This window comes from Methylobacterium sp. Leaf118 (assembly GCF_920984675.1).
In the GTDB taxonomy this organism is placed as follows: Bacteria; Pseudomonadota; Alphaproteobacteria; order Rhizobiales; family Beijerinckiaceae; genus Methylobacterium.
On record NZ_CAKLBV010000007.1, the window covers coordinates 1 to 54,052 of the forward strand.

The window sequence follows — 54,052 nt, forward strand, 5'->3', positions numbered from 1 at the left end:
GCGCGGTTGCTGTCGTTGGCGCCGAAGCCGTAGCCGGCGTTGAAACCGGCGTAGAAGCCGGTCCAGGTGAAGACGGGAACCGGCGTGAAGACCGGCGGCGGGGCGGCGCGGCGCGGAAGGTCGGCGGCGAGAGCCGAACCGGCGACGAGAATTCCGGCGAGAGCCGTACCGGCCCGAAGAATAGCTTGCATTATCCTGGTCCTTTTTGACTGCGCCGGGCTCCCGGAAGAGCGTCGCGGCGCGGTGCCCCGTATCTATTCCAGCATCCCTCAAGATGCTGTTGCGGTTCGACCACGCCGACCGTCTCGAAAGCGGCCCCTTTGTGGCGGTGGTCGTTTGGTTCCGTCAGTTCGATTTGAAAACGCCGCCGAATGGCCAAGGTTCACGCCCGGCCAAGCTTTTTTCGGCGGGTTTCGTTGACAGATTGTCGCAGCCCGGGGGTTGCGGCGCTCCGTGACGGGATCGGCATACGACAGGGACGGCCGGCAGGCGCGTGCGGCAGCGCACAAAAGCTCGGCCGCAGCGCGGGACAGGGCCGAGCGCCGGGCCGGGTGTGGCCTTACGGCATCAGCGCAAGGGCCGAGATCAGGCGGCCGTAATCGGGCTCGCCGCGATGGGTGGTGCGGCGGAAGCTGTAGAAGCGCTCGGGGTCGGCGTAGGTGCACAGGCCGAGTGACGTGGCCCGTCCGACGCCCGCTTCGGAGAGGCGGGACAGGATGAAGGCCGGCAGGTCGAACTGCGCGTGCCCGGCTCGCCCCTCGGCGAAGAACCGCTCCGCCCCGGGAACCGCAGCCCGGAACCGTGCCACGAATTCGTCGCCGACCTCGTAGGAGGCCTGCCCGATCGTGGGTCCGAGCACCGCGACGATGCCGGCGCGGGTGGCGCCGAGGCCTTCCATGGCCGCGACCGTCGCCTCCACGACGCCGCCGAGCGCCCCCTTCCAGCCGGCATGGGCCGCCCCGATGACCCGGTTCTCGGGATCGGCGAACAGGATCGGCCCGCAATCGGCCGTGGCGATGCCCAGCGCCAGACCGGGCACCCGCGTCACCATCGCGTCCGCCTTCGGGCGCTCGGCGAAGGGCGCCTCCACCGTGACCACGTCCGCCGAATGCACTTGGTAGAGGCTCACCAGCGCCTCCGCCGGGACGCCGAGCCGCGCACTCATCCGGGCCCGGTTCTCGGCGACGCGGCCGGGCTCATCCTGCGAGCCGAGCCCGCCATTGAGGGAGGCGTAGAGTCCGTCCGAGACGCCGCCCTCGCGGGTGAAGAAGGCGTGCCGCAGGCCCGGGAGGGCGCCAAGTTCGGGGGCTTCGATCAGCATCGGATCTCGCGGTTTAGGGCCGGAAGGGGCGCGGCGCGGCGGGGAGGCCGGGCAGGGCGTCGAGGGCGGGATGGCTCGCGCCGAGCACCTTGAACAGAGCGCCCATGCCGCGCGGGTCCGGGTCGGTCAGCCGGGCGACGGCCGCGTCGATCGCCTGCGCCTGCGCCGTGGTGGCCCGGGCCTTCAGCCGCTCGGCGCGGGGGCCGAGTCCCAGCGCCTGCAGGAAGTCGCGCTGGGTCACGGGGCCGTGCAGGGCCGCGCCCTCGGAGGTCGCCGCGCGGGCAAGCGCCGGGAAATCGACGTGGACGGTGAGGTCCGCCTCGCCGGGCCGGGCGAGGGGATCGACGCTCCCGTGCCGGGCGAGCGCCTGGAACGTGTCGCCGAAGCCCGGTCGGTCATGCCCGTAATCGATGGCGAGCAGGGCCCCGCCGGAGCGGACGAGGCGGCGGCCGAGGTCGCGCATCACGGCGAGCGCCGCGGTCGGTAGGGTCAGCACAGCACCCGCCGGGGCTTCCGCGTCGATGCGTGGATCCGGTTCCGGGTCGAGGCCGAAGGCGAGCGCCGCGCCATCCTCGCTCAATCCGACCCGGCGCTCGCACCAGCCGCGCCCCATGCGCACGAATTGCCGGGCGGGCAGGGCGTCGAAGAACTCGTTGGCAATCACGAGGAGGGGCGCCTCGGGCAGGGTGTCGAGACCGTCATGGAAGACCGGCGCGGCCGCGGCGAGACGTTGCGCCTGCAGCGCCCGCAGCACCGGGCTCGTCTCCACGAGGTGGAGGTCGAACGCGGCGCCGGCCGCCGTCAGGGCGCGCAGCGCGTCGGCGAGCAGCGTGCCCCGGCCCGGACCCAGCTCCACGAGGCAGGGGCGCGGGGTTGCCGGCATCGCGGCAAGCACCGCCGCCGCCCAGGCGCCGATCAGCTCGCCGAACATCTGGCTGATCTCGGGGGCGGTGACGAAATCCCCCCGCGCGCCGAACGGATCGCGGGTCGCATAATAGCCGTGGGCCGGATGGCCGAGGCAGAGCGCCATGTAGCGGTCGAGTCCGATCGGCCCGTCGGCGCGGATCGCCCGGGCCAGGACCGCGAAGAGCGGCGTCGGGTCGGCGGGCGGGGCCACCGTCAGATCTGCCCGGCCTCGGCCTGGATCTCGGGGCCCTCGCGCCGGGGCCGGGTGACCCCGCGGGCGGCGAGCACGATGGCCCCGAGGCCGGCGATCGCCATCGGCAGGCAGAGCAGCATGCCCATGGTGATGCCGCCGCCGAGCGCCCCGACCTCCTGCCCGAACAGGAAGCCGAGCTGCCGGTCCGGCTCTCGGAAGAACTCGCAGAAGGTTCGGGCGATGGCGTAGCCGAGGACGAAGATGCCCCCCAGCAGCCCGGGCCGGCGGAAGCCGAAACGGCGCACCGCGAAGGCCATCACGACGAACAGCACCAAGCCTTCGGTCGCCGCCTCGAACAGCTGGCTCGGGTAGCGGGGCACGTCGCCTCCAGTGGGGAAGACCACGGCGTAGGGGAAGTCCGGCGCCGGCCGGCCCCACAGCTCCCCGTTCACGAAATTGGCGATGCGCCCGAAGAACAGGCCGATCGGCACCACCACCGCCGCGATATCGAGCAGGGCGAGGCCGTTGAGCCCCCGCGCCCGGGCGAAGACCAAGAGGGCCAGGACCGCGCCGAGGAAGCCGCCATGGAACGACATGCCGCCGTTGCGGATCGCCAGGATCTCCATCGGCTGATCGAGGTAGAGCGGCAGGTTGTAGAACAGCACGTAGCCGATGCGCCCGCCGAGCACGACGCCGAGCGCCACCCAGACGATGAGGTCGTCGATGTCGGCGAGCGTCGGGCGCTTCACCGCGCCCCACAGGGCCTTCGCCGCCACGAGGCGGCGCGCGTAGAACCAGCCCCCGACGAGCCCGGCGATATAGGAGAGGGCGTACCACTTGATCTCGATCGGTCCGAGCGAGACCGCGACCGGATCGATGGCCGGGAAGGGCAGGGCGAGGAGCGGCGGCATCGGCGGCCCTTGGGCGTCGTTCGTTCGGACGTCGCGCCGCAGTTGGACCCGCGCGCCCCGGAGCGTCAAGGCGGCGCGGTTGCGTGCGGCAGCGGGCCGGGCGAGCATCCGCAGGGACGCATGCGGGGGCAGGGGCGATGCTGGGTAACGCGGAAATGGTCACGCGGCTGGTGCTGGCGGGCGTGATGGGAAGCGTCATCGGCTTCGAGCGGGAGCGGCTGCTCTGGGCGGCGGGCCTGCGCACCCACATGCTGGTTTGTGTCGGGGCCTGCCTGCTCATGCTCGTCTCGGCCTTCGGCTTCTCCGACGCGCTCGGACAGAAGAACGTGACGCTCGACCCGTCGCGCGTCGCTGCCCAGGTCGTCTCCGGCATCGGTTTCCTCGGCGCGGGCACCATCCTGCTGCGGGGGGAGGTCGTGAAGGGGCTGACCACCGCCGCGAGCCTATGGGCGGTGGCGGCGATCGGGCTCGCGATCGGCGGCGGGCTCTACGTGCCGGCTCTGGCCGCGACCGGGCTCGTCGTCGGCATCCTCGTGGGCGTGAAGCCCCTGGAGGAGAAGTGGCATGACCGGATGCCGGCCTGCGAACTCGAGCTCACGGTCAAGGCCGGACGCCTCTCGATCGACGGATTGAGCGAGATCGTCGGCCCGGAGGCCGGGCGGGTCCGGCGCTTCGTCGTGCGGCCGGGGGCCGAGGCCGGACTGGAAGAGGTCACGCTCTCCTTCGTGCGCCTGCCGAAGGCGCGCGTCGCGGCGATCGGCGAGCGCCTCGGGCGCGATCCCGCGGTGGTCCAGGTCCGCTCCCGCCCCGACGCCTGAGCCAACCGGAATGCGGGGCGTACCGGACGCCTGCGCTGCCGAAGCCCCGGCGGCGCGAACGGTGCCGAAGTCCAACGGGACCAGACGGCGTTTCGGCGCGGAGGTCCCTAGACTTTTGTTCCCACGCCCATTCCTGTCACGCGCCGGTTGCCACTCCGTCGGCCGGCGCTCTAGGACATCCGCATCACAGGCAAGGTCGAGGGAAGCATGGCGTCGAAGCGGATCACCACCAGCCCCTATCCCGACCAGAAGCCCGGTACCTCGGGCCTGCGCAAGAAGGTGCCGGTGTTCCGGCAGCCGAACTACGTCGAGAACTTCGTCCAGGCGATTCTCGACAGTATCCCCGAGCGCGAGGGCGGGACCCTGGTGATCGGCGGGGACGGGCGCTTCTTCAACCGTGAGGTGGCCCAGATCGCCATCAAGATGGCGGCGGCGAACGGCATCGGCCGGGTGCTGGTGGGGCGCGACGGCCTCCTCTCGACGCCGGCCGCCTCCTGCGTGATCCGCAAGCATGGGGCCCTCGGCGGCATCGTGCTCTCGGCGAGCCACAATCCCGGCGGGCCCGAGGGGGATTTCGGCATCAAGTTCAACGGCGCCAATGGCGGGCCGGCCCCCGAGAGCGTCACCGACGCGATTTTCGCGCGCACCACCGCGATCGCCGAGTACCGCATCGCCGACGCCCCCGACATCGACCTCGGCACCACCGGGACCACCGAGGTCGACGGCATGAGCGTCGAGGTGATCGACTCGGTCGCCGACTATGCGGAGCTGATGCGCTCGCTCTTCGACTTCGAGGCCCTGCAGCGGATGTTCGCCGCGGGCTTCCGCATGCGCTTCGACGCGCTCTCGGCGGTCACCGGCCCCTACGCGAAGGCGATCCTGGAGGACACGCTCGGCGCGGCGCCCGGCACCGTGGTCAACGGCGAGCCCAAGCCCGATTTCGGCGGGCATCATCCCGATCCGAATCCGGTGCACGCCCACGCGCTGTTCGACCTGATGCACGCGCCCGACGCGCCGGATTTCGGCGCCGCCTCGGACGGTGACGGCGACCGCAACATGATCGTGGCCCCGGGCCTGTTCGTCACGCCGAGCGACAGCCTCGCCATCCTCGCCGCCCACGCCCACCGGGCGCCCGGCTACGCGGGCGGCCTCGCAGGCGTCGCCCGCTCGATGCCGACGAGCCGGGCCGCCGATCGGGTTGCGGCCAAGCTCGGGATCGAGGCCTTCGAGACGCCGACCGGCTGGAAGTTCTTCGGCAACCTGCTGGATGCCGGCCGCATCACCCTCTGCGGCGAGGAGAGCGCCGGCACCGGCTCGAACCATGTCCGCGAGAAGGACGGGCTCTGGGCGGTGTTGCTCTGGCTCAACATCCTGGCGGTGACCGGCCAGCCGGCGCAGGATCTCGTGCGGGCGCACTGGGCCGATTTCGGGCGCGATTACTACACCCGCCACGATTACGAGGAGATCGATGCGGGCGCCGCCAAGCAACTGATGGAGCGCTTGCGGGCCAAGGTCCCGTCCCTGCCGGGCACGACATTGGGGGGCCTCACCGTCGCGGCGGCGGACGACTTCCGCTACGTCGATCCCGTCGACGGCTCGGTGACGGAGGCGCAGGGCGTGCGGATCACCTTCGCGGAGGATGCCCGCATCGTCTACCGCCTGTCCGGCACCGGCACTGCCGGGGCGACGCTGCGGGTCTATCTCGAGCGCTACGAGAGCGATCCCGCCCGGCTGGAGCAGCCGGTCGCGGAGGTGTTGGCACCGATCGTCGCGCTCGCCCGCGACCTCGCCGAGATCGAGGCGCTCACCGGTCGGGCGGAGCCGAGCGTGGTGACGTGATGCGTCGTGCGGGCAGGACGGGTCTTGGCCTCGTCCTCCTGCTCGCCGCGACCCGCGCCGGCCGCCGAGATCGCCAACGGCCCGGCCTGTTCGAGGGCTGGACCCGCAAAGGCGGTGACCGAAGGCCTCGTGTTCGCGCGCGTCTTCGAGCCGACGATGCCTCGGGGACGAAAGGGTGCCGCGATCCTGTTCGTCGCCCGGCCGAAGCCGGCCTCGCCCCGCTTCGAGGACGGGTTCGACGCCTTCGTCCGAAGCCCCAAGCAGGTTCCCCCCGACCGGAAACCCTTCATCGTGCGGGCCGGCGGGACCCTCGACGGCCATCGCATCCGCGTCGATGGGCGCTGCTGCCGCGCCGCCGACGGCCGGCGCATGAACGCGTGGCATGTCGGAATCGCCGCGGGGCGAGCAAGCATTACCTCATGCTCCTCACCCTGCCGCTCGAGCGCGAGAGCGAGACGCCCCTGCGCGAGGCCGTCGAGGCGCTGATGCGCACCTGCCGCCCGAGCCAGGCCGATCGCGGTCTCGTTCTGGCGCCGACCTCCGGCGATGGCGGCCTGGAGGGGCTCTATGCACGCACCGAGACGCGGCTGAGGCCGAACGCTTTCGGCGGAATGGACTCCACCGCCCAGCAAGACACCCTCCTGTTCGACAAGGCCGGGCTGTTCACCACCGCGTTGCCCCGCGACGGCGCCATCGCCGACCATTGCCGCGTCGCGGTCGAGACCTGCGGCACCTACGCGCTGCGGGGCGGCTGGCTCTCGGCCAACCGGGTCGCTTCGGTCTCGCAAGTCGCTCCAGCCCCGCCTTCGCCCGCACCAAGGGCGGCGTGACCCTTGGGCGACAAGACCGATGCCCGGATCCCGCCCTTTGCCATGGGGCACCGCTTCTCCGGTACATGGAGCCACCGCTTCGCATCGAGCGGTCCGAGCAGCGCGCTCGGCGGCGCGCGGACCCTGGGCCTGACCGCGGGCGGCCGCTTCACCCGCGCGGGCAGCACGGGCTTCTCCGCGACCGGCGGTGCGGTCGATGGCGGCACCGCGGTCGCGGGCCAAAGCCGCCGGCCGGTGCAGAGCGGGCGCTGCGCGGTGTCGGGCACCCGGATCACGCTCACCGGCGAGGCGGGCGGTACGGAATCACTCAGCCTGTTCGCGCCGGACCGCGACTCGGAGAGGCTTCTGGTGATCGGCGGGGCGAACTATCTCAAGCAGGGCCAATGAGCGGGCCGATCCGCGGCACGAGCGCTCCGCCGCCGACGAGGCCGGTCCGTGACACGGCGGGAGCTCAGGTCTGGTTCGGCTTGAGCTGGTAGAAGATGTGCCGGCCGATCATGTCCTTGCGCTTGAGGCGGCGGGACCAGCCGGGCTTCACGTAGTCGGCATGGTAGTGCGTCGCGCCGCCGACCTCGCTGAGATAGGTCTTGCCCTCGATGACGGCGCTGGCGACGCGGGTGGCGGTGCTCCACGAGGCGGCGTCGGTGATGCGCAGCGACTTGCCCTCGCAGGCGAAGGAGAACTGGCAGCCCATGAAGCGGTGGCGGTTCTGGTAGACCACGCCGCAGACCGTCGAGGGGTAGAGCCCGCTCTTGGCGCGGTTCAGCACCACCTGGGCGACGGCGGCCTGACCCTCCTCGGGCTCGCTGCGCGCCTCGAAATAGACGGCCTCGGCGAGGCAACGCTGCTCCTTGTCCATCGCCTCCGGTTCGATGAGGTCGGCGTAGCGATGGCGGGCTTCGGGCGAGGCCGTGTCCGGCTCGCTCGGCGAGGGCGCGTGGTCGAGGCGGGGGGAGAATCCCGGCAGGACGAGATTCGCGGCAGCGACCTCGATCGGGGTGGCATCGGCGGGGGCGGGCGTGACCGAGGACAGGGCGACGGCCCGGGGCGTGGCCGGCGTCGCGCCGTCCGAATCGGCGAGCAGGGGAAACCCGTCCTCATCCGTCTCGATCGCGCGGGCGATGCCCGGGCCGGCGACGTAGCCGGCCTCGATCACGTCGGGATTCCAGGCGGTGGCACCGATCGCGCCGGTAATCGACACGTCCCGCCCGATCAGGACCTCCGGCGGAACCGTCGCATCGGTGCCGGCGGATGCGGTGAAGGACAGGAGCAGGCCCGAGGCCAGCATCCAGGGCACGACGGCCGAAACGATCCAGCGGGGACCGAGATCCAGGCCTCGAACGCGACTCGCACGCAACGCCGACATCCTACGCTCACGACCGGCCGCACGCCCTCAGCGTAGCGAATGCCGGGACGATCGAGCCTGATGGGCGCGAGTTTAGTCGTGAACGTGGTTGCCGGACGGTTAAGGCCGGGGCGTCAGCGGCCCGGATGGCCGTGGCGCGCGGCGAGGCCGCTGACCAGGATCGCGCCGTAGCCCGTCCCGTTCTGCGCGGCGATGATCATGCGGCCCGCCTCATGGTCGCTGCGCGCCGAGACCGCGTAGCCGAGGGCGAGCAGGCCCAAGGCGGTCACGAGGCTCGCAAGCACCCAGAGATACGCGTACTGCATCGCCCGCTGTGTAGGGGCAACAGAGCGTCCGTCGAGGAAGGCGGAGGTGGAGTCGGGATTGGGCATCTGGCAAGTCCCGCGAAGACCCGAACCGGTCAATCGGCCGGCGCTTCCGCGCGCGGCCTTCCGCTAGCACCTAACGCGCCCGCACAACACGGGTTCATCCCGTCTTCCGCAAATTTATTGCACAGCTTGCGCGTCCCGGGGGGAGCGGCCCCCCGGGACGCGGGATTTGTCACGCGGGGGTGTCGAGGGCGGCCTGCGCGGCGGCGAGGCGGGCGATCGGCACGCGGAAGGGCGAGCACGACACGTAGTCGAGCCCGACCTCCTGGCAGAAGCCGATCGAGGCCGGGTCGCCGCCATGCTCGCCGCAGATGCCGAGCTTGATGTCGGGCCGCTGCGCCCGGCCGCGCTCGGTCGCGATCTTGACGAGTTCGCCCACGCCCTCTCGGTCGATGGACACGAACGGATCGACAGCGAGGATGCCCTTCTGGGTATAGGGTCCGAGGAAGGTCGCCGCGTCGTCCCGCGAGATGCCGAGCGCCGTCTGCGTCAGGTCGTTGGTGCCGAAGGAGAAGAACTCCGCCGTCTCCGCGATCTGGCCGGCCATGAGCGCGGCGCGCGGCAACTCGATCATCGTGCCGACCTGATACTCGAACTGCGCGCCGGTCTCCTCGGTGACGGCCTTGGCCATCGCGTCGATGCGGGCCTTGACGATGTCGAACTCCATCCGGGTGAAGACGAGCGGTACCATCACCTCGGGCGTCACCGGGGCGCCGGTGTCCTTGGCGGCCTGCACCGCGGCCTCGAAGATCGCGCGGGCCTGCATCTCGGCGATCTCCGGGAAGGCGATGGCGAGACGGCAGCCGCGGAAGCCGAGCATCGGGTTGTGCTCGGAGAGTTCGCGGGTGCGGTGCCGGATCTTGTCCTCGCTGACGCCGGTCGCGGCCACAACCTCCTGCACCTCCTCGTCGGTGTGGGGCAGGAACTCGTGCAGCGGCGGGTCGAGCAGGCGGATCGTGACGGGCAGGCCCGACATGATCGTGAACAGCTCGACGAAGTCCTGGCGCTGGTAGGGCAGGAGCTTGGCGAGCGCCGCGCGGCGCCCTTCGGCGTCGTCGGCCAGGATCATCTCCCGCACCGCAACGATGCGGTCGCCCTCGAAGAACATGTGCTCGGTGCGGCACAGGCCGATCCCCTCCGCGCCGAAGGTGCGGGCGGCGCGGGCGTCGGCGGGCGTGTCGGCGTTGGTGCGCACCTTCATGGTGCGAACCGCGTCGGCCCATTCCATCAGGGCGGCGAAGTCGCCCGACAGCTCCGGCTGGAGCATCTTGACCTCGCCCTGGATCACCTGGCCGGTCGAGCCATCGACGGTGATGACCTCGCCCGCCTTCAGGGTGACGCCGCCGACCGTCATGGTCTGCGCCTTGTAGTCGATGCGGATCGAGCCGACCCCGGAGACGCAGGGCTTGCCCATGCCGCGGGCCACCACCGCCGCGTGGCTGGTCATGCCGCCGCGGGTCGTGAGGATGCCCTCGGCGGCGTGCATGCCGTGGATGTCCTCCGGCGAGGTCTCGATGCGCACGAGGATGCACTTGCGCTCGGCCTTGCGGGCGGCCTCCGCGGCCTCCGAGTTGAACACGATCTCGCCAACCGCCGCGCCCGGCGAGGCGGGCAGGCCGGTGGCGATGACCTTGCGCTCGGCATGGGGATCGATGGTCGGGTGCAGGAGCTGGTCGAGCGCGCCGGGCTCGATCCGCTTGATCGCCTCGTCCTTCGTGATGAGGCCCTCGCCCGCGAGCTCGACGGCGATGCGCAGGGCCGCCTTGGCGGTGCGCTTGCCGTTGCGGGTCTGGAGCATCCAGAGCTTACCCCGCTCGATGGTGAACTCCATGTCCTGCATGTCGCGATAGTGCTTCTCGAGGACCCCGTAGATCCGCGTCAGCTCGGCGAAGCTCTCGGGCATCACCTTTTCCATCGACGGCTTGTCGGACTTGGCCTCGATGCGGGCCTTCTCGGTGATGTCCTGCGGCGTGCGGATGCCCGCCACCACGTCCTCGCCCTGGGCGTTGACGAGGAACTCGCCGTAGAGCGCGCTCTCGCCGGTGGAGGGGTTGCGGGTGAAGGCGACGCCGGTGGCCGAGGTGTCGCCCATGTTGCCGAACACCATGGCCTGGACGTTCACCGCCGTGCCCCAGCTCTCGGGGATCTGGTTCAGCTCGCGGTACTTCTTGGCCCGCGGGATCATCCAGGAATCGAACACGGCGCCGATGGCGCCCCAGAGCTGGTCCTCGGGCTTCTGCGGGAAGTCCGAGCCGTGCTCCTTGCGCACGATGCCCTTGTAGACGCCGATCAGGTGCCGCCAATCCTCGGCCTTCAGGTCGGTGTCGAGGCTCAGCCCCTTCTCGTCCTTGTAATGCTCCAGAGCCTCCTCGAAGGCGTGATGCTCCACGCCGAGCACGACGTTCGAGTACATCGTGATGAAGCGGCGGTAGGAATCGTAGGCGAAGCGCTCGTCGTCGGCGTCCTTGGCCAGCGCCTCGACGGTCTCGTCGTTGAGGCCGAGGTTGAGCACCGTGTCCATCATGCCCGGCATGGAGGCGCGGGCGCCGGAGCGGACCGAGACGAGCAGGGGCTTCTCGGCATCGCCGAAGCGGCGTCCGGTCAGCGCGCCGACCTGCTCCAGGGCGGCCTTCACCTCGTCGGTGAGCTCGCCGGGATAGGTCTCGCCGTTCTGGTAGTAGTAGGTGCAGACTTCGGTGGTGATCGTGAAGCCAGGCGGGACCGGCAGGCCGAGATTCGACATCTCGGCAAGGTTCGCGCCCTTGCCGCCGAGGAGGTTGCGCATCGACGCCTCGCCCTCGGCCCGGCCGTCACCGAAGGAATAGACCCACTTAGTCATCAGGCTCTCCGCTCGACGGATGGCGTACTCGTCTCGAATCCCGCGGGCGTGGCCCATCTCCTCACGCGGCGCAAGAAGAAGCTTCGCACCGCCCACACGGGGACGTGACGATGGAGGTGGTCTGTCAGACCGCTGGGCGGCAACCTCACCGTCGCCGCGCGCCGGGGCGCCGGGACCTCACGGGAGGCACCGCCGGCCCGCCTGCCTCGGGGCGGAGCGGGCGTCGGCTCAGGTCAGCTGGCGGAACACGCCGAGGCCGATCAGCCCGAACACGATCAGGTAGATCGCGACGATGTAGTTCAGAAGCCGCGGCGCGATCAGGATCAGGATGCCGGCGGCGATCGCGATGATCGGCTGAAGATGCGAGATCGTGATGGTCATCGGTGGCCTCCCACGGCCGCGCTCGGCCGCGTCGGCACGTTAAGTTTCCGCGCGCGAACGGTTCCGCGACGCCTCATACCAAATCCGGTTGATCCCTTCGGGATGGCGGATTTGGGCTTCGCTCAAACGCCGCGCGGGCTTGCCTGATCCGGGCTCCGCTTGGATCAAGCGGAGCCCGGATCAGACCCGATAGCGGCCCCCGCGCTTCACCACCACCCGCGTGCCGACCGGAACCCGCTCGAACAGGTCGACGATGTCCTCGTTGAGCATCCGCACGCAGCCGGAGGACATCTGCTCGCCGATGCTCCAGGGCTCGTTGGTGCCGTGGATGCGGAACAGCGTGTCGCGGTTGCCCTGGTAGAGGTAGAGGGCCCGGGCTCCGAGCGGGTTGTCGAGGCCGCCCTTGCGAGAGCGGTCGATGTCGGGATTGAGCGAGACCATGGTGGTCGTCGGCGTCCAGTCGGGCCACACGCCCTTGCGGGCGATGCGGGCATCGCCCTTCCAGGAGAAGCCGGCCTTGCCGACGCCGACGCCGTACTGGATCGCCGTGCCGCCCGCCTGCACCAGGGCGAGCTGGCGCTTGTCGATGTCGACCACGATGGTGCCCGGCGCCTCGGGCCCGGCATAGGCCACCTGCTGGCGGCGGTATTTCGGATCGAGCCGCCCGGTATCGACCAGCGGCACGTCGTAGGGCTTGTCGGGCATCGCGCCGACATACCAGGCCGCCTCGTCGTCGTTGGCGGCCAATCGGCTGGCCGGGCCGGAGGATTGGCAGGCGGCCAGCGGCGCGAGGCAGAGCGCGGCGAACAGCATCCGGCCTGCGAACAGGCGGGCGCCCCTGGCGGCTCCGGAAATCGAGCGTTGAAGGTGCGTCATGCCCCATGAGTACCCGCAGCGGGGCCATTCGGGTGTGACCCGGAGGCCGCAGCGGGCGAGGATCGTTCCCGGGGGGCCGGCTCGCCCGTCCCCGGGCCCCGCCATATCTGAACCCGGCCTGTGCCGAGGAGCGAGCCGCGATGCCCGAGACCGAGCCCAAGATTGAGTCCAACTCCGAGACCAAGATCGAGCCCGAGATCAAGACCAAGCCCGAGACCGACACCCTCACCATCGACGCCGACACCCTCGATCCGGCCGCCCTCGCTCCGGCGATCCATCTCGACCACTGCGTCATCCACGTCTCGGACTGGGAGCGGGCCACCGCCTTTTACCGGGATGTGCTGGGAGCGGAGGTGATCGCGGTCGGCCGCGGCGTGGCGTTCCGCTTCGGCGGGGTCCAGCTCAACGTGCACGGTCCCGGGCAGGTCGGCGACCCGCGCGCCCGGATCCCGGTGATGCCGGGCGGCAGCGATCTCTGCTTCCGCTGGTCCGGCCCGATCGAGGCGGCGATGGCGCATCTCGCCCGGCATGGCGTCGATGTCGAACAGGGCCCCATCGCGCGCAACGGGGCGGCCGGCCCGGGGATGAGCGTCTATTTCCGCGATCCCGACGGCTCGCTGATGGAGTTCATCACCTATCCGCCGCGCTGACGGCGGCAGGCCTGCGGGCTTCCCCGCCGTGGCGCCTCAGGCCCGGCCGCCACGTTCGGCCAGCCGCTGGTTGGTCTGCTCCAGGCGAAGCGCGAGGTCGCGCATCACGGCGATGCCGATCTGCGGAAACTGCGCCAGCAGTTCCAGGAACACGTCCCGGTCGATCCGCAACGCCGTCGTCGTGCCCTCGGCCGTCACCGTCGCGGAGCGCGGCTGGTCGGCCAGGATGCCCATCTCGCCGACGAGGGCGTTGGTGCCGAGGAGGGCGAGGCGGACCGGCCCGTGGGGTCCATCGATCGAGACTGCGGCGCTCCCTTCGAGGATCAGGTAGGCGGCATCCGCGGCCTCGCCGCGGGCGAAGAATTGCTGCCCTTCCTCGAAATGCACCCGCTCGCTGGTAAAGGCGAGGAGCTTCAGGCGGGACGGCTCGACCTCGCGGAACAACGGCACCTGCCGCAGCGACGTCACTTCGTTGTCGAGGGTCATGGCTCCCTCCGCTGCGCCGCATCCCGCGGTGACACGAAAAGCATGGTGTCTCGGGAGCCGCGCCGGGACCCTGATCCCGGACGATTCCCTAAAGCCTTCAGTCGCATCGGCTTTTCCGAGAACGCGCCTCCGCCTCCCGGGCCGATGCAAGAGAGCGGTGTCGGGACCGATCGCGCCCGACACCGCTCTAGACGCTTGTTTTTACGCGCATTCTTGGAACGAGCCGAGGGCCGTCCCGTCGAAACGCGCTCTAGACGCGGGCGCTCGCCCTGTCAAAAAGTGGTCACCGATCCGCGGCGAACGCCTCAGGACCCGCGCTCCGTGGAAAGGCCGATCTCGCCTGGGGCGGGGGGGCCGCGCTTGTCGCTGGCATTGGGCTGAGGCGAGTCGATCGGCTCCTCCCTCGTGGTCGGCCGGGGGCTGTCCTCGGGCGCCGGCATCGGCGGCAGGGGCGTGGCATTCGCGGCCATGGGCTTGGCCTTCGTGGCCACGGGCTTGGCCGAAGCGCTTGGCTTCACCATATGACGGTTGGTCATGTCCGGCTCCTTCCGGGTGTGGCGGGGCCTGTGGAAGCCTGTTCACAAGTCCGCACAAATCCTTGTCCGAGCGCTCGTAACGTCTGGACTGGACAGGGGTTTCGCAACCCGTCGCGATCGATACGGCCAAGGAACCATCGTTTGCGCTGAAGGTTGAGGAAAGTGTGAAAAACTGAGCCTGAGGAGGCGCTAATGGCATCCGGCAACTCGACCTCGAAGCGAGGTTTCGCGTCCATGAACATCGAACGCCAGCGTGAGATCGCGAGCAAGGGCGGCCGTTCCGTCCCCGCGGACAAGCGCTCGTTCTCGCAGGATCGCGAGCTCGCCTCGTCGGCGGGCCGCAAGGGCGGTCAATCGACGGGCCGCACCGGCGAGGCGTGAGGCGGGGCGGGGCGGCATCCCGCGCCGACGGCGCCGGGCCGCTCCGGCCGCGACCTACCAGAAACTTCTCGAACCCTTCGACAGGCGCCTCGGCGTCTGTTCTTGTTTTGGAGCGCGTTTCGGGCGGCTAACCGTCCGAGTCCGCCCGCGCCAGGTCGCGCCACTTGCGCACCAGCGCCTCGAACGACCGCAACTCCTCGGCCTCCAGCCGTCCCAGCGTGCGGGCCACGTAGGCCGCCTGTGCGGCGATGCCGCGGGCGGCCAGCTCGGCCCCCGTTGGGGTGAGGTGAAGCGCGTGGGAGCGGCGATCCTCGGGGATCGCCCGCCGCTCGACGAGGCCCGCCTCGACCAGCCGGTCGATCAGCCCGGACACGTTGCCCTTGGTCACGTAGAGCCGGCCGGCGAGATCCTGCTGGGTCAGGCCCTCCCGCTCGCTCAGGGTCGACAGCACGTCGAATTGCGGGATCGAGAGGCCGGTCTCCCGCAGCTCCGCGGCGACGGCGGCCAGAACCCGCCGATTCAGGCGGATGAAGCGGAACCAGACGCGCAGCGGATCGACCGGCTCGGGCTCGGCGCTCGGATCGAGGCGGGCGGGACGCTGCGACATTGCTATCCCGTATAGCAGAGGTGTGCCCCGCGGGCAGCCGAGTGGCGCGCGGCGCCCCCAGCCTGTAGGGTCTTTCGACCTCCTTGCCGCGATCTTTTCAGGGCGATGCGCCGTCAACTCCTCGAAGAACCGGTGACCCGGGCGGGCCGCTACGCTCGAACCCTCGCGATCTTCTCGCTCCTCGTCACCGGCATGGCGGTGCTGATCGTGCGCAGCCCGTCGGCGGAGGCGATGCCGGCTCTGGCCGTGCTCGGCAGCGGCGTCGCCCTGTCCGTCCTGGCGATCGCCTTCGCCCTGTTCGCCCTGGTGCGGGTCTGGCGCGAGGGCGCGGGCGGACTCGGGGCGGCGGTGGGCGGCCTGTTCGTGGCGAGCCTCGTCCTGGCCTATCCGGCCTATGCCGCCCTGAAGGGCGTGCGCCTGCCCGCGCTCACCGATGTCAGCACCGACACCGAGCGCCCGCCTGCCTTCTCCCGCTCGCGCCTCGCCTTCGCGGCCCGCGAGGGCCGTTATCCGCCCGAGCCCGGCCCGCGGGCGCGGGAGGCGCAGCGGGCGGCCTATCCGCAGATCGCGCCGCTGACCCTCGACGTGGAGGCCGACCAGGCCTTCGAACTGGCCCGGAAGGCCGCGGTGAACCGCAAATGGGAGATCGTCGAGGCGATCCGGCCCGGCGGGCGCGTGGGCAATGGCCGGATCGAGGCGGTGGCCCGCACGCGCCTGCTCAACCTGCCGGCCGACATCACCGTGCGGGTCCATCCGCGGGCGGACGGGGCGCGCATCGACGTGCGCTCGGCCTCCCGCATCGGCACCCGCGACCTCGGCGACAACGCCGACCGGATCCGCTCCTATCTCGACGAAGTAGCCAACCTCGCCATCGCCCTGAAGTGAGGCTCAGGTCGGCCGGTATCGCCCGCTCAGCAGCGGCGGACCGTCGGTGACGACGAGACCGCGCTCGACCAGATCCTCCAGATGGGCGAAGACCGAGAGCGCCGCCGCCCCCAGCAGGGCGGGACTCAGGCCCTGATAGACCGCCCGGACGACGGCGGCGATCTCGGCGTCGCCCGCCGCGAGCCGGGCCCGGATGGCGGCCTCGCGCTGCCGGCGATGGGCGAAGAGCCCGCGCACGAAGCGCCGCGGCTCGCGCACCGGGCCGCCATGGCCCGGCCAGTAGAGCGTCTCCGGCCGCTCCTTCAGCCGCTCGAGCGAGGCCATGTAGGCGCGCATCGAGCCGTCCGGAGGGGCCACGATCGAGGTCGACCACGCCATCACGTGATCGCCGGAGAAGAGCACGTTCTCCTCCGGCAGGGCGAAGGCGAGATGGTTCATCGTATGGCCCGGCGTCGCCAGCGCCGTCAGGGTCCAGCCCGTTCCGTCGAGGCTGTCGCCGTCGCCGAGTTCCCGGTCGGGCCGGTGCTCCCGGTCGGCGCTGGCATCGAGGATCGGCAATTCGTTTTCGGCGAGTTCCCGGGCCGGCCGGTGGGGGGCGCAGCCGAGGATCGGCGCCCCGGTGCGGGCCTGCAGCAGCCGGGCGCCGGGCGAGTGGTCGCGATGCGTGTGGGTGACGACGATCGCTTCCACCTGCTCGCCGGCGAGGTCGCCCAGGAGCCCCTCGACATGGCCCGCATCCGCCGGTCCCGGATCGATGACGGCGACGCGGCCCTGACCGACCACGTAGGTGCAGGTGCCGCTCGCCGTGAACGGTCCGCCATTGGAGCAGACCCGGCGTCGCACGAGCGGGCTGAGGCGCTCGGTCCGGCCGGCCCCGGGCAGGGCGGCGTCGAGTCCGGGGGAGGGGGCGGATGCGGGCGGCGCATTCGCGGAGGGTCGGCTCATGGCGCTCAGACGATCGGGGACGGGAGATGCCCGCCTACGACAGGCGGGCCGGTTCGCCAAATCGCGGGGCCCCCGCGCTCAGCGCTCGAACGGGGAGGGTGCCACGACCCGCACCGGCGCGAAGCTCGCACCGGCCGGTCCCGCCTCGACGAGCCCGAAGCCGGCGCCTTCCATCCGCAGCCGGGCGACCTGCGCCTCGGCGGTGCGGATCCGGGCGACCCGGTGCTCCGCCAGTCGAAGGCTGCGCCGGAACGCCGCCTCGTCCGCCTCACGGCGCAGGGCGCCGACCCGGCCCTCGATGGCCCGGCGTCGGCCCTCGCCGATGGCCGCGTCGCGGTAATCGGTCATCACCAGTCCCTGGCGCGTGACGCGGGTGACCACGTCGGCGCTGTCGGCGGTCGCCACCACGTCGCCAGCGCGGACCGTGCGGTCGTCGGCGATCGACAGGAGCGGACCGGCCGTGCGGTCCGGCTGGCAGGCACAATGCGCGACGCGGGTCCGACGGTAGAGATTGGCCCAGCTCGCCCCTAGATAGGGGCGCCCGTCGAGCCCGACCGCCTCCTCCATCTCGCCCCGTCCGGGCGCCAGCGTGTAGAGGCCCGTGCGGGCCCCGGGGCAGGAGGCGGCGCAGGCTGCCTGATGCACCGGAAGGTCGACCGGATTGCGCAGGCGGCCGACGGGGAAGAGGTAGCCGTCGCACAGGCGCACGCAGACCGTGCGGGTCCCGCTCTCGAGACCCGCTGACGGAGCGACGGAGGCCTGGGCCACAAGCGGGCGCGACACCCGCGCCTGGAGGCGGGGCGTCTGCCGCGCCGGGCGGGGCGGCCCGAGCGTGCGGGCATCCGGCAGGGCCGAGTAGCGCCGCGGCGTCTTGCGGGGCATCGCGACGGGCGCCGCCGGCGGCGGCGCCGGCTTCGCAACGCCGAACAGGGCGTCGAAGAACTCCGCCAGCCCGCCACGCTCGGACGCACGCACCACCGGCGCGCCGAGGACCACGCCGCCGAAACCGAGGACGAGACCCAGCAGGATGAGGACGATCCCTCGGGAGGCCGGCCCCGTCCGGCGCGGCGCGGGGGGGCGCATCCTCGCGCCGGGTACACGCTTTCCGAACGCCATCCCGTCTCTCCGTCCTTGCCGGGGCCGCCGCCTCGCAGCCGAGGCAGCGTCATCGGCCGTCCTAGGTCCGATCGCCGAACCCGTCAGGCCAGCTAGGTCGCGGGGGGGAGGGGGAGCAATTGCGGTAGACCACCGAGAGGCCTGTCTTCGGGGGATGACGGGCGGTCCCGCCCCCGGCCATGCCCATTCAACTAGGCGCAAGGCCTTGTTCGGGCGTCGGAATCCCATACGCGCGATGATCCCGCGCCGTTAAGGATACCGCACGGTCTCCGGGGAGAGCGTCCAACGAAAAACGCCGCCCATTTCGGAGCGGCGTTCGGTCTCTCGGTCGGAAACGGTCTCTCGCGTCAGCGCCGCCGCCCTGTTCGGACTCGGACAGGGATCGGCTGCAGGACCGGCTGAGGTCCGAGCGCGGAGGCGAGCCGCGCGGCTGCGGCGAGAGCGGCTTTCACGAGAGCGGTTCCGAGGGATCCCGGCTTGATCTGTGCAGGCACGCCGAACGCCTCCTTCGCATCCATCTGTGTCGACAGGGGTAAGATGGTGACGAACGGCTCAATGTGCCAGCGGGTTCCTCGGCTCGTTTCGTCGCGGCGTGAGCGGTGGGTCGCCCGGCTCTGGGGGAGGCCGCCGAAACCTGTGAATGGCGGGGGTGTCAAAAGGAACCGGAGGCGAAACCTTGACGTTATTGCCGTCAAGAGGACGCGGCCTGTGCCGCGCCAATTCCTGGAAGGATCTTCGAGATGCTCGGTTGGGCTGTTACATTCCTCGTGGTTGCCCTGGTCGCGGCCCTGCTGGGCTTCGGCGGCATCGCCGGCACCGCCATGGAGGCTGCCAAGCTCGTCTTCTTTGTCGCGATCGTGCTGTTCGCCATCTCGGCCGTGATCGGCCTGATGCGGGGCCGTTCGCCGACCTTGTAACGCGGCACCCTCGTGACACCGCCGCCCCGGTCTCCGGGGCGGCGCCTTGGACGAAGCCTGATTACAGACCATTCGCCCCGGTCGGGCCATCGAGGGGCGGCTCCGTCTCGTCGAGCTGGGCGATCAGATCGCGGAACCGGTCCGGTACGGGTTGCTGCACCACCGAATCGTAGAGCGCGCGCAGGTGAAGACCGATGCGCTGCTGGCTCTGATCGTTGAGGCCGCCTCGTTCGCGCACTCGCGAAAGCCGGTCCCCGGACAGAGGTCCGCCGGCCGGCTCGTCCTCGTTCATGCTCACGTCATCCCCTTGCCGGCATCGACTCGCCGCGATTGTCTTGCGGCTTGACATGAGTCATGGCTGCAGCAGCAACGCCGGCATTCCGGATCGGTTCCGACCGCCCCAGGAACGGACGCCGTGCCACCGCGTTAGCGGCGCATTGAGAACGACGAGCGCAGAGGCGCAGGGGAATTCATGTCTACAGCACAACTGGTCGTGCAGCACCTGCCGTACCTGCGCCGTTACGCGCGCGCGCTGACGGGCAGCCAGGTGGCGGGCGACGCCTACGTTGCGGCCACGCTGGAGACGTTGGTCAACGAGCCCGAGACTCTCGGCCGCAGCACGAACGTCAAGGCCGACCTGTTCCGCGTCTTCACCCGGATCTGGAACTCCTTGTCGGTCAACGGACATAGCGAGCATGTCCAACACGACCTGCCGGCGGAGGTGCGCCTCGGACAGATCACGCCGCTGCCCCGTCAAGCCTTCCTCCTGTCCTGTCTCGAAGGCTTCTCCGAGGAGGATGCCGGCGTCATCCTCGACGTGGATGTCGCCAAGGTGCGCGACCTGGTGGACGAGGCGGGCCGCGAACTCGCTGCCGACATGGCAACCGAGATCCTCATCATCGAGGATGAGCCGCTGATCGCGATGGATCTCGAGGCGCTGGTCGAGGGCCTCGGACACAACGTGATCGGGGTCGCCCGCACCCGCACCGAGGCGGTCAAGATCGCCTCCGAGAGCAAGCGTCCGGGGCTGATCCTCGCCGACATCCAGCTCGCCGACGGCTCTTCCGGTCTGGACGCGGTCAACGACCTCCTGAAGACCTTCGAGGTGCCGGTGATCTTCATCACCGCCTATCCCGAGCGCTTCCTCACGGGCGAGCGCCCGGAGCCGGCCTTCCTCATCGCGAAGCCGTTCCAGCCCGCCAACGTGTCGGCGGTCATCAGTCAGGCCCTGTTCTTCCAGCAGAGCGCCCGCCGCCGCGAGGCCCGCAGCGCCTGATCCGGTCCATTCGTCGCCGCCGCGAAGGGCGCGGGTCCAGGCCGGACCCGCGCCCTTCGCGCGTCTTGGGAGATCAATCGGCACGAAAAAACGGGCCGGACTGGTGTCCGACCCGTGACGAGGTTCCGGCCGATGCACAAGGGGAATGCGGGGAGGACCAGATGGCCGGGTGTCTTCCCAACAGACGAGCCGGAGCGGGGTTCCGCGGGCGATCGTTTTTTGCGCGGAGCGACCTTTTGGCCACGCCGGGCGGGGCCGAATCGGGGCCTCGGCAGCGCCGGACGGGGTGGTGAAATACTGATTTGATCCGAAGCGGGACAGTGAAGGAACCGGCGAACTCGCAGCCGCGTTGTGCCGATATCCTGTCAAGCTCCCTTCGGAGATCGCAAAGATGCTTCGGCCCGGCTTCGTTCTCGGCGTGACTGGTCCTGCTGCGATCCTGGCCCTTCTGGCCCTGCCGATGGTGCGGCATGGCGCCGATGCCCTCGCAGCTCCCGTCGCTGCCCCGGGGGTCGTCCTCGAGGCGCCCGTCGCCGCGCCGCTGCCGGGTTTCCGGCCCTACGACACGGCCATCAGCCCGATCCACCTCGCCGCGGCCCCGCGCCCGGTCGGCGTCGCGCCTGCCGCGCCGACCCGGTCCGTCGAGGAAACCCCGGTGAAGCCGCGCCGCATGACCCGCGAGGGCTGCGAGGCGCCGATCAGCTCCCTCGCCGGTGCCGAGGCGCGCCGCATGGTGCCCGGCCGCTGCATGGCCTGACGCTCACGCCGACGCCGCGACCTTCTCGACATCGGCCGTCAGTCCCGCAGGCGTCATCCGCTCCCGCCCCACGAGGCGGTCGCCGGGGCCGAATGGCCCGAGCGGCACGTCCCGGTCGGGGAGAATGACAGTGGTCGACCCGCCGACATGGACCAGCACGTAGCGGCTCAGGGGCAGGGATGCCGCCGCCCAGCGCCGGAGCTGGTCGTGGTACGGCGCCCGCTTCCAGGCATTGGCCTGGCCCGGATCGACCTGCACATTCATGAACCGCGTCACGGGATCGAGGCTGAGCACCATCTTGGCCCGGTCGGGGCGCCATTCCGGCCCCATCCAACTCTCGGTCATCCAGAGGCAGTGGAAGGCCCGGCAATGGTCGGGCCGCTCGGCATGGATGCCGCAGCCGCCCCCGGGGCGCACATGCCGGCACCAGCGTCCGGCCAGGCTCTCCACCGCCGGAATCGCGTAGACCTTGCAGCAGAGCGTGCACGGTCCGCAGGCCCGGCCGGGTGCGGGCGGTGCGACGATGGCGGCGGGATCGAGCATCGCTGAGGGGACGGGTCCGGGCTGCGCGCGTTCGGCCGCTTCCTGCAGGGGATTAGGGTCGTTAGTGTGGCGGCGCCGGCCCTTCCCGCCGGCGAGACGCCGGTGTGCCGCCCATGCTGTCGAACATCGCCGCCCGCGACGTCGAGACGCTGATCCACCCCTACACCAACCTCTCCACCTTCCGGGAGACCGGGCCGCTCGTGCTGGAGCGGGGCCACGGCGTCTGGGTCTACGACTCGGACGGACGGCCTTACCTCGAGGGAATGGCCGGGCTGTGGTGCACGGCCCTCGGCTACGGCAACGAGGAGCTGGTCGAGGCCGCCACCGAGCAGATGGGCAAGCTGCCCTTCGCCCACTTGTTCTCGGGCCGCAGCCATGACCCGGCGATCGAGCTCGCCGAGACGCTGAAGGAGCTGATGCCGGTTCCGACCTCGAAGATCTTCTTCACCTCCTCCGGGTCGGAGGCCAACGACGCCCAGATCAAGCTGCTCTGGTACATGAACAACGCCCTCGGGCGGCCGGAGAAGAAGAAGATCATCGGCCGGCGCAAGGGCTATCACGGCGTGACCGTCGCGACCGCCTCCCTCACCGGGCTGCCGGCCAACCACACCGACTGGGACCTGCCGATCCCGGGCTTCCTGCACGCCGCCTGCCCGCATCACTACCGCGGCGCGGAAGCCGGCGAGAGCGAGGAGGCCTATTCGGAGCGCCTCGCCGCGGAGCTGGAGGCGCTGATCCTCGCCGAGGGGCCCGAGACGGTCGCGGCCTTCTTCATCGAGCCGGTGATGGGCGCGGGCGGGGCCATCGTGCCCCCCGCCGGCTATTTCGCAGCCATCCAGCCGGTGCTGGAGCGCTACGACGTCCGCCTGATCGCCGACGAGGTGATCTGCGGCTTCGGGCGGCTCGGCACGTGGTTCGGCAGCGAGGCCCTGGGCATCCGGCCCCATACCCTGTCCTTCGCCAAGGCGCTCACCTCCGGCTACCTGCCGCTCGGCGGCATCAGCATCGACGAGCCGCTCTACCGGGCGATGCTGTCCGAGAGCGCGAAGCTCGGCGGCTTCGGCCACGGCACGACCTATTCCGGCCATCCCGTCGCCTGCGCGGTGGCGAACCGAGCGCTCCAGATCTACCGCCGCGACCGGGTGGTCGAGGGCGCCGCCGAGAAGGCGCCGCATTTCCAGGCCCGGCTCGCCGCTCTCGCCGACCACGACCTCGTCGGCGAAGCACGGGGGCTCGGCCTGATCGGCGGCATCGAGATCGTGGCCGACAAGGCGAGCAAGCGGCAATACGACCCGAAGGCCGGCGTGGCCGCGCGCTGCGTCGCCTTCGCGCAGGATGAGGGGCTGATCGTGCGCTCCCTCGCCGGCGACCGTCTCGCCGTCTGCCCCCCGCTCGTCATCGCCCCGGACGAGATCGACACCCTGTTCGAGCGACTGAGCCGCGCGCTCGACCGCACCGCCGCCTGGATCGCCCAGGAGGGACTGGTGCCCGCGGCGGCATGAGGCGTCGCCGGATTCCGCCTTCACCAATCATGGTGCGGCACGAACGAAGACGCCGCTTCATCCCGATGAACGGTATGCAGTGCAGCACGATGTCGTGTGCGATGCCGCACCGGATCGGATCCGACAAAAGGGGACCCGGACGGCCTGCGCATTACGACACGATGGCGGATGTTCAGGCGGAGGCTGTACCTTAAGCTTCCGTTCAGGTGCCTGACGCGATCAATGAGGCGCGGTCGACTTCGCAATCTTGCCATCAATGGGTTGTTGAATCGGCCTCGCCCCGGTCCCCCGACCGGCCGGCCCTCGAGCAGCGGTCCCTCGGGACCGTCCCGCCGCCCACACAGGACAGGACTCATGTACGCCCCCAGCCGCACCTCGTCTCTCGCGACCAAGCCGGGCGCCGTCGCCCGCATCGCCGCGAACGGGGACCGCGAGAGCTTCCGCCCTGTCGCGCTGCCGGCCCTCGCCGCGGCCGTGCATGTCAACGCCGCCGCCCTGAAGGCGACCCGCGCGAAAGCCGCCTCCGGGCCGTCCTTCCGGTTCGTCCACGAGGACGAGCCTGTCGATTGAGGCCGGCCCGCGCGGGCCCGACGCTGCCGCCGGGGCAGAGGTTCTGGTGGCATGGTGATTCGTCCCACGCGTCGTCAGCTGCTCGGAGGCTTGGGCGCATCGGCGCTCAGCCTCGGCTCGACGGGGGCCTACGCCTTCGTCGTGGAGCCGCGCTTCCGACTGGTCGTCACGCCCTACGCGCTGACGCCGCCGGGCTGGACACCGGGCCTGTCCCTGCGGGTCGCGGTGATCGCCGACATCCATGTCTGCGAGCCGTGGATGCCGCTGGACCGCGTCGCCGAGATCGTCGACGCGACCAACGCCCTCGCGCCCGACCTCATCCTGCTGCTCGGCGATTATCCGGGTTCGCCGAGCGTCACCTGGAAACCGGTGCCGCTCACGGAACTCGCCCGCCGTCTCGCGGAATTGCGCGCCCCGCTCGGCACCTACGCCGTCCTCGGTAATCACGATTGGTGGGACGATGCCTGGGCGATGCAAGCCGGGCACGGACCGGTGGAATCGCGGCGCTGCCTCGAGGCGGTCGGCATCCCGGTTCTGGAAAACGATGCCCTGCGCCTGACCAAGAGCGGACGGCCGTTCTGGCTCGCGGGCCTCGCCGACCAGGAGCCGTTCCTGCCGCTGCGCAGCCGCCGCAGCCTCGCCGACATTCCGGCGACCCTGGCTCAGGTCACCGACGACGCTCCGGTCCTGCTGATGGCGCATGAGCCCGACATCTTCCCGCAGGTGCCGGCGCGGGTCGCGCTCACCCTCTCGGGGCACACCCATGGCGGGCAGATCCGCCTGTTCGGCACCTCGCCGGTCTTTCACGGCTCCGCCCGCGAGCCCTACGCCTACGGCCATGTGGTCCAGGGCGGGCGGCACCTGATCGTGTCGGGGGGGCTCGGCGTCAGCAAGGTCGCGGTGCGCTTCGGCGTGCCGCCGGAGATCGTGCTGCTGACCCTCGGGCGAGACGCTCCCTCGGTCTGAATCCCGCCGTCACGGCGGCAGGGTGTCGATGTCGCGCAGGCCGGCCCAGGTCTTCCAGTCGCTCCAGGCCTCGTCGAGGGAAGCGACCGCCTCCTCGCGATCGACCGCGACCCCGCCCCGGCGAAAGGGCAGGCCGCCGATGTCGAGGTTGAGTCCCCAGGACCATTCCTCCCGGGTGGGATCGGCATTGATGCAATCGATCCGCCCGACGATGAGCGCGCCGCTGGTGGCGACATAGGTTTCCCGCGGGTGATCCTTGAGGCGGGTGAAGACGAGGATCGCCACGGGCCGCCCGGGGCGTCAGCCGGGCCGGGCGGGCGGCACATGCAGGAAGCTGCGCTCGCCGGTCGCCGCCTCGGCAACGTGCTGGATCGTGTCGAGAAGCTGGGCGATCGGCCGTGGGCCGTCCGCCGGGCCGAGCGCCTGCGGGGCGACCTGGCGGGCCGCCGTGCGCCCGGCTCTCAGCTGCGCTTCGCTGAGAGGATCGAAACTGCGTCCGACTCGTCGGGTCATGGCTCCTCCTCGGTTCTCCGACCGTGACGGGATCATGGTAAACGAGGCGTTAATTCGGGCGCAGGCCGGGCTGCGTCCTCCGCCCACAGGTGGATGGCCGCATAGGCGCGCCAGGGGCGCCACGCGGCCGACCGGACGAGCAATGCGGCGGGGCTCGGGCGGCCCGCGCCGGTGTCGAGGGCGCGCAGCAGGCCGAGGTCGGAGGCCGGCAAGGCATCGGTGTGCCCCAACGCCCGCAGGGCGACGTAATGCGCGGTCCAGGGGCCGATCCCGGGAAGCGCCGTCAGGTCCGCCACCGTGTCGTCGAGGCTCCGTCCCGGCGCCAGCAGATCCGGCCTGGCGAGGCAGGCCGCGGCCAGCCCCCGGATCGCCCGCCCCCGGGCCCGGGGCATGTTGAGGACGAATGAGACGTCCGCCTCGACCAGCTGCTCCGGCGCAGGGAAGACATGGGTGAGGCCCGGCTCGGCCGCCGCCTCGGCGAGCGGGGTGCCGAAGGCGGCGACCAGCCGGCCGGCAAGGCGGGTCGCCGCCGCCACCGAGACCTGCTGGCCGAGAATCGCCCGCACGGCGAGTTCGAACGCGTCGAAGGCGCCCGGCAGGCGCAGGCCCGGCCGCCGCCGCACGAGCGCGGCGATGAGCGCGTCCCGGCCGAGCCCGGCGGCGACCGCCGCCGGATCGGCATCGAGGTCGAACATCGCCCGCAGGCGCGCGGTCACCGCCGCCCGCACCGCGTCATCGATGGCGCCATCGCCGGTCGCGCGGATGCGGGCGAGGAGCCGGTCCGCGCCGGGGTCCGGCTCGACCGCGAGGGTGCCCTGCCAGCCGTCGAGGCGGATGCTGCGGGCGTAGCGCCCCGGCACGACCACTTCGGCCCCGGGGCTCGCATGGTCGGCGAAGAAGGCTTCGAGATGCGCCCAGTCGAAGGGCGGCCGATAGGGCAGGGCGAGAGGCGGCGGGTCGGGGACCGGGGACGGACGGGTCATCGGCGAGGGGACGCGCGGGCGCCGCCCCCCGTTCCGCCAAACGATGCGCAGGTCGCCCGGCATCGGTGGGGGCCGGGAGCCGACGTCTTGGGCCGAGTTCCTAGCCCGGCATGACCGGTTCGGTGCCCTCGAAGTCGGCGACGTCGCCCGAGAGATCGGTGACCGAGATGGCCACGGTGCGCCCGGTCTTGAGATGGAGGGTGGCGTCCGGCGTCAGCCAGATCGGGCGCAGGGCCGCGTGGGTTCCCGCCAGCGTTCCATGGGCCAGAACGGTGCCGGCGCGCCGCTCGACCACCAGCTTGTAGCGAACCTTCACCGGGGCGATCCCCTCGGCCGACACGGAGCCGCGGCCGGTGGAGACCTGCAACACTTCGTTCGGCTCGAACATGGGCGCTGCCGATACGCGGAAACCGGGACCAACAGGCAGGGAAATTTGCCTGAAGCTCCCGGAGTTACGGCATCGCGCTCCGGCCGCCAAGGGGACGCCCGGCTGCGCCGGTGTTTTATTCCCTGACGATTCCCGGGGACCGTAAGCCTGGGCGCGGGCCGTGACCTACGCGAGGTCGCGGGTGACGACGCGGCCGCGCTCGACCGAGAGCGCCATGCGTCCGGCCTTCAGCGCCAGCGCGCGTTCCCCGAACAGGGTGCGGCGCCAGCCCTGGAGCACCGGCACGTTGGCCTCGTCGTCGTCGGCCAGCGCCTCCAGATCGTCGACCGTCGCGATGATCTTAGGGGCCACGCCCTCCGCTTCCGCCACTGCCTTCAGAAGAACCTTGAGCAGATCGACGAGGGCGCCGCTGTTGCCGCCGCGGGACCGGGCGCGCTCCGGCAAGGCGATCCCGGACAGGTCGCGGGCGAAGCCTCGCTCCACCGCCGCGAGGATCTCGCCGCCCGTGCGGGAGCGTTCGAAACCCGCGGGGATCGTGCGCAGGCGCCCCAGCGCCTCGACGCTGCGGGGCGCCGAGGTCGCGATGTCGATGACCGCCTCGTCCTTCAGGATGCGCCCGCGGGGCACGTTGCGGCTCTGCGCCTCGGCCTCGCGCCAAGCGGCCACCTCCATCAGGACGGCGATCTCCCGGGGCTTGCGCATCCGGCCCGACAACCGTTTCCAGGCCGAGGCGGGATCGGCCTGATAGGTCTCCGGCGAAGTCAGCACCGCCATCTCCTCGTCGAGCCACAGGCCGCGATCGGTGCGAACGAGCTCGGCGGCCAGGACTTGGTAGACCGTGACGAGGTGGGTGACGTCGGACAGCGCATAGGCGAGCTGGGCGTCGGAGAGCGGCCGGCGCGACCAGTCGGTGAAGCGGGACGACTTGTCGATGCGCGCCTTGGCCACGTCGTTGACGAGTTGCTCGTAGGAGACCGAGTCGCCGTAGCCGCAGACCATGGCGGCGACCTGGGTGTCGAAGAAGGGGTGCGGCAGCAATCCGCCCAGGAGCCAGACGATCTCCAGATCCTGGCGCGCGGAGTGGAACACCTTCACGGTGCCCTCATGCATCATGAGGTCGAGGAAGGGTTTCAGGTCGATGCCCGGCGCGAGCGGGTCGACGAGACAACCGAGGCCGTCCGGGCCCGCCATCTGAATCAGGCAGAGCTTCGGATAGTAGGTCGTCTCGCGCATGAACTCCGTATCGACGGTCACGAAGGGCTGCGCGGCGAAGCGGGAGCAGGTCTCGGCCAGAGCCTGGGTTGTTGCGATCAGTTCCATCGTCACGGCTATATCGGGACTCTCGCCGGGCTGCGAGCCGAAGCGCGGCCGATTTCCCCTCAATCTCTCGCGAAGTGCGCCTCACGCCGCGCGGCGCGCCCCGCTGCGTGGCCCAGAACGCTGCGACCGGCGCTGCCACCGCCGCTGTACCTCGGCCCGAGCCAGCAGCCAGTCGAGGATGCCGGTCTCGATCCGGGTGCCCGTGTCCGGATCGGTGAGGCGGCGGATGCGGTCGGCGCGCAAGCCCCGATAGAGCCCGTTCCCCCGGTCGATCCCGCCGAGCAGGGTGCGTCCTGGGCCGAGCTTCAACGCGCGGGCGTCGAGGGTGCGAACCGTCCAGGCGCCGCGCGCATCCTCGTAGATGACCTCGAAGGTGCCGGCGAGCGGCAGAACCTGCCACGACCCGCGTGGCTCCTCCGTCGCCGGGTCGAGCGCCACCGCAGGGTGCCCGAAAGGGGGAGAAAAGCTGTGGAAATCCATCGGCTTGATATGGGGTTTGGCGACCCCTGTCACAAGCGCGCGAGGCTCCCCGATGCCCCGTTGCCCACTCGGGTGGCGTGCGCTTTTTGCCCTTCGAAATCGGGCCCGATCCGGGCTAAGGTCACGCTTGGGATGGGCGTTACGGCCCGGCGAGAGGCGAACATGCGTAGGCGACGGTTCCGGACGGCCCTTCACGCGGTTCCGGCGATGCTGGCTCTCGTTCTCGGCACCGCCTGGTGGGCGGTGCCTGCGCGCGCCCAGACGTTCCAGACGGCGGCGCCCCACGCCATCCTGATCGACGCCGAATCCGGCTCGGTCCTGTTCGAGAAGGCGGCCGACGAGCTGTTCTCCCCCGCCAGCATGGCCAAGCTGATGACGGCGGAGATCGTGTTCGCCGCCCTCAAGGAGGGCCGCCTGAACCTCGACACCGAGTTCACGGTAACCGAGGACGCGTGGCGCCGCGGTGGAGCCGGGGGCGGCGGCTCCTCGATGTTCGCCCAGGTCAACAGCCGCATCAAGCTGTCCGACCTGCTGCGCGGCCTCATCGTCCAGTCGGGCAACGACGCCGCGATCACCATCGCCGAGAACATGGCCGGCACCGAGGAAGCCTTCGCCGGCATGATGAACCGCCGGGCGAAGGAGCTCGGCATGACGCGCTCGACCTTCCGGAACGCAACCGGCTACTCGGCGCCGGATCAGAAGGTCACCGCCCGCGACATGGCCAAGATCGGCCAGCATCTGGTCGAAACTTATCCCGAATACTACAAGATCTACTCCGAGCGCGAGTTCGCCTGGAACAAGATCAAGCAGCAGAACCGCAATCCGCTCTTGACCCTCGACATCGGCGCCGACGGTCTCAAGACCGGCTATCTGGAAGAGTCGGGCTATGCCCTGACCGGCTCGGCGGTGCAGAATGGCCAGCGCCTGATCATGGTGGTGTCGGGTCTCAAGACTGCCCGCGACCGGGCCGCCGAGTCGCGCAAGCTGATGGAATGGGGCTTCCGCGCCTTCGAACCGCGGCAGATCTTCGCTGCGGGCGAGACGGTGGCCGAAGTGTCGGTGTTCGGCGGCGAGAAGGGCTCGGTGCCCGTCGTCGCCAATCGGCCGGTGCGCCTGCTCCTGCCGCGCGGCGCGTCGGACCGGGTCGCGGCCAAGGTCGTCTACCAGGGGCCGCTCACCGCGCCGGTCGAGCAGGGCCGCGAGGTCGCCCGCCTGCGAGTCACCCGCGGCGACCAGGTGGCGCTCGAACAGCCGCTCTACACGGGCGAGGCGGTCGCCGCCGGAACACTGACCCAGCGGGCGCTCGACGCCGCGATGGAGGTCGGCACCGACCTGATCCGCCGCGCCTTCGACAAGGCCAAGGGTGGCTCCGGCGGCTCCGGCGGCGGCGGGGCGCCGAGCGGCAATTCCTGAACGGTCTCAGGGATCGGCGGGCACGTAGGCGCGGATCCCCATCGGCAGATCGGAGCCCGGTCGGCGGAGCCGGCCGGCGGCGGTCTCGATTGGGTCGTCCTCGGCCCGCGCCAGGATGGCGGGACGCACGCTGACCGCGTCCCAGGGGCCGGATAGGTCGAAGCGCGCCGTCACCCGGGGCGCGGAGTCCGTGGCGATCCGCGGCGTCAGCTCGGCCCGGGCCTCGAAGCGGCGGTCCGCCAGGGTGAGGCGGCCGGTCAGGGAGGCGGTGAGCGCCGCGGCCTGGATCCGGCCCTCCACGATCTCGCCGACGCCCTCCGAGAACAAGACGGAAACGGAGGCCTGTTCGTAGGGCGTGCGGGCGTTGCGGCGGCCCGGCGGCCCGGCGGCCGGCGCGCCGCCGCGCTGGAGCAGGTCGGCGAGGTCGAGGCCGGTCAGGGCGCCCTCCTCGCTGCGCAGGGCGATCCGGCCCGAGATGCTGCGGGCCAGCGTTCCGGCATCCCGGCCGGCGCCTTCCAGCAGGAGGCTGCCGCGGGTGGCGCCGAGCATCCAGCGGTCCTGCCCGAGATCGGCCATGACGGCGCCGAGGTCGAGCCCGTCGACGCTGCCCTGCGCCTTCACAGCGGTGACCGTCCGGTCCTGCGGGTCCGCCTCGAGGATCACCCGGCCCTTCACGGTGCCGGCCTGGAGCGCCGCCCGCCCGAGCGAGGCCTCGATCCCGTGCTCGCGCACCATCACCCCACAGGCGAGGTCGGTGAAACGCAGCGGCCCGACGCGGGCGCCCGCCGCCGAGATGCGCAGGTCGAGATCCCCTCCGGTCAGGCGTGCCAGATCGAGGGAACGGGTGCCCCAGGCCTGGGCATCGGCTTCGCCGACACCCGCCAGGGGGAGCAGCTCGGCGACGAGGGGCGAGAGATTCAGGCTCTCGGCGGCGAGCGTTGCCTGCACCGCGGTCCGGCCTGGCCCGAAGCGGGCGGAGCCGGCGCCTTCCAGCACGTTGCCGGCGGTTCCGACCCGGACGTTCGGGAACTGCACCTCGCGGGCGGCGGCCTCGAAGCTGCCCTCGATCGTCAGATCCTCGGCGAGCGGCGCCAGCGCGACGCTGCCGCCGGTCCAGGCCAGGGTCCGCGCCAGGGAGCGGATCTCGAGCCGGCCCGAACCGGAGGCCCGCAGGCCCTCGTGCAGGCTGCCGCTGCCCGCCGCGCTGAACGTGCCCGCGGGCCAGGCCAGATGGGCGGAGAACGGGCTCGTGCGGTTCGTCAGCAGGGCGAGAGGGCGAAGGCCCGACAGGGCGAGCCGGACCTCGGCGCCCTTCCACGTGAGGCGGCCCGTCAGGGCGACGCTCTCGCTCCAATGCGGCCAGGACAGGGTCAGCGCGACGTCGCGCAGGGTCTGCACGCTGCCGTCGCGGGGATCGCGCCCGGTCACGCTGGAGCGGACGAGCATGAGGCGGCGCGGATGGGGGCCCCCGTCGGCGAGCCCGTCGGCGAGCCCCTCGACCGATCCGGCCCAGCGCGGGTCCGCCTCGTCCAGCGGCAGGGTGATCTCGGCGCCGTCGAGGGTGAGCGAATCGACCTCGACCCGCCCGGTCAGCAGGGCGGCGAGACCGAGCTGGAGCGACAGGGAACCGCCGGAGGCGAGCACCGGCCCCTCGAGGTTGCCCTCGGTGAGGCGCACATCCTGGAACACGATGCGGGGCAGGGGCAGCAGCACGATCTCGGTGGGGCCCGCCGTGCTCAGCGCCACACCCCAGGACGCCTGCAGGCCCCCGCTCACGGCGCGCGAGACGGCCGGCAGCTCGACCGACCAGGGCAGGCAGGCGGCGATCAGGCCGGCGGCGAGGCCCCCGAGCCCCAGAACCGGAAGTGTGCGGCGCAGCGACATTGCACTCCGTGGGCGGGCGGCGCGAATCGGGGGCGGCCGAGACGGGTCCGGGGCCTCGGTCCGCTGAGGGGCCGCGTCCTCGATCCTTACGCCCCGGATCGGGGCTTGTCTCTCATCAGCGCCGGTGGGTTGCCCGCAATCCAGACGGTCCTCAACAGCGTTCGCGTGTTCGTCGCGGACAAATGCGTCCCCGGTTTGACGAACGCTGCGCTGCGGTGCACATCCCGGGCATGCGCCGACCGAGGGGGCGGCCTGCCTCGGGCTCATGCCGGGCGATCCCGCCCCGGGCGATGACGGAAGGACGGTTTCGATGAAGAAGGTTTATCCGGATCCGAAGGCGGCGCTCGCGGGCCTGCTGCGCGACGGCATGACGATCATGGCCGGCGGCTTCGGCCTCTGCGGCATCCCGGACGAGCTGATCGAGGCGATCCGCGACTCGGGCGTGAAGGACCTGACCGTCATCTCCAACAATGCCGGCATCGACGGAGTCGGCCTCGGCAAGCTCCTCGAAACCCGCCAGGTCTCCAAGATGATCTCGTCCTATGTCGGCGAGAACAAGGAGTTCGCCCGCCAGTATCTCGGCGGTGAGCTGGAGATCGAGTTCAACCCGCAAGGCACGCTGGCGGAGCGCATCCGCGCCGGGGGCGCGGGCATCCCGGCCTTCTTCACCAAGACCGGCGTCGGCACCAAGGTCGCCGAGGGCAAGGAGGTGCGCGAGTTCGACGGCGAGAGCTACGTGATGGAGCGCGGTCTCTTTGCGGACCTCGCCATCGTCCATGCCTGGAAGGGCGATACCGAGGGCAATCTCGTCTACCGGAAGACCGCGCGCAACTTCAATCCGATGATGGCGACCGCCGCCGAGGTCACGGTGGCGCAGGTCGAGCACCTCGTGCCGCCGGGCGAGATCGACCCCGACCACATCCACACCCCGGGCATCTTCATCGGCCGCATCCTCCACGTGCCGGTCCGCGAGAAGCGCATCGAGCAGCGCACCGTGCGCAAGCGCAAGGAGCCCGCGGCGGCGGGCGCCGGCGGCGGCCCGGTCTGATTGTTTTGTCATTGGGCCGAGAGGCCTCCGAACGCGACGGCGCGTCGCCAGAGCGGTGATGGCGCTCCGTCGCTCCGATGGTGCCAAACGAGGGAAAGTCGAAAGAAATGGCCTGGACCCGCGAGCAGATGGCGGAGCGCGCCGCCCGGGAGCTGCAGGACGGCTTCTACGTGAATCTCGGGATCGGCATCCCGACGCTGGTGTCGAACTACATTCCCGACGGCATGTCGGTTCAGCTTCAGTCCGAGAACGGCATGCTCGGCATGGGCCCGTTCCCCTACGAGGGCGAGGAGGACCCCGACCTCATCAATGCCGGCAAGCAGACCATCACGGCGCTGCCGACCACGAGCTACTTCTCCTCGGCGGATTCCTTCGGGATGATCCGCGGCGGCCATATCGACCTGTCGATCCTCGGCGCCATGCAGGTGGCCGAGAACGGGGACCTCGCCAACTGGATGATCCCCGGCAAGATGGTGAAGGGCATGGGCGGGGCCATGGATCTCGTGGCCGGCGTCAAGAAGGTGGTCGTGGTCATGGAGCACACGGCCAAGAACAAGGACGGCTCGGAGAGCGCCAAGCTCCTCAAGGCCTGCGACCTGCCGCTCACCGGCACGCAGGTGGTCGACATGGTCATCACCGATCTCGGCGTCTTCACCATCGACAAGAAGGGCGAGGGCGGCATGACCCTGGTCGAGCTCGCCGACGGCGTGACCGAGGACGAGGTTCGGGCCAAGACCGAGGGCAGCTTCACCGTCGCCCTCGCCTGACCGGGGCCCAGGCCCTTTTCGGGACGCCTCGCCCGGATCCGGGCGAGGCATGGCTAAGCCGGCATTAAGCCGTTTCGTCGAAAGCTGCGCATCGGTCGGCAAGACGCCCTGAGAGCGTCCCGGCTGGGGGTCAGTGACGAACCGAGGGCTTTGTGCGTATGCGTAGCGTTCCGGGAACGGAGAACGTCATCCCCTTCCGCCGGCCGGCGATGGCACGGGCGGGCGGAACGACGGGCGGTTTCGGCGGCGAGGGCCCGCGCAGCCGCGCCAGGGCCGACCAGCGCAGCCTGATGGACGCGGTCTACGCCACGGGCAGCCTGCGGGTGCTGGCGGGCGACCGCGAGACCAAGATGATCGCCTCGCGCCTGCAGGTCTACGGCTTCCTGATCATCGAGGAGATGGGCGAGGATGGCTCCCTGCGCCGCCTGCGCCCCTCCGAGGCGATCCGGGCGCGGTCCGAGCGGCCCTGGCGCCTGTCCAAGGCGAGCTACGGCGCGAGCCTCGCAGTGACGATCCCCACCGTCGATGATTTTCTGTTCGAGCCCGCCGGAATGCCGGTCTGATACGGGCTCCGCTTGATCAAAGCGGAGCCCGTATCAGGCAAGCCCGCGCGGCGTTTGAGCGAAGCCCAAATCCGCCATCCCGAAGGGATCAACCGGATTTGCTATGGCACTCCGCGTTGCGTCGTCGGCGTGACACACGGTGCCGCGCTGACGCCATCGACCTTGAGAAATCATCCGAGAGTCACGCGCCTCACGAACCGGCACGCGTGTCACCGAATGAAACGAGAACGGCGCACCCATAGATGCGGCATGGTCGGCGATCGATATTTTTGAATGTGGACAGACGATACAAGGGTCGAATAGCGATCGGGCGGCAGCAATCATTGCTCATTGATTTTGCCAGGCTCGATGTCCGAGGCCGTCCTCGCTTGGATCGCTGACCTTTCGGCCCAACGTCTCCCATCCTCGACACGCGCGAGCGCACGACGCGAGGGTCGCGGTCGCCGGCATGGCCTCCGCATCCGTTGCGCCCGCACACCGGATCGGCTAACGCTCACCCCGATTTCCCTTTCGGAAGCGTGAGGATCGCTCGGCGTACGCGCCCGGTCCGTGGCCGCTGGGGATATCGGCCCTCGACCATCGCTTGATTTCAGCATGCGTCGGCCCTCCGCGAGGAGGTTGGCTCGACCGGATCGTCCATCCGGCGGCCGGCGGTGACGGGGGTCCCTGCAACACTTGCCGTCGACGCGGCCTCTCGAGGGAGGCCATTAGGAGAGAGAATGTCCGCTGGTCTGAACGCTACCCAGCCGAGCCGCGAGGATTTCGCGAGCTTGCTTGAGGAGTCCTTCCTCAATCACGAGATCACTGAAGGCTCCGTCGTCAAGGGTCGCGTCGTCGCGATCGAGAAGGACGTCGCCGTCATCGACATCGGCGCCAAGACCGAAGGTCGCGTCGCCCTCAAGGAATTCAACGGCCCCGGCCGCGAAGGCGATCTCGCCGTCGGCGACGAGGTCGAGGTCTATGTCGACCGCATCGAGAACGCGCTCGGCGAGGCCGTCATCTCGCGCGACAAGGCGCGCCGCGAGGAGAGCTGGGTCAAGCTCGAGAAGGCCTTCGAGGCCAACGAGCGCGTCACCGGCACGATCTTCAACCAGGTCAAGGGCGGCTACACCGTCGATCTCGACGGCGCCGTGGCGTTCCTGCCGCGCTCCCAGGTCGACATCCGTCCCGTGCGCGACGTGACCCCGCTGCTCGGCACGCCCCAGCCGTTCCAGATCCTCAAGATGGATCGCCGCCGCGGCAACATCGTCGTGTCGCGCCGCACCGTCCTCGAAGAGAGCCGCGCCGAGCAGCGCTCCGAGCTGGTGGCCAACCTCGAAGAGGGTCAGGTCATCGACGGCGTCGTCAAGAACATCACCGAGTACGGCGCCTTCGTCGATCTCGGCGGCATCGACGGCCTGCTCCACGTCACCGACATGGCGTGGCGCCGCGTGAACCATCCGTCCGAGGTCGTGACCATCGGCCAGACGGTGAAGGTCAAGATCATCAAGATCAACCACGAGACGCACCGCATCTCGCTCGGCATCAAGCAGCTCCTGGCCGATCCGTGGGAGGGCATCGCCGCCCGCTACCCCGAGGGCGCCAAGCTCAAGGGCCGCGTGACCAACATCACCGATTACGGCGCCTTCGTGGAGCTGGAGCCGGGGATCGAGGGCCTGATCCACGTCTCCGAGATGAGCTGGACCAAGAAGAACGTCCATCCGGGCAAGATCGTCTCCACCTCCCAGGAGGTCGAGGTGCAGATCCTGGAAGTCGATTCGGTCAAGCGCCGCATCTCGCTCGGCCTCAAGCAGACCTTGCAGAACCCCTGGGAGGCCTTCGCCGAGAAGCACCCGGTCGGGTCCGAGGTCGAGGGTGAGGTCAAGAACAAGACCGAGTTCGGCCTGTTCATCGGCCTCGAGGGCGACGTCGACGGCATGGTCCACCTGTCGGATCTCGACTGGAACCGTCCCGGCGAGCAGGTCATCGAGGAGTTCAAGAAGGGCGACATGGTTCGCGCCCAAGTTCTCGACGTCGATGTCGAGAAGGAGCGCATCTCGCTCGGCGTGAAGCAGCTCGGCGGCGATCCCTTCGCGGAAGCCGGCGAGATCAAGAAGGGCCAGATCGTCACCTGCGAGATCGTCGAGGTGAAGGATTCCGGCCTGGAGGTGAAGCTCGTCGACTCTGACATGCAGACCTTCATCCGCCGCGCCGAGCTCGCCCGTGACCGCGCCGACCAGCGCCCCGAGCGGTTCGCGGCTGGCGAGAAGGTCGATGCCCGCGTCGTCCAGTTCGACCGCAAGGCCCGCCGCGTCCAGGTCTCCATCAAGGCCCTCGAAGTGGCCGAGGAGAAGGAGGCGATGGCCCAGTTCGGTTCGGCCGATTCGGGCGCCTCGCTGGGCGATATCCTCGGCGCCGCCTTCAACAAGAAGAAGGGCGGCGACGACGAGTAAGCCAACGGACCCCCGGGCCGACCGGTCCGGGGTCTCGTCACGCCGAAAACGGCCCGGGACGCGAGAGTGCGTCCCGGGCCGTTTTCGTGTCGGGGCCCCTCGTCTTCGCAGGAGGCCGGGCCTTGGCCCGTCCCGTTCGGCGCGGGCTCCCGTGCCGGCGGGGCGCCGGCGAGGAGGTCGATTGCCCGCTGCGCAACGGAGAGCATGTCCGGGCCCCTCGCGGCAACGCCCCGCAGGCATTCCACAGGGCGCGACAGGTCCTTGTCTTCGCCGGGCTCTTGCCGCCCCGCCACCGGCGGGTCTAAACACGGCCGCGGCCTCGGACGGCCCGTCCGAATCCAGCCACGTCAAGGACTTGGATCAGGGCGGCCCGGCTCCGTCGGCGCAACGACCATGTGCGATCCGCAGCGTTTCGGGGGATGCCCGGCGCCGCAAATCGAGGACTTCCGGCTTCGATTCCGGGCGCCGCAGCCCCGGCCGCGAAGCGGGACATCGGCGGCGAAGGCCGTCAACGCCAGGGAGTGGACCGTCGGATGGCTGCAGACGCCGAGATCTTGATCGACCGCCGCCGTCTGCGCCGCAAGCTGACCCTGTGGCGGGTGCTCGGCGTCGGCGCCCTGATTGTCGCCGTCGGCGCCCTCGGATACCGCGCCCGGATCGGCGACGGCAGCGTGTTCACCTCCGGCCAGGACCAGATCGCCCGGATCTCCATCGGCGGCTTCATCGCCGGCAGCGAATCGACCCGCAAGCTGATCGAGCGCGTCGGCGAGGCCAGCGTGGTCAAGGGCGTGGTGGTCTCGATCTCCTCGCCCGGCGGCACCACGACGGGCTCCGAGGAACTCTACAGCAACCTGCGGGCGCTGGCCGCCAAGAAGCCGATCGTCGCCTTCGTGGACGGCACGGCGGCTTCTGGCGCCTACATCACCGCGATCGCCGCCGACCATATCGTCGCCCGCGAGACCGCCCTGGTCGGCTCGATCGGCGTGCTGTTCCAGTACCCGGACGTGTCGGGCCTGCTCGACCGGATCGGCGTGCGGGTCGAGGCGATCAAGTCCTCGCCCCTGAAGGCCGAGCCGTCCGGCTTTACCCCGACCTCGCCGGAGGCGCGCGCCGCCCTCAACGCGATCGTCCTCGACACCTATGGCTGGTTCAAGGGGCTGGTCGCCGAGCGCCGGAGCATGACCGAGGAGCAGCTCGCCACGGTGGCCGATGGCCGCGTGTTCAGCGGCCGCCAGAGCGTGCCCCTGCGGCTCGTGGACGAACTCGGCGGCGAGCGGCAGGCGGTGGCGTGGCTCGAGAAGGAGAAGAACGTCCCCAAGAACCTGCCGGTGAAGGACTGGAAGCCGAAAGCCGAGGGTGGCCTCAAGCTGTGGTCGAGCCTGGGTACTGCCGTCAGCCTTCTCGGCTTCGAGGGTTTAGCCGGGCGCCTGCGGGCGCTGGAATCCGAGACCGCCCGGCTGGGGGAGGGTGGCCTGCTCGCCCTTTGGAGCCCGGCACCCTGACCGTTCGTCGCCATGCCGCGCCCGCCCCGCACCCGGAAGTCAGCCGCATGATCAAGTCCGAACTCGTGCTCAAGATCGCCGAGCAGAACCCGCATCTCTACCAGCGCGACGTCGAGACCCTCGTCAACGCGATCCTCGACACCATTACCGACGCCCTGGCCCAGGGCGACCGGGTCGAGCTGCGGGGCTTCGGCGCCTTCTCGGTCAAGCGGCGCGAGGCCCGGCGCGGGCGCAATCCCCGCACCGGAGAATCGGTCGCCGTCTCCGAGAAGGCGATTCCGGTCTTCAAGACCGGCAAGGAGATGCGGCTGCGCCTCAACGGCGCCGGCATCGGCGAGGAGCGGGCGGGCGCCTGATCCGTCCGCTTGGGGCGAGCAGGGCGGTGACGGCGGGGGCGTGCTGCCCTAAATCCCGCCGGCCGAGCCTTCGAGACTCACCGGGCAGCGCCCCCGGGAGCCCTCACGAGACGCGTCGGCCGGGCCTGCGAGGCCCGTTCCGTCCGTCGGAGACCTTCTGAATGATCCGTTTCCTCAAAGCCCTGATCCTGCTGCCGGTCGCGATCGTGGTGGTGTTGCTGGCGGTGGCCAACCGCGACGCCGTGACCCTCTCCCTCGATCCGTTCTCGCCCGAGCCGGTCTTCAGCGTCGTGCTGCCGCTCTACGTGGTGGTGTTCGGCGCGGTCGCCCTCGGCATCCTGGTCGGCGGCGTCGGCAGCTGGTTGAGCCAGGGCACGACCCGTCAGCGCGCCCGCTTTCACCGCCGCGAGGCCGACCGCCTCGCCATGGAGGCGGCGAGCCTCAAGACCTTCGGCGCCCCGGCGCCCACGCCGAGCTATCCCGGCGTCGGGTCCCAGGCCGCCCTTCCGGCCCCGGCCGGGCGCTGAGTTCGCCCTCCGATCCCATGGGCGTGCGCGTCAAGATCTGTGGCCTCGGCACCGAGGCGACGCTGGACGCGGCGCTCCAGGCCGGCGCCGACCTCGTCGGCTTCGTCCATTTCCCCAGGAGCCCGCGCCATCTGCCGCTCGCGGAGGCCGGCCGGCTCGCGGCCCGGGCGCGGGGTCGGGCCGAGCGGGTGATCCTGCTCGTCGATCCCGACGACGCGCTGGTCGACGCGGCCATCGAGGCGGTCGATCCCGACCTGATCCAGTTTCATGGCCGGGAAACGCCGGAGCGCGTCGCGGCTCTGCGCTGGCGCACCGGGCGGCCGGTCATGAAGGCCCTGGGCATCGCCACGGCCGCCGACCTCGCCGCGGTGGCGGCCTTCGCGGACGTCGCCGACCGGCTGCTCCTCGATGCCAAGCCGCCGCCCGACGCCGCCCTGCCGGGGGGCAACGGCCGCGCCTTCGACTGGACCCTGCTCACGCAGGCGCAACTGCCGGAGGGCACCATGCTGTCGGGCGGATTGGATGCCGGCAACGTCGCCCTGGCGCTCGCCCGTACGGGGCTCTCGGCCGTCGACGTCTCCTCCGGCGTGGAGACGCGCCCCGGCGAGAAGGACCCGGACCGCATCCGGGCCTTCGTGGCCGCCGCCCGCGCAAGGGGCTGAAGCAAGGGGCTGAGGCACGGGGCTGACGCAAGGGGTTCAGGCAGGAACAGAGGTCGGGCAAGCGGCCCGGATACGGGACGCCGCATTGCGGCGGGAGCGCCATGGGTCTAGCACGCGGGCAAGTATCCGTCTTCGCGAAGGACCGCGCGCCGTGACCCTTGCCCCCGCTCCCAACTCCTTCCGCACCGGGCCGGACGAGCGCGGTCGTTTCGGCATCTTCGGCGGCCGCTTCGTGGCCGAGACGCTGATGCCGCTGATCCTCGAGCTCGAGAAGGCCTATGCCGAGGCCAAGGTCGATCCGGCCTTCGAGGCCGATATGAAGTCCTACGGCACCCACTATATCGGCCGCCCGAGCCCGCTCTACTACGCCGAGCGCCTGACCGAGCATTTCCGCGCGCAGGCGCCGGCCGGTCATGGGGCGAAAGTCTATTTCAAGCGCGAGGAGCTGAATCACACCGGCTCGCACAAGGTGAACAACGTGCTCGGCCAGATCCTGCTCGCCCGGCGCATGGGCAAGCCGCGGATCATCGCCGAGACCGGCGCGGGCCAGCACGGGGTGGCCACCGCCACGCTCTGCGCCCGCTTCGGCTTGAAATGCGTCGTCTACATGGGCGCGGTCGATGTCGAGCGGCAGGCGCCCAACGTGTTCCGGATGAAGATGCTGGGCGCGGAGGTCGTGCCGGTGCAATCCGGGACGAAGACCCTCAAGGACGCGATGAACGAGGCCCTGCGCGACTGGGTCACCAACGTCGCCGACACGTTCTACTGCATCGGCACGGTGGCGGGCCCGCATCCCTACCCGGCGATGGTGCGCGATTTCCAGTCGGTGATCGGGCACGAGACCAAGCAGCAGATGCTGGAGATGGAAGGCCGCCTGCCGGATTCGCTGATCGCCTGCATCGGCGGCGGCTCGAACGCGATGGGTCTGTTCCACCCCTTCCTCGACGACCGCGAGGTCGAGATCTACGGCGTCGAGGCGGCGGGCCACGGTGTCCAGAGCGGCCTGCACGCCGCCTCGCTCACCGGCGGGCGCCCGGGCGTGCTGCACGGCAACCGCACCTATCTGCTCATGGACGACGACGGCCAGATCGCCGACGCCCACTCGATCTCGGCCGGCCTCGACTATCCGGGGATCGGCCCGGAACATGCGTGGCTGCACGAGATGGGCCGGGTCACCTACCTCTCGGCGACCGATTCCGAGACCCTGGAGGCGTTCAAGCTGTGCTCGTCGCTCGAAGGGATCATCCCCGCCCTGGAGCCTGCGCACGCCCTGTCGAAGGTGGCCGAACTCGCCCCCACCAAGCCGGCCGACCACCTGATGGTGCTCAACCTCTCGGGCCGGGGCGACAAGGACATTCCCCAGGTCGCCCGCATCTTCGGGCAGACGCTCTGACCGGGCCGCCTCTGGTCAGGCAACGCCGCCATTCCGGGGCCGCCCCGCGGAACCCGGAATGGCGGGGCTCGACGCCGGGCGCCTTCGTTGCGTCACGGGTGGGTTTCGGGTCCGCCCTCAGTGCCCCGGACTGACGGTTTCAGAGAAGAGGGTACGGCAAAATCCTGAAGGCTTGTGACCGATTGTGAATCAAAGCTTCCATCGAGCGCGTTCGGCGATTGACGCGGGCGCGCCTATCGCTTACTCCCCCCGCCTCACTTCGCGAACGCACCGGCGACCGGAATCGATGATGCGCACGGGTCTTATTGTAACGGAAGCGCCACGGACGGGGCGGGCCTGATCGCAGGCCCGGCGACCCGGTCGGTGGCGCATGCAGGGTCCCTCGGGGCCCTTTTTTGTTGCCGGAAACCCGACGCTACCCGAGACATGCAGACAACGTCACGAAGAACGGAATGATGGAGGAGTCGATGAGCGGCGAGGTCATGACCGGGGCCCAGATGGTCATCCGGGCGTTCCAGGATCAGGGGGTGGATACCCTGTTCGGTTATCCGGGCGGGGCGGTGCTCCCGATCTACGACGCGCTCTTCGACGAGACCACGATCAAGCACGTGCTGGTGCGCCACGAGCAGGGCGCGGTTCACGCGGCCGAGGGCTATGCCCGCTCCTCGGGGAAGGTCGGCGTCGTCCTCGTCACCTCCGGCCCCGGCGCCACCAACATCGTCACCGGCCTGACCGACGCGATGCTGGATTCGATCCCGCTCGTCGCGGTCACGGGCCAGGTGCCGACGCACCTGATCGGTTCGGACGCCTTCCAGGAATGCGACACGGTCGGCATCACCCGCCACTGCACGAAGCACAACTACCTCGTCAAATCGATCGACGACCTGTCGCGCATCCTGCACGAGGCGTTCTATGTCGCGAGCCACGGCCGGCCGGGCCCCGTCGTCGTCGATCTGCCCAAGGACGTGCAGTTCGCGACCGGCGTCTACCAGCGCCCGGCGCAGAACGGCCACAAGACCTACAATCCGCCGGTCAAGGGCGATGCCGAGAAGATCCGCACCGCGGTCGAGCTGATGGCGACGGCCCGCCGGCCGGTCTTCTACACCGGCGGCGGCGTCATCAATTCGGGACCGGAAGCCTCGCGGCTCCTGCGCGCGCTGGTCGCCGAGACCGGCTTCCCCGTGACCTCGACCCTGATGGGCCTCGGCGCCTTCCCGGCCTCCGACGACAAGTTCCTCGGGATGCTGGGCATGCACGGCACCTACGAGGCCAATCTCGCGATGCATGAATGCGACGTGATGATCTGCATCGGTGCGCGCTTCGACGATCGCATCACCGGACGCCTCGACGCCTTCTCGCCCTACTCGAAGAAGATCCACGTCGATGTCGACGCGTCCTCGATCAACAAGGTCGTCAAGGTCGATGTCGGCATCCTCGGCGACTGCGCCGCGGTGCTGGAGGAGATGCTCGCCCAGTGGCGCGCCCTGGCGAAGCAGCCCGACCAGGGCCGCATGGAGGATTGGTTCAACAAGATCAGCCGCTGGAAGTCGCGCGACTGCCTCGCCTATTGGCCGTCGGGCACGATCATCAAGCCGCAATACGCGGTCCAGCGGCTCTACGACGCGTGCAAGGACCGCAAGACCTTCGTCACCACGGAGGTCGGCCAGCATCAGATGTGGGCGGCGCAGTACTTCAAGTTCGAGGAGCCGAACCGCTGGATGACCTCCGGCGGCCTCGGCACCATGGGCTACGGCCTGCCGGCGGCGATCGGCACGCAGCTCGCCAACCCGGACGGGCTCGTGATCGACATCGCGGGCGAAGCCTCGATCCTGATGAACATGCAGGAGCTGTCGACCGCCGTGCAGTATCGCCTGCCGGTCAAGATCTTCATCCTGAACAATGAGTATATGGGCATGGTGCGGCAGTGGCAGGAGCTGCTGCACGGCTCGCGCTACTCGCAGAGCTACTCGGAGAGCCTGCCGGACTTCGTCAAGCTCGCCGAGGCCTACGGCGCCAAGGGGATCCGCTGCGAGAAGCCCGGCGAACTCGACGCGGCGATCAAGGAGATGCTCGACTATGACGGGCCGGTGATCTTCGACTGCGTCGTCGACAAGACCGAGAACTGCTTCCCGATGATCCCGTCGGGCAAGGCGCACAACGAGATGCTGCTGTCGGACTACCTCGGCGAGACCGGGGTCGAGCTCGGCGACGTCATCTCGGCCGAGGGCAAGATGCTGGTCTGATCCGGCTGCCATCACCGTCGAGGCCCGGCCTCGGATGCGGGCCGCCCCGGTCGGGGCGGCCCTGCTTTCGGGTGGGCGCCAGACAGGCCGGCGCCGGGAGGCGGTTCAGCGCCTCGCGCCAGACGACAGGTTGAGACGAGGAACGCTCCGCGATGAACGCCATGAACACCCACTACCCCGAGCCCACCCGGGTCGAGATCGTCAACCGCCACACCCTCGCGGTGATCGTGGACAACGAGCCCGGTGCCCTGGCCCGCATCGCCGGCCTGTTCTCCGGCCGCGGCTACAACATCGAGAGCCTGACCGTCTCCGAGACGGAAGAGGCGCGCCACATCTCCCGCATCACCATCGTGACGACGGGCACGAACGCCGTGATCGATCAGATCAAGGCGCAGCTCGACCGCCTCGTCCCGGTCCACCGCGTCGTCGACCTGACCCTGCAGGGCCAGGCGCTGGAGCGGGAACTCTGCCTCGTGAAGGTCGTCGGCACCGGCGAGCATCGCAGCGAGGCCCTGCGGCTCGCCTCCGCCTTCGGCGCCCGGACCCTCGACGCGACCCTCAACTCCTTCGTGTTCGAGCTGACCGGCTCGACCGAGGAGATCGACCGCTTCATCCGGCTTCTGACCGTGATCGGCCTCGTCGAGATCTCCCGCACCGGCATCGCCGCCATGGGCCGGGGCGCCGAGCCGCTCTGAAGCGGGCCGGCGGCCGAGTCGATGACCGCCCGCACCCTCTACTACGCCCCCGGCGCCTGCTCGCTCGCCGCGCATATCGCCCTGGAGGAGACCGGTGCCCCGTTCGAGACGGTGCGCCTCGACCTCGCCCGGGGTGACCAGCGCGCGCCGGAATACCTCTCGGTCAACGAGCGCGGGCGGGTGCCGGCTCTCTACGAGGACGGATGGGTGCTGACCGAGGTGTCGGCGATCCTGCGCCACGTCGCGCGCGCGCATCCGGCGGCGGGGCTGATGCCGGACGAGCCCCGCGCGGCGGCCTTGGCCGACGAGTGGCTGGGCTGGCTCGCCACCGCCCACCACGTCGCCTACGCGCAGCGGCGCCGGCCCGAGCGGTTCAGCACGGACGAGGAGGGGTTCGACGCGATCCGGGCGCGCGGCGCCGACACCTTCGGCGATCTCTGCACCATGACGGAGGTCCGCCTCTCGAATGGCGGCTGGGCGCTCGGCGCGCGCTACAGCCTCGTCGATCCCTATCTCCTGGTGTTCTGGATGTGGGGTCGAGGCCCCGCCCTCGGCTTCGACATGCCGGGGCTGTTTCCCGCCTGGACGGCCCATGCCCGGGCGATGGCGCGACGGCCCGCGGTGCAGGCCGTCTTCGCCCGCGAGGGCCTGACCCTGCCGGCCTGACGCCGCTCAGGCGCCGCCCGCGACGAGCCGCGCCACCAGGGCATGGGCGAGGCGGGCGGTCTGCACCTCGCCGCCCTCCGGCCGGCCCGGCTTGGTCGAGGGGTTCCAGCCATAGAGGTCGAAATGGACGTGGGCCGTCGTCCGCGGGGCGAAGCGGCGCAGGAACAGGGCGGCGGTGATCGCGCCCGCGAACGGACCGCCGGAGACGTTGTTGAGGTCGGCGACCTTGGACTCGAGGCCGCTCGCGTAGGGCGCGTGCAGCGGCAGGCGCCAGACCGGGTCGTTGACCCGGGCGCCCGCCTCCGCGACGCGGGCGGCCAGACCCTCGTCCTCAGTGAAGTAGGCTGGCAAATCGGGGCCCAGCGCGACCCGCGCCGCCCCCGTCAGGGTCGCGAAGTCGATGAGCAGGTCGGGCGCGTCCGCATCGGCCAGCGCCAGGGCGTCGGCGAGGATCAGCCGCCCCTCCGCATCGGTGTTGCCGATCTCGACGGTGAGACCAGAGCGCGCGCGGATTACGTCGCCGGGGCGGAAGGCTTCGCCCGCGACCGCGTTCTCGACGCTCGGCACGATCAGGCGCAGCCGCACCGGCAGGCCCTCGCCCATGATCATCTCGGCGGCCGCGATGGCGGCGGCGGCGCCCCCCATGTCCTTCTTCATCAGGAGCATGCCCGCGGAGGGCTTGATGTCGAGGCCGCCCGTGTCGAACACCACGCCCTTGCCGACCAGCGTGACGCGGGGCGCGCCCTCGTCGCCCCAGGTGAGGTCGATGAGCCGGGGCGCCCGCGGCGAGGCCGCGCCCACCGCGTAGACGAGGGGGAAGCCCTCGCGCAGGGCATCGCCGACGGTGACGCTCACGGCCGCGCCGAACCGCTCCGCCAGCGACCGGATCGCGGCCTCGATCTCGGCGGGCCCGAGATCGTTGGCCGGGGTGTTGACGAGGTCCCGCCCGGAGGCGACCGCCGCCGCGATCCGCTCGACGGAGGCGGCGTCGATCCCCTCCGGGGCGACCAGTCGGGGGCGCGGCTCGCCGGGTTTGCGGTAACGCTCGAACCGGTAGCTGCCCAGCAGCCACGCCAGCGCGGCCTCCGCCGGATCGAGGCCCTCGGCGGGCTCGAGCCGGTAGGCGCCCCCGGGCAGGGCGGCCGGCAGCTTGCCGGGCAGGAAGCGGTCGTGCGCCGGTGCCTGCCGGTCGCCGAGGCCGAGGAGGACGCGGGCGAGCGTACCGTCCGCATCGGGCAGGAGGGCGGTACGACCGGCCTTCGGGGCGAAACCCGATGCCTTGGCGAAGGCCCGCTGGAGGGGCGCGAGGCCCGCCTCGACCTCGGCCCAGTCCGCACTGGTCACGGCGCGGATCGGAACCGCATCCGTACCGGGGGCGAGGAGGGCGGGTCTGTCGTGAGTCATGCGGAGGCAGGCTTAACCGTCGATTAGGGTTAACCTTCTATCACCGTGCCATCGGCGGGGCGCAAGCACCGCCGGCTACGTGGTGGAGAGGACAGATGACACGGACCTTCGGCACGGCCGCCCATCCGGCCCGGACCGTCCGTTTCCGCCGCCTGGCCGCGGCGGGCCTGATCGGCCTCGCGGCCTCCGCCTGCCAGTCGCGCTCGCCGGAAACGACCGGCTCGATCGGCGGCCTCTCCCTGCCGGGCCTCGGGCGACCGGCGGAACGCTCCGCCCGCGCCGAGGTGGACGGGTTGGCCGCGCGCTACAATGCCGAGCCGAACGATCTGCGCAACGCGATGCGCTACGCCGACGCCCTGCGCGCCACCGATCAGAAATCCCAGGCCGCGGCGGTGCTCCAGCAGGCGGCCCTGCGCAACCCGAAGGACAAGGCGGTGCTCGCCGCCTACGGCAAGACCCTCGCCGAGGCCGGCCGCTACCAGGAGGCCAACGAGGTTCTCCAGAACGCCCACAGCCCGGCCCAGCCCGATTGGCGCGTGCTGTCCGCGCAGGGCATGGTGGCGGACCAGACCGGCGACCACGCCCGGGCTCAGAGCCTCTACGAGGCCGCCCTCAAGATCGCCCCCGAGGAGCCACGCATTCTGTCGAATCTCGGCCTGTCCTACGCGCTGGGCCGTCATCTCGACCTCGCCGAATCGACCCTGCAGCGTGCGGCGGCGCAGCCCCGCGCCGACGCCCGGGTCCGCCAGAACCTCGCCCTCGTCCTCGGCCTGAAGGGCCGCTACGACGAGGCCGAGCGCGTGCTCGCCCAGGATCTCGGACCGGCCGAGGCGGCGGCCAACGTGCAGTCCCTGCGGGCGATGTCGAGCCGCCCGCTCGCGGCCCGCCCGGCCCGCACCGCCGGCCTCCCGACGGCCCGCTGACCGCCGCCGCCGCGCGATCGACCGGACCGCCGGATCTTTACGAGCAGATAGGAATCCTACACTAGATTGAGCAGAGGCCTCTCGGCGGTTTGCCCGGCACGACCATGCATACGTTGATCGAAGCCGGCCTGCGCCGACCCTGGTATCAGCTCAGGCTGCCCGATGCGCTCGAGACGCAGTACCGTGCGGAGACGGTGCGGGCGAGCGGCCTCTACATGCAGTCCTGGCTCGCCGTCTTCGGCTTGTTCAACATCCTCTCCCTGGTGATGGACCACGACGTGTTCGGCCCGGAGGCCTTTCACGTGCCGTTCGGCCTGACCATGGGGGTGTTCTGCCCGGTGGCGCTGGCCGCGATCCTGTCGCTGCAGGGGCGTCCGACGATGGTGCGGATGACGGTGGCCGCCCTGGCCACCGCGCTCGTCGACATCGCCATCGTCCTCAACAGTGCCCGCCTCGCGCCGCCCACGCATGCCCAGGCCTACGTCATCATCGCGGCGATCGTGCCCCTGGTGGTCGGGATGATCGCGCCGATGCCGTTCCGGCATGCCCTCTGGTACTGCTCCGCCTCCCTCGCGCTCTATGCCGGCCTCGTCCTCGGCTTCAACCTCGCCGAGACCAGCAGCAGCGGCCTCCCGCTGCTCGTCTCGGGCTTGATCCTGGTGCCGCTCAAGCTCTGCTATTCCCGGGAATGGGAGGCGAAGCGGACCTTCCTGATCGGCCTGCGGGAGCGGCTCCAGTCGGAGGCGCTCGCCCGAGCCAACGCCCGGCTCACCGTGTTGTCGGAGACCGATCCGCTCACCACCCTCTCGAACCGCCGCCACTTCTCGGATCGCCTGGAACCGGCGTGGCGGGAGGCCGGTGAGGCCGGGACCTGGCTCGGCCTGCTTCTCGTCGACATCGACCATTTCAAGCTCCTCAACGATGCCGCCGGTCACCAGGAGGGCGATCGCTGCCTCATTGCGGTCGCGGGCGCCCTCGCCACATCGGTGGAGGCCCGGGGCGGGCTTGCGGCCCGCTACGGGGGCGAGGAATTCGTCGCGCTCCTGCCGGGGGCGACCTTCGACGCGGCCCTTGAGGCGGCCGAGGCCGTCCGGGCGGCGGTGGCGGCGCTCGCGCTGCCGCATCCGGGCCTCTCCCGGGGCGCCCGGCTCGCCGTGAGCATCGGTGCCACGGCGGCCCATGGGCCGACCCGCGCCCTCGGGATCGAGGCCGCCGGCCTGCTCAAGGCCGCCGATCTCGCCCTCTACACCGCGAAGAGCGAGGGACGCGACCGGGTCTCGACCCTGGCCCCGGCCGCGAACGCCAATCTGCGCCCGCCCTCGATGGCCGCGGCGGCGAACCAATCGCTCGCTGCGGAGTCTCCCTGACGCGCGGCCGGTCGGTCGCGTCACGGAACGCGATCGAAGGGAACGACCGGCGGATGCTGCTTGACGAGGACCGCGCCGGCGCCGCACGGGCGGCCGGACCGACCCGGCGCCCACGCCGGATCGCCCTCACCGCCGGCCTTGCCGCCCCCCATCCCAGTCTGTGGGCCCTGGTCGCCGTGATCGTCGCGGCCGACGCCGCGGGCCTCGCCGTCGCAGGCGTGGCGATCGCGGGACCGGGCCTCGCCGCCGTTACCGCCACGGTCGCGCTCCTCCTGGCCGCCGCGTTCCTGTGCAGCGCGGTCAAGCCGGAGCCGAAGCTGCGGGCGATGGCGCTGTCGAGCGCCTACCTCCTCGCCTTCACCGCCGCGGTCGCCGTCCTGCACGTGCTCGCCGCGATGCTGGCGCTGCCGCTGGCCGATGCGGGACTCGCCCGGATCGAGAGGGCCTTGGGCTTCGACGGACCGGCCTACCTCGCCTTCCTGGCGGACCATCCGGGTCTCGCTCACGGATTGGCGCTGGCCTACCATTCGAGCGGACCGCAGATCGGGCTCGTCGTCGTCGTCCTCAGCGCCGTCGGGCGCACGCGACGGCTCTGGACCTTCGCCCGGCTGTTCTCGCTCTCGCTGCTCGCCTGCGTGCTGCTGTCCGCGCTGTTTCCCGCGGCGGGCACCTACGCCCATCACGCGGCGGGGCGGCTCCCGGACGGCCATCTGGAGACGATCGGCGCGCTGTGGCACCTCGACGCCCTGCGGGCCCTGCGGGAGGGCAGCCTCGACACCATCGCACTGTCGGAGATCCGCGGCCTCGTGACCTTCCCGTCCTTCCATGCCTGCCTCGCGGTGCTCACCGCCTGGGCGCTGGCGCCTCTGCCGGGGATCGGCCCGCTGGCGGTGGTCCTGAACGCCGCCATCGTCGTGGCGGCGATCGGGGCAGGGGGACATTACCTGCCGGACATCCTGGCCGGCGCCGGCCTTGCCGGTGTGCTCGTGGCGCTTCATCGGCGCCGGCGGCCGGGCAAGGTCCGTGTCCCCGCCGCCGCAGTGGCGGCCGCGCCGCCCATGAAGGCGGCGGCGTAGAGCCTCCACCCGGGTCCGAGAGCCGGCGACCGCCTGATTCAGTCAATCATCCGCCGCAGCACCCCGTCGGTGCCGACCGGCATGGCGGCCATGGGCGGCGGGGCGGGCACCGGCCGCATCGGCATCATGGCCTTGAATTGCTGCCGGAAATCCTCGGCGATGCGGTCGGCCTCGGCGGTGCCGCGGATGACCTTGGGCCGGATGAACACGATCAGCTCGGTGCGCACCCGCCCGTCGATGCGGTTGCGGAAGGCCGGACCGACCAGCGGCAGGTCGCCCAGAACCGGCACGCTCTCGTTGATGATCTGCGCCGATTCCTGCACGAGGCCGCCGATGGCGAGGCTGTGGCCGTCGCTCACCGCGACGCTCGTCGCGACCCGCCGCTGGCGGATCGTCGGCGAGTTGATGGCCGAGGTCGTGGTCGGCACCACGTCGCTGACCTCCTGGTTGATGTCGAGCACCACGAGGCCGTTCTTGTTCACCCGCGGCGTCACCGAGAGGATGACGCCGGTGTCCTTCATCTCGATCTGGTTCAGGATCGGCGCGCCCGCCGCCAGGGCACTCTGGCCGGTCTGGCGGACGATCGGCACCTGATCGCCCACCTGGAGCTTGGCGGTGCGGTTGTCGAGGACGGTGATGTTGGGCGAGGAGATGACGTTGACCCGCGTCACGCCCTGGAGCGCGTTGAGCACGACGTTGAAGTCGGCGGCGCCGAGCAGGTAGTTGAAGCCCGGCACGCCCCGGGCCGCCGCCTTGATGAGCGCGTCGGTGCCCCCGCCCTCACCGATGCGGGCCGTCTCGCGCTGCGCGAAATTGAGGCCCGAGGAGCGGTTCTTGAGGAAGTACTGCACCCCGAACTGAAGCTGGTTGTTCAGGGTCACCTCGGCGATGACGGTCTCGAGGAGCACCTGGGTCGGCATCGCGTCGAGCCGGCCCAGGATGCGCAGGATCTTGTCGTACTGGTTGCGGGTGGCCGAGATCACGAGGCTGTTGTTGGCCTCATCGGCGACGATGCCGACCGCGTCGCGCCGGGCGCCGTAGGCGCCGGCCATACCGGAATCAGCGCCGTAGCCCCCCGCTCCCCCGTAGCCCGACCCGTAGCTATTGCCGCCGCCGTAGACCCCGGGCGCCGTCCCGGCACCGAACCCGGCCGCGGGGGCTGTGGCGGCATCCCCGCCCGCGCCCTGCGTGAAGCCGGATCCCGCATCGCCCCCGAACCCGGTCGCCCCCTGGCCCGCAGCCCCCTGGCCCGCAGCGCCCTGGCCCGCGGCGCCCGCGCCGGGCGAACCGCCATTGAAGCCGGCGCCCGCCGCCGATCCGCCGAATCCCGGCGCGCCCTGGCCGCCGTAGCCGGATGACCCGGCGCCGTAACCTCCCCCATACGCGCCCCCGCCATAGCCCGCGGTGACGTTGACCGGACTGCCGGTCTCCGCCGCGACCACGCCCTGGAGCACGGCGGCGAGGTCCCGGGCCGAGCGATTCTGGATGCGGTAGACGAAGAGCTGGCGCTCGCGCTCGGCGGCGAGCGATTCGAGCTGCTCCAGCATGGCCCGGGCGCGGTCGAGATAAACCGCGCGGGAGGTCACCACGAGGATCGCGCCCAGCCCCTCGTTGGGGATGAAGCGGATCACGTCGCCGGTGCCCGCCGCCTCGCCGCCGAACATCTGCGTGAGGTCGCGGGCGATGGTGCCCGGATTGGTGCTGCGCACCGGCAGCATCGCCGTCGACATGCCGCGCATCCAGTCGACGTCGAACACCTCGATGGTCTGGCGCAGGGCCCGGATCTGGCCGGCATCGCCGTTCAGGATCAGCAGATTGCGGGCCCGGTCGGCGCGGAGGATCACCTCCTTGGGGGCGACGGCGGCCAGGATCGCCTGCATCTCGACGGCCGAGACCCAGCGCAGCGGTATCGCGACCGCGCCGGCCTCCGCGGCCGGGCCCCGCACCGGGCGCACGCCCCCCGCATCGGCCCCCGACGGGCCGATCTGGGCGAAGCGGCCGCGGCGGCGCAGCGCCAGGCCGCGGCTCGCCAGAGCCGTCTCGAACATCGCCAGCAGCGTCTCGCGGGGCACGGGCCCGCCGGTCTGGAGGGTCAGGGTGCCGGAGGCCTGCGGGTCGAGGGTGTAGCCCCAGCCCAGCGTGTCGGCGAGCACTGCCTTGGCGGCGACCGGGAGCGGCGCCTCGACGAGGTTGAGGGTGACGAGCCCGCCCGCGACCGGCTCCCGCGCCGGGGCGGCCTCGCCAATGAACTGGTCGTTGCCGCGCAGGATCAGGCCGCCGGAGGGAGCGGGGGTGACGCGGGGGCCTGGTCCGCGACCCGGAAGCGGCTCGGCGGCGAGGCACGCACCGGACCAGCCGAGGGCGAGCGTCAAGCCGAAGACATGTGCACGAATCGCCATGCCTTCCGCTCGAAGCCGGTGCCGCAGGAGATGGTCGATCCGGACGCTAGGCGGTTATGGTTAACCGGTCATTGACACTTTTCGGACCCTCCGTCGGCCGCGCCCCGGCCTCAGGGGCGGATCAGGGCCGCGGCGAGGGCGGCGCAGGCCGGATGGGGGGCGCCGGGTGCCATCTCCGGCCCGTCCGGCTGCCAGGACAGGACGAGCGTGCCGGTTCCGGTCCCGCCCGCCGAGACCATGGCGCTGCGGGTGGCGCGGCCGTGGTCGTCCGCGACGCTCGCGCGGACCTCGACATATTGTCCGGAGGATCGGGCCGTGTAGGGGCGCAGGCCGTCGCCGGCGACACTGGCGACGAGGGCACGCTCGGGCGCCAGGGCCGGGTCGATGCCACCGCCGGGATTGTACACGGTCACGGCATTGCGCAGGCGCGCCGCCCGGTCGGCCGTGAGGGAGGGCAGCCGCTCGATCTCGTCGACGCTGGTGAAAGGCCCGTTGCGGGGGCCGTAGGCCAGGGCGCGGGCAGCGTATTGCGGCGCTTCCGCGCCGCCATTGGGCTCCGGGTCGTCGTTGGCATCGCGGTAATCCAGCACCTCCGCCGCCAGCGTCAGTGCGTCGGAATCGCCGAGCCCGAGCGCGCGGAACGCCGTCTCCAGGAGCGGGCGCGGCGCCGCGTTGAGGTCGATCAGTCCGGCATGGTCCTGCACCGCCAGCGTGAGACGGCGGCCTCCGGCGAGATCGCAGGCGACGCTGGCCCCGTTGCGCGGCAGGCCGAGGCCCGCCACCCCGCGGGTCCGTTCCAGCACGAAGCCCGTCGCCACGAGCCGCGCCGCGCCGTCGGCGAGCCCCTGGAGGCGCAGGCTGCGGGTCTGGCTCTCGGCGACGGCGAGGCGCGTCCTATGGCGCTCGGTGGCCACGAGGGCCGCGGCCGAGACCACGATCATGATCGCCAGAACGGCCGGCAGGACGAAGCCGGACTCGGCTCCGCGTGCGGGACAGGCGCGGGGCGGGGCGCTCATTGCCCGACCCCGAGCGGGACGAGGAGCGGCGGCCAGCGGCGCCGGTCCCCGGGCGGGAAGGCGAGGCTGATCTCGATCAGGGTCGGCGGCCGGTCCCGCCGGGTCCAGGCCGGAAACCAGCCGGGCTGCGGATCGGCGATGAGACCGGCCCCGAAATAGCGCAGCCGCACTGCCGCCGCCCGGCCCACCAGCACCTCGGGCGGCCGGGCCCCGGATTCGGGGCCGACGCCGCGCGTCTCGACGAGATCGACGGTGCCGTCGTCCCGGCGGACCGCCCACACGCTCTGGCGCACGGCACCGCCGCGCTCGGTGCCCCGGTTGGCCAGGACGGTGCCGCTGAAGCGCTCCGGTTCGCCGAGGAAGGCCGGCCGGCGCCCGTTGGTGTCGCGGCCGACGAGGCGGGCCAGCGAGCCGCGCAGGTGATCGCGCACGATGTCGAGATCGGTGTCGGCGGAGAGCCGCCCGCCCTGGCGAGACAGCATGCCGGCGGCCCCGATCGCCTGGATCAGCAGCAGGGAGATCAGCGCGAGCAGGGCGAGGGAGACCAGCATCTCGACGATCGTGAAGCCGGCCCGCGACGGCCGCAGCCTCCGGGGCGCCCGCATCTCAGCCACCGAGGCCCGCCGTCAGAACGGTCTCGTAGACGACCGGCCCCCGCGGCCCCTCGCGGGAGAGGCGCACGTGCCAGACCGGTGGGACGTTGCGCCATCCGAGTCGGGGCCCGACATCGACGACGTCGAGGAACCATTGCCGGCCGTCGGAGAAGCGCCCGGTCTCGGACCCCGGGTGCAGGGTTCCGGCCGCGAGCCGCAGCCAGACCACGCCCTGCGCCTCGTCCGCCGCCCGCAGGAGCGCCTCGACCCGCCCGCCCTGGCGCCCGAGGGTCGCGGCCACTTCCAGCGCCGAGACGGTGGACAGGGACACGATCGCGAAGGCGACCAGCATCTCCACTACGGTGAAGCCGTCGGCGGTGCCGCGCTGGGTGGGTCGACGGGAGCTCACGGGTTCGCCCCGGCTTCCGCGACCCGGCCGGTCAGGCTGCTGACCGTCAAGGTTCGGTGGCCGCCCGACCCGCTCAGGCGGATCGCGCCGCCGGTGGAGCTGCCGTCGGCGAGGAAGCGGATTTCGCCCGGGCCGGCGCGGCTCGCCTCGCCGCGCAACACCTCGACCGCCACCGGGCCGGCGCCGATCGGCGCCGCGCCGGGGCGTGTGCTCATGAAGTGGCGGCGCTCCGGCACGAAGGTCAG

At 71.0% G+C, this 54,052-nt stretch carries 57 protein-coding genes and 1 pseudogene (1 of these 58 cut by a window edge); 29 read left to right on the plus strand and 29 right to left on the minus strand.

All coding sequences use genetic code 11. The features are described 5' to 3' along the window. The 4 genes and pseudogenes from LW587_RS04750 to lgt all read right to left on the minus strand — a co-directional run. Positions 1-191, minus strand: a pseudogene (locus LW587_RS04750) (porin family protein); the annotation flags it as partial. A 368-nt stretch (positions 192-559) separates the two neighbouring features. Then, positions 560-1,321 carry a peptidoglycan editing factor PgeF gene (gene pgeF / locus LW587_RS04755; RefSeq protein WP_232628450.1) on the minus strand — a complete coding sequence of 254 codons (762 nt, stop codon included), beginning with the start codon at positions 1,319-1,321 and terminating at the stop codon, positions 560-562. A 13-nt stretch (positions 1,322-1,334) separates the two neighbouring features. Next, entirely contained in the window at positions 1,335-2,438 is a 1,104-nt protein-coding gene (locus tag LW587_RS04760) for a class I SAM-dependent methyltransferase (protein ID WP_232628451.1), read from the minus strand. A 2-nt stretch (positions 2,439-2,440) separates the two neighbouring features. Next, positions 2,441-3,331: a prolipoprotein diacylglyceryl transferase gene (gene lgt / locus LW587_RS04765; protein WP_232628452.1), complete on the minus strand. Its 891-nt coding sequence runs from the start codon at positions 3,329-3,331 to the stop codon at positions 2,441-2,443. 137 nt (positions 3,332-3,468) lie between these two features. Between lgt and LW587_RS04770 the strand changes: the two genes are divergently transcribed. From LW587_RS04770 to LW587_RS04785, 4 genes are all read left to right on the plus strand, one after another. Next, positions 3,469-4,149, plus strand: coding sequence for an MgtC/SapB family protein (locus tag LW587_RS04770; RefSeq protein WP_232628453.1), 681 nt, complete (start codon positions 3,469-3,471; stop codon positions 4,147-4,149). A gap of 207 nt (positions 4,150-4,356) precedes the next feature. After that, on the plus strand, positions 4,357-5,988 hold the full coding sequence (locus LW587_RS04775; protein WP_232628454.1) for an alpha-D-glucose phosphate-specific phosphoglucomutase: 1,632 nt from the start codon (positions 4,357-4,359) through the stop codon (positions 5,986-5,988). 419 nt (positions 5,989-6,407) lie between these two features. After that, complete coding sequence (locus tag LW587_RS04780; RefSeq protein ID WP_232628455.1) at positions 6,408-6,818, plus strand: hypothetical protein; 411 nt, start codon at positions 6,408-6,410, stop codon at positions 6,816-6,818. Between the two features lie 3 nt (positions 6,819-6,821). Continuing rightward, positions 6,822-7,205 carry a hypothetical protein gene (locus tag LW587_RS04785; RefSeq protein ID WP_232628456.1) on the plus strand — a complete coding sequence of 128 codons (384 nt, stop codon included), beginning with the start codon at positions 6,822-6,824 and terminating at the stop codon, positions 7,203-7,205. Between the two features lie 64 nt (positions 7,206-7,269). Here the strand turns inward: LW587_RS04785 and LW587_RS04790 are convergent, their stop codons facing one another. The 5 genes from LW587_RS04790 to LW587_RS04810 all read right to left on the minus strand — a co-directional run bounded on the left by LW587_RS04790 (position 7,270) and on the right by LW587_RS04810 (position 12,585). Then, complete coding sequence (locus tag LW587_RS04790) at positions 7,270-8,175, minus strand: cell wall hydrolase (RefSeq protein ID WP_232628457.1); 906 nt, start codon at positions 8,173-8,175, stop codon at positions 7,270-7,272. A gap of 122 nt (positions 8,176-8,297) precedes the next feature. Continuing rightward, positions 8,298-8,555: a hypothetical protein gene (locus LW587_RS04795; RefSeq protein ID WP_232628458.1), complete on the minus strand. Its 258-nt coding sequence runs from the start codon at positions 8,553-8,555 to the stop codon at positions 8,298-8,300. A gap of 169 nt (positions 8,556-8,724) precedes the next feature. Next, on the minus strand, positions 8,725-11,391 hold the full coding sequence (gene ppdK, locus LW587_RS04800) for a pyruvate, phosphate dikinase (RefSeq protein ID WP_232628459.1): 2,667 nt from the start codon (positions 11,389-11,391) through the stop codon (positions 8,725-8,727). 228 nt (positions 11,392-11,619) lie between these two features. Continuing rightward, positions 11,620-11,772, minus strand: coding sequence for a DUF3096 domain-containing protein (locus LW587_RS04805; protein WP_232628460.1), 153 nt, complete (start codon positions 11,770-11,772; stop codon positions 11,620-11,622). 180 nt (positions 11,773-11,952) lie between these two features. Beyond that, entirely contained in the window at positions 11,953-12,585 is a 633-nt protein-coding gene (locus LW587_RS04810) for a L,D-transpeptidase (protein WP_232628461.1), read from the minus strand. 203 nt (positions 12,586-12,788) lie between these two features. On the opposite strand from LW587_RS04810, the gene LW587_RS04815 reads away from it, so the two are divergent. Continuing rightward, positions 12,789-13,298 carry a VOC family protein gene (locus tag LW587_RS04815; protein ID WP_332839820.1) on the plus strand — a complete coding sequence of 170 codons (510 nt, stop codon included), beginning with the start codon at positions 12,789-12,791 and terminating at the stop codon, positions 13,296-13,298. Positions 13,299-13,334: 36 nt separating this feature from the next. Here the strand turns inward: LW587_RS04815 and LW587_RS04820 are convergent, their stop codons facing one another. Both LW587_RS04820 and LW587_RS04825 read right to left on the minus strand, forming a co-directional pair. After that, positions 13,335-13,784 carry a Crp/Fnr family transcriptional regulator gene (locus tag LW587_RS04820; RefSeq protein WP_232628462.1) on the minus strand — a complete coding sequence of 150 codons (450 nt, stop codon included), beginning with the start codon at positions 13,782-13,784 and terminating at the stop codon, positions 13,335-13,337. A gap of 305 nt (positions 13,785-14,089) precedes the next feature. Continuing rightward, positions 14,090-14,320, minus strand: a complete 231-nt coding sequence (locus tag LW587_RS04825) for a hypothetical protein (protein WP_232628463.1) — start codon at positions 14,318-14,320, stop codon at positions 14,090-14,092. 192 nt (positions 14,321-14,512) lie between these two features. On the opposite strand from LW587_RS04825, the gene LW587_RS04830 reads away from it, so the two are divergent. After that, positions 14,513-14,701 carry a general stress protein gene (locus tag LW587_RS04830; protein ID WP_012254235.1) on the plus strand — a complete coding sequence of 63 codons (189 nt, stop codon included), beginning with the start codon at positions 14,513-14,515 and terminating at the stop codon, positions 14,699-14,701. A 127-nt stretch (positions 14,702-14,828) separates the two neighbouring features. On the opposite strand, the gene LW587_RS04835 is transcribed toward LW587_RS04830, so the two are convergent. Next, complete coding sequence (locus tag LW587_RS04835) at positions 14,829-15,308, minus strand: MarR family winged helix-turn-helix transcriptional regulator (protein WP_232628464.1); 480 nt, start codon at positions 15,306-15,308, stop codon at positions 14,829-14,831. A 105-nt stretch (positions 15,309-15,413) separates the two neighbouring features. Here LW587_RS04835 and LW587_RS04840 point away from each other — a divergent pair, with 105 nt between their 5' ends. Next, the gene (locus LW587_RS04840; RefSeq protein WP_232628465.1) at positions 15,414-16,193 is read left to right on the plus strand and encodes a DUF1499 domain-containing protein; all 780 of its coding nucleotides are present in this window, start codon (positions 15,414-15,416) and stop codon (positions 16,191-16,193) included. A 3-nt stretch (positions 16,194-16,196) separates the two neighbouring features. Here LW587_RS04840 and LW587_RS04845 read toward each other — a convergent pair whose 3' ends face one another. Both LW587_RS04845 and LW587_RS04850 read right to left on the minus strand, forming a co-directional pair. Continuing rightward, positions 16,197-17,138, minus strand: a complete 942-nt coding sequence (locus LW587_RS04845) for an MBL fold metallo-hydrolase (protein ID WP_232628466.1) — start codon at positions 17,136-17,138, stop codon at positions 16,197-16,199. A gap of 78 nt (positions 17,139-17,216) precedes the next feature. Beyond that, positions 17,217-18,221: a DUF2865 domain-containing protein gene (locus LW587_RS04850; protein WP_269780294.1), complete on the minus strand. Its 1,005-nt coding sequence runs from the start codon at positions 18,219-18,221 to the stop codon at positions 17,217-17,219. Between the two features lie 773 nt (positions 18,222-18,994). On the opposite strand from LW587_RS04850, the gene LW587_RS04855 reads away from it, so the two are divergent. Continuing rightward, the gene (locus LW587_RS04855; protein ID WP_003599466.1) at positions 18,995-19,171 is read left to right on the plus strand and encodes a DUF1328 domain-containing protein; all 177 of its coding nucleotides are present in this window, start codon (positions 18,995-18,997) and stop codon (positions 19,169-19,171) included. Positions 19,172-19,232: 61 nt separating this feature from the next. Here the strand turns inward: LW587_RS04855 and LW587_RS04860 are convergent, their stop codons facing one another. Beyond that, complete coding sequence (locus LW587_RS04860; protein WP_232628467.1) at positions 19,233-19,463, minus strand: NepR family anti-sigma factor; 231 nt, start codon at positions 19,461-19,463, stop codon at positions 19,233-19,235. Positions 19,464-19,643: 180 nt separating this feature from the next. Here LW587_RS04860 and LW587_RS04865 point away from each other — a divergent pair, with 180 nt between their 5' ends. Both LW587_RS04865 and LW587_RS04870 read left to right on the plus strand, forming a co-directional pair. Further along, on the plus strand, positions 19,644-20,447 hold the full coding sequence (locus LW587_RS04865) for a response regulator (protein WP_232628468.1): 804 nt from the start codon (positions 19,644-19,646) through the stop codon (positions 20,445-20,447). Between the two features lie 391 nt (positions 20,448-20,838). Continuing rightward, complete coding sequence (locus LW587_RS04870) at positions 20,839-21,204, plus strand: hypothetical protein (protein ID WP_232628469.1); 366 nt, start codon at positions 20,839-20,841, stop codon at positions 21,202-21,204. Between the two features lie 3 nt (positions 21,205-21,207). Here LW587_RS04870 and LW587_RS04875 read toward each other — a convergent pair whose 3' ends face one another. After that, complete coding sequence (locus LW587_RS04875; RefSeq protein ID WP_232628470.1) at positions 21,208-21,747, minus strand: YkgJ family cysteine cluster protein; 540 nt, start codon at positions 21,745-21,747, stop codon at positions 21,208-21,210. A 113-nt stretch (positions 21,748-21,860) separates the two neighbouring features. Between LW587_RS04875 and LW587_RS04880 the strand changes: the two genes are divergently transcribed. The 3 genes from LW587_RS04880 (at position 21,861) to LW587_RS04890 (ending at position 24,785) form a co-directional block, all read left to right on the plus strand. Further along, positions 21,861-23,249 (plus strand): aminotransferase, encoded by a 1,389-nt coding sequence (locus LW587_RS04880; RefSeq protein ID WP_232628471.1) that lies wholly within the window; start codon positions 21,861-21,863, stop codon positions 23,247-23,249. Positions 23,250-23,603: 354 nt separating this feature from the next. Further along, on the plus strand, positions 23,604-23,819 hold the full coding sequence (locus tag LW587_RS04885) for a hypothetical protein (RefSeq protein WP_232628472.1): 216 nt from the start codon (positions 23,604-23,606) through the stop codon (positions 23,817-23,819). 51 nt (positions 23,820-23,870) lie between these two features. Then, positions 23,871-24,785, plus strand: coding sequence for a metallophosphoesterase (locus LW587_RS04890; RefSeq protein ID WP_232628473.1), 915 nt, complete (start codon positions 23,871-23,873; stop codon positions 24,783-24,785). Between the two features lie 9 nt (positions 24,786-24,794). Here the strand turns inward: LW587_RS04890 and LW587_RS04895 are convergent, their stop codons facing one another. From LW587_RS04895 to LW587_RS04920, 6 genes are all read right to left on the minus strand, one after another. After that, positions 24,795-25,070 (minus strand): hypothetical protein, encoded by a 276-nt coding sequence (locus LW587_RS04895; protein ID WP_232628474.1) that lies wholly within the window; start codon positions 25,068-25,070, stop codon positions 24,795-24,797. 15 nt (positions 25,071-25,085) lie between these two features. Next, positions 25,086-25,298 (minus strand): hypothetical protein, encoded by a 213-nt coding sequence (locus LW587_RS04900; RefSeq protein WP_232628475.1) that lies wholly within the window; start codon positions 25,296-25,298, stop codon positions 25,086-25,088. Positions 25,299-25,330: 32 nt separating this feature from the next. Then, a complete protein-coding gene (locus LW587_RS04905) occupies positions 25,331-26,281 on the minus strand; it encodes a DNA-3-methyladenine glycosylase family protein (protein WP_232628476.1) in 951 nt (316 codons plus the stop codon). A gap of 100 nt (positions 26,282-26,381) precedes the next feature. After that, entirely contained in the window at positions 26,382-26,669 is a 288-nt protein-coding gene (locus LW587_RS04910) for a hypothetical protein (RefSeq protein WP_232628477.1), read from the minus strand. Between the two features lie 165 nt (positions 26,670-26,834). Beyond that, positions 26,835-27,989: a ribonuclease D gene (gene rnd, locus LW587_RS04915; RefSeq protein ID WP_232628478.1), complete on the minus strand. Its 1,155-nt coding sequence runs from the start codon at positions 27,987-27,989 to the stop codon at positions 26,835-26,837. Positions 27,990-28,070: 81 nt separating this feature from the next. Further along, positions 28,071-28,469, minus strand: a complete 399-nt coding sequence (locus LW587_RS04920) for a hypothetical protein (protein ID WP_232628479.1) — start codon at positions 28,467-28,469, stop codon at positions 28,071-28,073. A gap of 207 nt (positions 28,470-28,676) precedes the next feature. Between LW587_RS04920 and LW587_RS04925 the strand changes: the two genes are divergently transcribed. Then, positions 28,677-29,882 (plus strand): D-alanyl-D-alanine carboxypeptidase family protein, encoded by a 1,206-nt coding sequence (locus LW587_RS04925; protein ID WP_232628480.1) that lies wholly within the window; start codon positions 28,677-28,679, stop codon positions 29,880-29,882. A gap of 6 nt (positions 29,883-29,888) precedes the next feature. Here the strand turns inward: LW587_RS04925 and LW587_RS04930 are convergent, their stop codons facing one another. After that, entirely contained in the window at positions 29,889-31,766 is a 1,878-nt protein-coding gene (locus tag LW587_RS04930; protein ID WP_232628481.1) for an AsmA-like C-terminal region-containing protein, read from the minus strand. A gap of 310 nt (positions 31,767-32,076) precedes the next feature. On the opposite strand from LW587_RS04930, the gene LW587_RS04935 reads away from it, so the two are divergent. The 12 genes from LW587_RS04935 to LW587_RS04990 all read left to right on the plus strand — a co-directional run bounded on the left by LW587_RS04935 (position 32,077) and on the right by LW587_RS04990 (position 44,620). Next, complete coding sequence (locus tag LW587_RS04935; RefSeq protein ID WP_232628482.1) at positions 32,077-32,814, plus strand: CoA transferase subunit A; 738 nt, start codon at positions 32,077-32,079, stop codon at positions 32,812-32,814. A 107-nt stretch (positions 32,815-32,921) separates the two neighbouring features. Next, positions 32,922-33,581 (plus strand): 3-oxoacid CoA-transferase subunit B, encoded by a 660-nt coding sequence (locus LW587_RS04940; protein ID WP_232628483.1) that lies wholly within the window; start codon positions 32,922-32,924, stop codon positions 33,579-33,581. 158 nt (positions 33,582-33,739) lie between these two features. Then, positions 33,740-34,144 carry a hypothetical protein gene (locus tag LW587_RS04945; protein WP_232628484.1) on the plus strand — a complete coding sequence of 135 codons (405 nt, stop codon included), beginning with the start codon at positions 33,740-33,742 and terminating at the stop codon, positions 34,142-34,144. A 719-nt stretch (positions 34,145-34,863) separates the two neighbouring features. Continuing rightward, on the plus strand, positions 34,864-36,576 hold the full coding sequence (rpsA, locus tag LW587_RS04950) for a 30S ribosomal protein S1 (protein ID WP_232628485.1): 1,713 nt from the start codon (positions 34,864-34,866) through the stop codon (positions 36,574-36,576). Between the two features lie 533 nt (positions 36,577-37,109). Next, positions 37,110-38,078 carry a signal peptide peptidase SppA gene (sppA, locus tag LW587_RS04955; protein WP_232628486.1) on the plus strand — a complete coding sequence of 323 codons (969 nt, stop codon included), beginning with the start codon at positions 37,110-37,112 and terminating at the stop codon, positions 38,076-38,078. Positions 38,079-38,125: 47 nt separating this feature from the next. Continuing rightward, positions 38,126-38,434 (plus strand): integration host factor subunit beta, encoded by a 309-nt coding sequence (ihfB, locus tag LW587_RS04960; protein WP_232628487.1) that lies wholly within the window; start codon positions 38,126-38,128, stop codon positions 38,432-38,434. Between the two features lie 161 nt (positions 38,435-38,595). Further along, positions 38,596-38,961 (plus strand): LapA family protein, encoded by a 366-nt coding sequence (locus tag LW587_RS04965; RefSeq protein ID WP_232628488.1) that lies wholly within the window; start codon positions 38,596-38,598, stop codon positions 38,959-38,961. Between the two features lie 17 nt (positions 38,962-38,978). Then, the gene (locus tag LW587_RS04970; protein WP_232628489.1) at positions 38,979-39,623 is read left to right on the plus strand and encodes a phosphoribosylanthranilate isomerase; all 645 of its coding nucleotides are present in this window, start codon (positions 38,979-38,981) and stop codon (positions 39,621-39,623) included. 151 nt (positions 39,624-39,774) lie between these two features. After that, positions 39,775-41,016, plus strand: coding sequence for a tryptophan synthase subunit beta (trpB, locus tag LW587_RS04975; protein WP_232628490.1), 1,242 nt, complete (start codon positions 39,775-39,777; stop codon positions 41,014-41,016). A gap of 467 nt (positions 41,017-41,483) precedes the next feature. Next, complete coding sequence (locus tag LW587_RS04980) at positions 41,484-43,259, plus strand: acetolactate synthase 3 large subunit (RefSeq protein ID WP_232628491.1); 1,776 nt, start codon at positions 41,484-41,486, stop codon at positions 43,257-43,259. A gap of 152 nt (positions 43,260-43,411) precedes the next feature. After that, the gene (gene ilvN, locus LW587_RS04985; RefSeq protein WP_232628492.1) at positions 43,412-43,954 is read left to right on the plus strand and encodes an acetolactate synthase small subunit; all 543 of its coding nucleotides are present in this window, start codon (positions 43,412-43,414) and stop codon (positions 43,952-43,954) included. A gap of 21 nt (positions 43,955-43,975) precedes the next feature. Continuing rightward, the gene (locus LW587_RS04990) at positions 43,976-44,620 is read left to right on the plus strand and encodes a glutathione S-transferase family protein (protein WP_232628493.1); all 645 of its coding nucleotides are present in this window, start codon (positions 43,976-43,978) and stop codon (positions 44,618-44,620) included. A 6-nt stretch (positions 44,621-44,626) separates the two neighbouring features. Here the strand turns inward: LW587_RS04990 and LW587_RS04995 are convergent, their stop codons facing one another. After that, positions 44,627-46,024, minus strand: a complete 1,398-nt coding sequence (locus LW587_RS04995) for a leucyl aminopeptidase family protein (protein ID WP_232628494.1) — start codon at positions 46,022-46,024, stop codon at positions 44,627-44,629. Positions 46,025-46,119: 95 nt separating this feature from the next. Between LW587_RS04995 and LW587_RS05000 the strand changes: the two genes are divergently transcribed. The 3 genes from LW587_RS05000 to LW587_RS05010 all read left to right on the plus strand — a co-directional run bounded on the left by LW587_RS05000 (position 46,120) and on the right by LW587_RS05010 (position 49,390). Beyond that, positions 46,120-46,947, plus strand: coding sequence for a tetratricopeptide repeat protein (locus LW587_RS05000; RefSeq protein ID WP_232628495.1), 828 nt, complete (start codon positions 46,120-46,122; stop codon positions 46,945-46,947). A 104-nt stretch (positions 46,948-47,051) separates the two neighbouring features. Further along, entirely contained in the window at positions 47,052-48,314 is a 1,263-nt protein-coding gene (locus LW587_RS05005) for a GGDEF domain-containing protein (protein ID WP_232628496.1), read from the plus strand. A gap of 53 nt (positions 48,315-48,367) precedes the next feature. Further along, a complete protein-coding gene (locus LW587_RS05010; RefSeq protein ID WP_232628497.1) occupies positions 48,368-49,390 on the plus strand; it encodes a phosphatase PAP2 family protein in 1,023 nt (340 codons plus the stop codon). A 38-nt stretch (positions 49,391-49,428) separates the two neighbouring features. Here LW587_RS05010 and gspD read toward each other — a convergent pair whose 3' ends face one another. The 5 genes from gspD to LW587_RS05035 form a co-directional block, all read right to left on the minus strand. Beyond that, the gene (gene gspD / locus LW587_RS05015) at positions 49,429-51,789 is read right to left on the minus strand and encodes a type II secretion system secretin GspD (protein WP_232628498.1); all 2,361 of its coding nucleotides are present in this window, start codon (positions 51,787-51,789) and stop codon (positions 49,429-49,431) included. A gap of 110 nt (positions 51,790-51,899) precedes the next feature. Then, positions 51,900-52,805, minus strand: coding sequence for a general secretion pathway protein GspK (locus LW587_RS05020; RefSeq protein WP_232628499.1), 906 nt, complete (start codon positions 52,803-52,805; stop codon positions 51,900-51,902). Continuing rightward, positions 52,802-53,410 carry a prepilin-type N-terminal cleavage/methylation domain-containing protein gene (locus LW587_RS05025; RefSeq protein ID WP_232628500.1) on the minus strand — a complete coding sequence of 203 codons (609 nt, stop codon included), beginning with the start codon at positions 53,408-53,410 and terminating at the stop codon, positions 52,802-52,804. The genes LW587_RS05020 and LW587_RS05025 overlap by 4 nt, the downstream gene beginning before the upstream one ends. Position 53,411: 1 nt before the next feature. After that, positions 53,412-53,807 carry a PulJ/GspJ family protein gene (locus tag LW587_RS05030; RefSeq protein ID WP_232628501.1) on the minus strand — a complete coding sequence of 132 codons (396 nt, stop codon included), beginning with the start codon at positions 53,805-53,807 and terminating at the stop codon, positions 53,412-53,414. Then, positions 53,804-54,052, minus strand: the 3' portion of a protein-coding gene (locus LW587_RS05035) for a GspH/FimT family pseudopilin (protein WP_232628502.1). 213 nt of this gene lie beyond the right edge of the window; only the last 249 of its 462 coding nucleotides appear in the window; its start codon lies off the right edge, out of view; the stop codon is at positions 53,804-53,806. Before LW587_RS05035 ends, LW587_RS05030 begins: the two co-directional genes overlap by 4 nt.

Bases quoted from the DNA above. Each gene is read 5' to 3' on its own strand.
- pgeF (WP_232628450.1), bottom strand. From the start codon at position 1,321: ATGCTGATCGAAGCCCCCGAACTTGGCGCCCTCCCGGGCCTGCGGCAC.
- lgt (WP_232628452.1), bottom strand. From the start codon at position 3,331: ATGCCGCCGCTCCTCGCCCTGCCCTTCCCGGCCATCGATCCGGTCGCG.
- LW587_RS04770 (WP_232628453.1), top strand. From the start codon at position 3,469: ATGCTGGGTAACGCGGAAATGGTCACGCGGCTGGTGCTGGCGGGCGTG.
- LW587_RS04775 (WP_232628454.1), top strand. From the start codon at position 4,357: ATGGCGTCGAAGCGGATCACCACCAGCCCCTATCCCGACCAGAAGCCC.
- LW587_RS04780 (WP_232628455.1), top strand. From the start codon at position 6,408: ATGCTCCTCACCCTGCCGCTCGAGCGCGAGAGCGAGACGCCCCTGCGC.
- LW587_RS04795 (WP_232628458.1), bottom strand. From the start codon at position 8,555: ATGCCCAATCCCGACTCCACCTCCGCCTTCCTCGACGGACGCTCTGTT.
- ppdK (WP_232628459.1), bottom strand. From the start codon at position 11,391: ATGACTAAGTGGGTCTATTCCTTCGGTGACGGCCGGGCCGAGGGCGAG.
- LW587_RS04805 (WP_232628460.1), bottom strand. From the start codon at position 11,772: ATGACCATCACGATCTCGCATCTTCAGCCGATCATCGCGATCGCCGCC.
- LW587_RS04810 (WP_232628461.1), bottom strand. From the start codon at position 12,585: ATGCTGTTCGCCGCGCTCTGCCTCGCGCCGCTGGCCGCCTGCCAATCC.
- LW587_RS04815 (WP_332839820.1), top strand. From the start codon at position 12,789: ATGCCCGAGACCGAGCCCAAGATTGAGTCCAACTCCGAGACCAAGATC.
- LW587_RS04820 (WP_232628462.1), bottom strand. From the start codon at position 13,784: ATGACCCTCGACAACGAAGTGACGTCGCTGCGGCAGGTGCCGTTGTTC.
- LW587_RS04825 (WP_232628463.1), bottom strand. From the start codon at position 14,320: ATGACCAACCGTCATATGGTGAAGCCAAGCGCTTCGGCCAAGCCCGTG.
- LW587_RS04830 (WP_012254235.1), top strand. From the start codon at position 14,513: ATGGCATCCGGCAACTCGACCTCGAAGCGAGGTTTCGCGTCCATGAAC.
- LW587_RS04835 (WP_232628464.1), bottom strand. From the start codon at position 15,308: ATGTCGCAGCGTCCCGCCCGCCTCGATCCGAGCGCCGAGCCCGAGCCG.
- LW587_RS04840 (WP_232628465.1), top strand. From the start codon at position 15,414: ATGCGCCGTCAACTCCTCGAAGAACCGGTGACCCGGGCGGGCCGCTAC.
- LW587_RS04845 (WP_232628466.1), bottom strand. From the start codon at position 17,138: ATGAGCCGACCCTCCGCGAATGCGCCGCCCGCATCCGCCCCCTCCCCC.
- LW587_RS04850 (WP_269780294.1), bottom strand. From the start codon at position 18,221: ATGCGCCCCCCCGCGCCGCGCCGGACGGGGCCGGCCTCCCGAGGGATC.
- LW587_RS04855 (WP_003599466.1), top strand. From the start codon at position 18,995: ATGCTCGGTTGGGCTGTTACATTCCTCGTGGTTGCCCTGGTCGCGGCC.
- LW587_RS04860 (WP_232628467.1), bottom strand. From the start codon at position 19,463: ATGAACGAGGACGAGCCGGCCGGCGGACCTCTGTCCGGGGACCGGCTT.
- LW587_RS04865 (WP_232628468.1), top strand. From the start codon at position 19,644: ATGTCTACAGCACAACTGGTCGTGCAGCACCTGCCGTACCTGCGCCGT.
- LW587_RS04870 (WP_232628469.1), top strand. From the start codon at position 20,839: ATGCTTCGGCCCGGCTTCGTTCTCGGCGTGACTGGTCCTGCTGCGATC.
- LW587_RS04875 (WP_232628470.1), bottom strand. From the start codon at position 21,747: ATGCTCGATCCCGCCGCCATCGTCGCACCGCCCGCACCCGGCCGGGCC.
- LW587_RS04880 (WP_232628471.1), top strand. From the start codon at position 21,861: ATGCTGTCGAACATCGCCGCCCGCGACGTCGAGACGCTGATCCACCCC.
- LW587_RS04885 (WP_232628472.1), top strand. From the start codon at position 23,604: ATGTACGCCCCCAGCCGCACCTCGTCTCTCGCGACCAAGCCGGGCGCC.
- LW587_RS04890 (WP_232628473.1), top strand. From the start codon at position 23,871: ATGGTGATTCGTCCCACGCGTCGTCAGCTGCTCGGAGGCTTGGGCGCA.
- LW587_RS04900 (WP_232628475.1), bottom strand. From the start codon at position 25,298: ATGACCCGACGAGTCGGACGCAGTTTCGATCCTCTCAGCGAAGCGCAG.
- LW587_RS04905 (WP_232628476.1), bottom strand. From the start codon at position 26,281: ATGACCCGTCCGTCCCCGGTCCCCGACCCGCCGCCTCTCGCCCTGCCC.
- LW587_RS04910 (WP_232628477.1), bottom strand. From the start codon at position 26,669: ATGTTCGAGCCGAACGAAGTGTTGCAGGTCTCCACCGGCCGCGGCTCC.
- rnd (WP_232628478.1), bottom strand. From the start codon at position 27,989: ATGGAACTGATCGCAACAACCCAGGCTCTGGCCGAGACCTGCTCCCGC.
- LW587_RS04920 (WP_232628479.1), bottom strand. From the start codon at position 28,469: ATGGATTTCCACAGCTTTTCTCCCCCTTTCGGGCACCCTGCGGTGGCG.
- LW587_RS04925 (WP_232628480.1), top strand. From the start codon at position 28,677: ATGCTGGCTCTCGTTCTCGGCACCGCCTGGTGGGCGGTGCCTGCGCGC.
- LW587_RS04930 (WP_232628481.1), bottom strand. From the start codon at position 31,766: ATGTCGCTGCGCCGCACACTTCCGGTTCTGGGGCTCGGGGGCCTCGCC.
- LW587_RS04935 (WP_232628482.1), top strand. From the start codon at position 32,077: ATGAAGAAGGTTTATCCGGATCCGAAGGCGGCGCTCGCGGGCCTGCTG.
- LW587_RS04940 (WP_232628483.1), top strand. From the start codon at position 32,922: ATGGCCTGGACCCGCGAGCAGATGGCGGAGCGCGCCGCCCGGGAGCTG.
- LW587_RS04945 (WP_232628484.1), top strand. From the start codon at position 33,740: ATGCGTAGCGTTCCGGGAACGGAGAACGTCATCCCCTTCCGCCGGCCG.
- rpsA (WP_232628485.1), top strand. From the start codon at position 34,864: ATGTCCGCTGGTCTGAACGCTACCCAGCCGAGCCGCGAGGATTTCGCG.
- sppA (WP_232628486.1), top strand. From the start codon at position 37,110: ATGGCTGCAGACGCCGAGATCTTGATCGACCGCCGCCGTCTGCGCCGC.
- ihfB (WP_232628487.1), top strand. From the start codon at position 38,126: ATGATCAAGTCCGAACTCGTGCTCAAGATCGCCGAGCAGAACCCGCAT.
- LW587_RS04965 (WP_232628488.1), top strand. From the start codon at position 38,596: ATGATCCGTTTCCTCAAAGCCCTGATCCTGCTGCCGGTCGCGATCGTG.
- LW587_RS04970 (WP_232628489.1), top strand. From the start codon at position 38,979: ATGGGCGTGCGCGTCAAGATCTGTGGCCTCGGCACCGAGGCGACGCTG.
- LW587_RS04980 (WP_232628491.1), top strand. From the start codon at position 41,484: ATGAGCGGCGAGGTCATGACCGGGGCCCAGATGGTCATCCGGGCGTTC.
- ilvN (WP_232628492.1), top strand. From the start codon at position 43,412: ATGAACGCCATGAACACCCACTACCCCGAGCCCACCCGGGTCGAGATC.
- LW587_RS04990 (WP_232628493.1), top strand. From the start codon at position 43,976: ATGACCGCCCGCACCCTCTACTACGCCCCCGGCGCCTGCTCGCTCGCC.
- LW587_RS04995 (WP_232628494.1), bottom strand. From the start codon at position 46,024: ATGACTCACGACAGACCCGCCCTCCTCGCCCCCGGTACGGATGCGGTT.
- LW587_RS05000 (WP_232628495.1), top strand. From the start codon at position 46,120: ATGACACGGACCTTCGGCACGGCCGCCCATCCGGCCCGGACCGTCCGT.
- LW587_RS05005 (WP_232628496.1), top strand. From the start codon at position 47,052: ATGCATACGTTGATCGAAGCCGGCCTGCGCCGACCCTGGTATCAGCTC.
- LW587_RS05010 (WP_232628497.1), top strand. From the start codon at position 48,368: ATGCTGCTTGACGAGGACCGCGCCGGCGCCGCACGGGCGGCCGGACCG.
- gspD (WP_232628498.1), bottom strand. From the start codon at position 51,789: ATGGCGATTCGTGCACATGTCTTCGGCTTGACGCTCGCCCTCGGCTGG.
- LW587_RS05020 (WP_232628499.1), bottom strand. From the start codon at position 52,805: ATGAGCGCCCCGCCCCGCGCCTGTCCCGCACGCGGAGCCGAGTCCGGC.
- LW587_RS05025 (WP_232628500.1), bottom strand. From the start codon at position 53,410: ATGCGGGCGCCCCGGAGGCTGCGGCCGTCGCGGGCCGGCTTCACGATC.